At 54.9% G+C, this 57,095-nt stretch carries 52 protein-coding genes and 3 pseudogenes; 26 read left to right on the top strand and 29 right to left on the bottom strand.

The annotated features are described in order from the left end of the window. Positions 1–833: 833 nt before the first annotated feature. Entirely contained in the window at positions 834–1,826 is a 993-nt protein-coding gene (locus ACIX9_RS22555) for a replication protein RepA (protein ID WP_013573202.1), read from the bottom strand. 493 nt (positions 1,827–2,319) lie between these two features. On the opposite strand from ACIX9_RS22555, the gene ACIX9_RS26160 reads away from it, so the two are divergent. Both ACIX9_RS26160 and ACIX9_RS25220 read left to right on the top strand, forming a co-directional pair. Further along, the gene (locus ACIX9_RS26160) at positions 2,320–2,514 is read left to right on the top strand and encodes a hypothetical protein (protein ID WP_157478365.1); all 195 of its coding nucleotides are present in this window, start codon (positions 2,320–2,322) and stop codon (positions 2,512–2,514) included. A 515-nt stretch (positions 2,515–3,029) separates the two neighbouring features. Continuing rightward, positions 3,030–3,215: a hypothetical protein gene (locus tag ACIX9_RS25220; RefSeq protein ID WP_013573200.1), complete on the top strand. Its 186-nt coding sequence runs from the start codon at positions 3,030–3,032 to the stop codon at positions 3,213–3,215. Positions 3,216–4,000: 785 nt separating this feature from the next. On the opposite strand, the gene ACIX9_RS22550 is transcribed toward ACIX9_RS25220, so the two are convergent. Further along, the gene (locus ACIX9_RS22550) at positions 4,001–4,708 is read right to left on the bottom strand and encodes a hypothetical protein (RefSeq protein ID WP_013573198.1); all 708 of its coding nucleotides are present in this window, start codon (positions 4,706–4,708) and stop codon (positions 4,001–4,003) included. Between the two features lie 275 nt (positions 4,709–4,983). Here ACIX9_RS22550 and ACIX9_RS27850 point away from each other — a divergent pair, with 275 nt between their 5' ends. Then, on the top strand, positions 4,984–5,430 hold the full coding sequence (locus ACIX9_RS27850) for an HAD hydrolase-like protein (RefSeq protein WP_049789496.1): 447 nt from the start codon (positions 4,984–4,986) through the stop codon (positions 5,428–5,430). A gap of 854 nt (positions 5,431–6,284) precedes the next feature. Here ACIX9_RS27850 and ACIX9_RS26155 read toward each other — a convergent pair. From ACIX9_RS26155 to ACIX9_RS26150, 4 genes are all read right to left on the bottom strand, one after another. Then, positions 6,285–6,449 (bottom strand): hypothetical protein, encoded by a 165-nt coding sequence (locus ACIX9_RS26155; RefSeq protein ID WP_013573197.1) that lies wholly within the window; start codon positions 6,447–6,449, stop codon positions 6,285–6,287. Positions 6,450–6,655: 206 nt separating this feature from the next. Next, on the bottom strand, positions 6,656–6,901 hold the full coding sequence (locus tag ACIX9_RS22540; RefSeq protein WP_013573196.1) for a hypothetical protein: 246 nt from the start codon (positions 6,899–6,901) through the stop codon (positions 6,656–6,658). A gap of 22 nt (positions 6,902–6,923) precedes the next feature. Further along, positions 6,924–7,253, bottom strand: coding sequence for a hypothetical protein (locus ACIX9_RS22535; protein ID WP_013573195.1), 330 nt, complete (start codon positions 7,251–7,253; stop codon positions 6,924–6,926). 3 nt (positions 7,254–7,256) lie between these two features. Continuing rightward, complete coding sequence (locus ACIX9_RS26150; protein ID WP_013573194.1) at positions 7,257–7,424, bottom strand: hypothetical protein; 168 nt, start codon at positions 7,422–7,424, stop codon at positions 7,257–7,259. 1,659 nt (positions 7,425–9,083) lie between these two features. Between ACIX9_RS26150 and ACIX9_RS22515 the strand changes: the two genes are divergently transcribed. The 3 genes from ACIX9_RS22515 (at position 9,084) to ACIX9_RS27845 (ending at position 10,554) form a co-directional block, all read left to right on the top strand. Continuing rightward, positions 9,084–9,347 (top strand): hypothetical protein, encoded by a 264-nt coding sequence (locus ACIX9_RS22515; protein ID WP_013573191.1) that lies wholly within the window; start codon positions 9,084–9,086, stop codon positions 9,345–9,347. 263 nt (positions 9,348–9,610) lie between these two features. Then, the gene (locus tag ACIX9_RS22510; RefSeq protein WP_013573190.1) at positions 9,611–9,871 is read left to right on the top strand and encodes a hypothetical protein; all 261 of its coding nucleotides are present in this window, start codon (positions 9,611–9,613) and stop codon (positions 9,869–9,871) included. A gap of 470 nt (positions 9,872–10,341) precedes the next feature. Continuing rightward, positions 10,342–10,554, top strand: a complete 213-nt coding sequence (locus ACIX9_RS27845) for a replication protein RepA (protein WP_041598234.1) — start codon at positions 10,342–10,344, stop codon at positions 10,552–10,554. Here ACIX9_RS27845 and ACIX9_RS22500 read toward each other — a convergent pair. Together ACIX9_RS22500 and ACIX9_RS22495 are read right to left on the bottom strand one after the other, a co-directional pair. Next, complete coding sequence (locus ACIX9_RS22500) at positions 10,538–10,948, bottom strand: type II toxin-antitoxin system VapC family toxin (RefSeq protein WP_013573189.1); 411 nt, start codon at positions 10,946–10,948, stop codon at positions 10,538–10,540. The two genes, ACIX9_RS27845 and ACIX9_RS22500, sit on opposite strands and share 17 nt — an antisense overlap. Continuing rightward, complete coding sequence (locus ACIX9_RS22495) at positions 10,948–11,211, bottom strand: type II toxin-antitoxin system Phd/YefM family antitoxin (RefSeq protein ID WP_232298989.1); 264 nt, start codon at positions 11,209–11,211, stop codon at positions 10,948–10,950. Before ACIX9_RS22495 ends, ACIX9_RS22500 begins: the two co-directional genes overlap by 1 nt. Positions 11,212–11,472: 261 nt before the next feature. Here ACIX9_RS22495 and ACIX9_RS27580 point away from each other — a divergent pair, with 261 nt between their 5' ends. Together ACIX9_RS27580 and ACIX9_RS22485 are read left to right on the top strand one after the other, a co-directional pair. Continuing rightward, positions 11,473–11,655: a type II toxin-antitoxin system RelE/ParE family toxin gene (locus ACIX9_RS27580; RefSeq protein ID WP_332308652.1), complete on the top strand. Its 183-nt coding sequence runs from the start codon at positions 11,473–11,475 to the stop codon at positions 11,653–11,655. A gap of 15 nt (positions 11,656–11,670) precedes the next feature. Then, positions 11,671–11,991, top strand: coding sequence for an addiction module antidote protein (locus tag ACIX9_RS22485; RefSeq protein ID WP_013573187.1), 321 nt, complete (start codon positions 11,671–11,673; stop codon positions 11,989–11,991). A 430-nt stretch (positions 11,992–12,421) separates the two neighbouring features. On the opposite strand, the gene ACIX9_RS22480 is transcribed toward ACIX9_RS22485, so the two are convergent. Next, on the bottom strand, positions 12,422–12,826 hold the full coding sequence (locus ACIX9_RS22480; RefSeq protein WP_013573186.1) for a response regulator: 405 nt from the start codon (positions 12,824–12,826) through the stop codon (positions 12,422–12,424). 1,577 nt (positions 12,827–14,403) lie between these two features. Between ACIX9_RS22480 and ACIX9_RS22475 the strand changes: the two genes are divergently transcribed. Beyond that, a protein-coding gene (locus ACIX9_RS22475; RefSeq protein WP_232298991.1) for an IS5 family transposase occupies positions 14,404–15,364 on the top strand; the annotation gives its coding sequence in 2 pieces (ribosomal slippage) (positions 14,404–14,640 and positions 14,642–15,364; 960 coding nt in all). Positions 15,365–15,463: 99 nt separating this feature from the next. Here ACIX9_RS22475 and ACIX9_RS22470 read toward each other — a convergent pair. Together ACIX9_RS22470 and ACIX9_RS27840 are read right to left on the bottom strand one after the other, a co-directional pair. After that, on the bottom strand, positions 15,464–16,279 hold the full coding sequence (locus ACIX9_RS22470; RefSeq protein WP_232298988.1) for a hypothetical protein: 816 nt from the start codon (positions 16,277–16,279) through the stop codon (positions 15,464–15,466). A gap of 111 nt (positions 16,280–16,390) precedes the next feature. Next, positions 16,391–16,498: pseudogene (locus ACIX9_RS27840) on the bottom strand (helix-turn-helix domain-containing protein); the annotation flags it as partial. A gap of 547 nt (positions 16,499–17,045) precedes the next feature. Between ACIX9_RS27840 and ACIX9_RS22460 the strand changes: the two are divergent. From ACIX9_RS22460 to ACIX9_RS22435, 6 genes are all read left to right on the top strand, one after another. Then, complete coding sequence (locus tag ACIX9_RS22460) at positions 17,046–18,005, top strand: IS5 family transposase (protein ID WP_041597230.1); 960 nt, start codon at positions 17,046–17,048, stop codon at positions 18,003–18,005. A gap of 439 nt (positions 18,006–18,444) precedes the next feature. Further along, on the top strand, positions 18,445–18,927 hold the full coding sequence (locus tag ACIX9_RS22455) for a hypothetical protein (RefSeq protein WP_013573181.1): 483 nt from the start codon (positions 18,445–18,447) through the stop codon (positions 18,925–18,927). Positions 18,928–19,115: 188 nt separating this feature from the next. Further along, positions 19,116–19,859 (top strand): recombinase family protein, encoded by a 744-nt coding sequence (locus ACIX9_RS22450; protein ID WP_013573180.1) that lies wholly within the window; start codon positions 19,116–19,118, stop codon positions 19,857–19,859. Positions 19,860–19,876: 17 nt separating this feature from the next. Next, on the top strand, positions 19,877–20,338 hold the full coding sequence (locus tag ACIX9_RS22445) for a hypothetical protein (protein WP_013573179.1): 462 nt from the start codon (positions 19,877–19,879) through the stop codon (positions 20,336–20,338). Continuing rightward, positions 20,335–20,634 (top strand): hypothetical protein, encoded by a 300-nt coding sequence (locus ACIX9_RS22440; protein ID WP_041598231.1) that lies wholly within the window; start codon positions 20,335–20,337, stop codon positions 20,632–20,634. Before ACIX9_RS22445 ends, ACIX9_RS22440 begins: the two co-directional genes overlap by 4 nt. Beyond that, positions 20,624–21,526, top strand: a complete 903-nt coding sequence (locus tag ACIX9_RS22435) for a replication protein RepA (RefSeq protein ID WP_013573177.1) — start codon at positions 20,624–20,626, stop codon at positions 21,524–21,526. The genes ACIX9_RS22440 and ACIX9_RS22435 overlap by 11 nt, the downstream gene beginning before the upstream one ends. Before the next feature lie 514 nt (positions 21,527–22,040). Here the strand turns inward: ACIX9_RS22435 and ACIX9_RS22430 are convergent. Together ACIX9_RS22430 and ACIX9_RS26595 are read right to left on the bottom strand one after the other, a co-directional pair. Further along, a complete protein-coding gene (locus ACIX9_RS22430; protein ID WP_013573176.1) occupies positions 22,041–22,706 on the bottom strand; it encodes a hypothetical protein in 666 nt (221 codons plus the stop codon). 154 nt (positions 22,707–22,860) lie between these two features. Next, entirely contained in the window at positions 22,861–23,211 is a 351-nt protein-coding gene (locus tag ACIX9_RS26595) for a hypothetical protein (protein ID WP_013573175.1), read from the bottom strand. Positions 23,212–24,100: 889 nt separating this feature from the next. Between ACIX9_RS26595 and ACIX9_RS22415 the strand changes: the two genes are divergently transcribed. Genes ACIX9_RS22415 through mobF form a run of 3 tightly spaced genes read left to right on the top strand, consistent with a single transcriptional unit; the run spans position 24,101 to position 28,465 of the window. Further along, positions 24,101–24,481 (top strand): hypothetical protein, encoded by a 381-nt coding sequence (locus tag ACIX9_RS22415; RefSeq protein ID WP_198152263.1) that lies wholly within the window; start codon positions 24,101–24,103, stop codon positions 24,479–24,481. Then, on the top strand, positions 24,478–25,413 hold the full coding sequence (locus tag ACIX9_RS22410; protein ID WP_013573172.1) for a hypothetical protein: 936 nt from the start codon (positions 24,478–24,480) through the stop codon (positions 25,411–25,413). Before ACIX9_RS22415 ends, ACIX9_RS22410 begins: the two co-directional genes overlap by 4 nt. A gap of 16 nt (positions 25,414–25,429) precedes the next feature. Beyond that, positions 25,430–28,465 (top strand): MobF family relaxase, encoded by a 3,036-nt coding sequence (mobF, locus tag ACIX9_RS22405; protein WP_013573171.1) that lies wholly within the window; start codon positions 25,430–25,432, stop codon positions 28,463–28,465. Between the two features lie 943 nt (positions 28,466–29,408). On the opposite strand, the gene ACIX9_RS22400 is transcribed toward mobF, so the two are convergent. The 3 genes from ACIX9_RS22400 to ACIX9_RS22390 form a co-directional block, all read right to left on the bottom strand. Then, a complete protein-coding gene (locus ACIX9_RS22400) occupies positions 29,409–30,683 on the bottom strand; it encodes a type II toxin-antitoxin system HipA family toxin (RefSeq protein WP_083808543.1) in 1,275 nt (424 codons plus the stop codon). Continuing rightward, positions 30,646–30,969 carry a helix-turn-helix domain-containing protein gene (locus tag ACIX9_RS25205; RefSeq protein WP_083808542.1) on the bottom strand — a complete coding sequence of 108 codons (324 nt, stop codon included), beginning with the start codon at positions 30,967–30,969 and terminating at the stop codon, positions 30,646–30,648. The genes ACIX9_RS22400 and ACIX9_RS25205 overlap by 38 nt, the downstream gene beginning before the upstream one ends. 956 nt (positions 30,970–31,925) lie before the next feature. After that, positions 31,926–33,134, bottom strand: coding sequence for an NAD(P)-binding domain-containing protein (locus tag ACIX9_RS22390; protein ID WP_013573169.1), 1,209 nt, complete (start codon positions 33,132–33,134; stop codon positions 31,926–31,928). 257 nt (positions 33,135–33,391) lie between these two features. Between ACIX9_RS22390 and ACIX9_RS22385 the strand changes: the two genes are divergently transcribed. Next, positions 33,392–34,543, top strand: coding sequence for an ATP-grasp domain-containing protein (locus tag ACIX9_RS22385; protein ID WP_041598228.1), 1,152 nt, complete (start codon positions 33,392–33,394; stop codon positions 34,541–34,543). Positions 34,544–35,513: 970 nt separating this feature from the next. Here ACIX9_RS22385 and ACIX9_RS22380 read toward each other — a convergent pair. From ACIX9_RS22380 to ACIX9_RS22360, 5 genes are all read right to left on the bottom strand, one after another. After that, positions 35,514–35,768, bottom strand: coding sequence for a helix-turn-helix domain-containing protein (locus tag ACIX9_RS22380; RefSeq protein ID WP_013573167.1), 255 nt, complete (start codon positions 35,766–35,768; stop codon positions 35,514–35,516). A gap of 1,055 nt (positions 35,769–36,823) precedes the next feature. Next, complete coding sequence (locus tag ACIX9_RS22375; protein WP_013573166.1) at positions 36,824–38,314, bottom strand: UbiA family prenyltransferase; 1,491 nt, start codon at positions 38,312–38,314, stop codon at positions 36,824–36,826. A gap of 296 nt (positions 38,315–38,610) precedes the next feature. After that, on the bottom strand, positions 38,611–39,543 hold the full coding sequence (locus ACIX9_RS22370; protein WP_013573165.1) for a glycosyltransferase family 8 protein: 933 nt from the start codon (positions 39,541–39,543) through the stop codon (positions 38,611–38,613). Between the two features lie 233 nt (positions 39,544–39,776). Continuing rightward, positions 39,777–40,814, bottom strand: a complete 1,038-nt coding sequence (locus ACIX9_RS22365) for a hypothetical protein (protein WP_198152262.1) — start codon at positions 40,812–40,814, stop codon at positions 39,777–39,779. A 286-nt stretch (positions 40,815–41,100) separates the two neighbouring features. Beyond that, positions 41,101–41,700, bottom strand: coding sequence for a YdcF family protein (locus tag ACIX9_RS22360; RefSeq protein WP_013573163.1), 600 nt, complete (start codon positions 41,698–41,700; stop codon positions 41,101–41,103). Between the two features lie 373 nt (positions 41,701–42,073). Here ACIX9_RS22360 and ACIX9_RS22355 point away from each other — a divergent pair. Both ACIX9_RS22355 and ACIX9_RS27575 read left to right on the top strand, forming a co-directional pair. Further along, a pseudogene (locus tag ACIX9_RS22355) lies at positions 42,074–43,003 on the top strand (phosphoglucomutase/phosphomannomutase family protein); the annotation flags it as partial. 39 nt (positions 43,004–43,042) lie between these two features. Beyond that, positions 43,043–43,336: a hypothetical protein gene (locus ACIX9_RS27575; RefSeq protein WP_332308653.1), complete on the top strand. Its 294-nt coding sequence runs from the start codon at positions 43,043–43,045 to the stop codon at positions 43,334–43,336. A 212-nt stretch (positions 43,337–43,548) separates the two neighbouring features. Here the strand turns inward: ACIX9_RS27575 and ACIX9_RS24330 are convergent, their stop codons facing one another. Beyond that, complete coding sequence (locus ACIX9_RS24330; RefSeq protein ID WP_232298990.1) at positions 43,549–43,923, bottom strand: helix-turn-helix transcriptional regulator; 375 nt, start codon at positions 43,921–43,923, stop codon at positions 43,549–43,551. Between the two features lie 250 nt (positions 43,924–44,173). On the opposite strand from ACIX9_RS24330, the gene ACIX9_RS26590 reads away from it, so the two are divergent. From ACIX9_RS26590 to ACIX9_RS22335, 4 genes and pseudogenes are all read left to right on the top strand, one after another. Beyond that, entirely contained in the window at positions 44,174–44,422 is a 249-nt protein-coding gene (locus ACIX9_RS26590; RefSeq protein ID WP_013573161.1) for a hypothetical protein, read from the top strand. A 422-nt stretch (positions 44,423–44,844) separates the two neighbouring features. Further along, positions 44,845–45,808 (top strand): annotated as a pseudogene (locus ACIX9_RS22345) (IS5 family transposase). A 539-nt stretch (positions 45,809–46,347) separates the two neighbouring features. Beyond that, positions 46,348–47,709 (top strand): FAD-binding oxidoreductase, encoded by a 1,362-nt coding sequence (locus ACIX9_RS22340; RefSeq protein ID WP_013573160.1) that lies wholly within the window; start codon positions 46,348–46,350, stop codon positions 47,707–47,709. Beyond that, the gene (locus tag ACIX9_RS22335) at positions 47,706–48,533 is read left to right on the top strand and encodes an SDR family oxidoreductase (protein WP_013573159.1); all 828 of its coding nucleotides are present in this window, start codon (positions 47,706–47,708) and stop codon (positions 48,531–48,533) included. The genes ACIX9_RS22340 and ACIX9_RS22335 overlap by 4 nt, the downstream gene beginning before the upstream one ends. A gap of 73 nt (positions 48,534–48,606) precedes the next feature. On the opposite strand, the gene ACIX9_RS22330 is transcribed toward ACIX9_RS22335, so the two are convergent. The 6 genes from ACIX9_RS22330 to ACIX9_RS27240 all read right to left on the bottom strand — a co-directional run bounded on the left by ACIX9_RS22330 (position 48,607) and on the right by ACIX9_RS27240 (position 54,807). After that, positions 48,607–48,993, bottom strand: coding sequence for a type II toxin-antitoxin system VapC family toxin (locus ACIX9_RS22330; protein WP_013573158.1), 387 nt, complete (start codon positions 48,991–48,993; stop codon positions 48,607–48,609). After that, positions 48,990–49,238, bottom strand: a complete 249-nt coding sequence (locus ACIX9_RS22325) for a type II toxin-antitoxin system Phd/YefM family antitoxin (protein WP_013573157.1) — start codon at positions 49,236–49,238, stop codon at positions 48,990–48,992. Before ACIX9_RS22325 ends, ACIX9_RS22330 begins: the two co-directional genes overlap by 4 nt. A gap of 193 nt (positions 49,239–49,431) precedes the next feature. Continuing rightward, a complete protein-coding gene (locus ACIX9_RS22320; protein WP_013573156.1) occupies positions 49,432–49,779 on the bottom strand; it encodes a hypothetical protein in 348 nt (115 codons plus the stop codon). 1,054 nt (positions 49,780–50,833) lie between these two features. Beyond that, complete coding sequence (locus tag ACIX9_RS27835) at positions 50,834–51,082, bottom strand: KH domain-containing protein (RefSeq protein ID WP_013573155.1); 249 nt, start codon at positions 51,080–51,082, stop codon at positions 50,834–50,836. 2,140 nt (positions 51,083–53,222) lie between these two features. Continuing rightward, entirely contained in the window at positions 53,223–54,524 is a 1,302-nt protein-coding gene (locus ACIX9_RS25185) for an ISL3 family transposase (protein ID WP_408609742.1), read from the bottom strand. Further along, a complete protein-coding gene (locus ACIX9_RS27240; RefSeq protein ID WP_232298984.1) occupies positions 54,511–54,807 on the bottom strand; it encodes a transposase family protein in 297 nt (98 codons plus the stop codon). Before ACIX9_RS27240 ends, ACIX9_RS25185 begins: the two co-directional genes overlap by 14 nt. 168 nt (positions 54,808–54,975) lie before the next feature. Between ACIX9_RS27240 and ACIX9_RS22305 the strand changes: the two genes are divergently transcribed. Further along, positions 54,976–56,406: an ISNCY family transposase gene (locus tag ACIX9_RS22305; RefSeq protein WP_013573152.1), complete on the top strand. Its 1,431-nt coding sequence runs from the start codon at positions 54,976–54,978 to the stop codon at positions 56,404–56,406. Between the two features lie 110 nt (positions 56,407–56,516). Here the strand turns inward: ACIX9_RS22305 and ACIX9_RS26585 are convergent, their stop codons facing one another. After that, positions 56,517–56,858: a hypothetical protein gene (locus tag ACIX9_RS26585; protein WP_198152261.1), complete on the bottom strand. Its 342-nt coding sequence runs from the start codon at positions 56,856–56,858 to the stop codon at positions 56,517–56,519. Positions 56,859–57,095: the final 237 nt, after the last annotated feature.

The following is a 57,095-nucleotide window of genomic DNA, read 5'->3' as shown; positions in this document are numbered from 1 at the left end:
TGACACCTTGAACCGCTTTATTCGCTCATGGTACCCCTTACGCATCTATTTGGGAGTGGGATTGGGCTTCCGCGTATACAACCTGAGCTCACCAGAATGATGCTATTGGCCACGCTCGTAACGCAAGCTGCGAGCTGGGCATAACTCGATAACTGACCAGACGTGGGCTTCCGTGTATATCAACAGACTCTCAAGATTTCCTCAGTCACCAGTGGGTTTCCGAGTAGCCGGAAGTTAGCTTCCGTGTCTAAAAGGTGGGCTTCCGCCTTACCTTAATGAGGAAGCAGTAGATATATGAGTACAGAAGACCATAAGTAAACACGAGTAGTGCCTGTGGCCCAGGCGGAAAGTGTTTAAAAGCAGGAGCGAGGGAAAACGCGCTTCAGATAAAAGCGCTGCCAAAATGGTTAACCTTTTTGCTCAGGAATTCGGAGAAGAACAAAGAACGTTGGGATTCGAAGATCGCACAATCCCTTATTGGCATTCCACGTACGCTTCAAAGTCTCGATGACAACGTGTGAGAATCCTTGTTTGGCATTCCACGTACAGGATTTAAGTTCCTTTTGTTTTTCCCAGTAACGTTGCTCTCTACTCATGAACCTCTTGTTTGATCTTCTGATCTCTTGTATCTCTTGCTTCCTTATTAAGCAGTACGCGGAATGCCAATGAATTGTCCACGGAATGCCAAATTAGCGTACATGGAATGCCAATTTGTCCGTACGTGGAATGCCTGCGGTCCTGTACTCGCAATGCCAATGAAAAAAACAAAACTACGCTTCTCCCTGTGGATAAGCGTACGCGGAACGCCAATTGGCACTCCGCGTACGTCCTGGTCACTTTCCCAATTTTCGAACTCGTCCTTTCGTGACGTCATCCTCGAGCATGGCCTCGGGAGTGTGATTAACCCAAATCCCTTGTGGAACCTCTCTAATTTGGACACTAGGCCACAACGTGGTCAGTATCCTTATGGCTTGACGGGCGTTGGCCCTGGTGCGGCGCGGGTTTTTGTCCTGAGGGAACTGTTCACTAAGTGCGGCCCAAGGAATGACACTTTCACTTGCGGCGGAGTAGCAACGAAAAATCAACCAGTAGACCAAATCCTGAACTTGTGTTGCGCCGCTGAGCTCAAGCCAGATCTTTCGTGGAAGAACGATGTGGTGTCTTCTGATGTCTTCAAAGAGACCAGCGTTAAGTTGAAAGCCAAAGCGATCCCCCATCTCCGGGAGACTTGACTGACCCTCATCACTTGCCCGTTGTCCCGTGATGGACGCCGGCAAAAAGGATCGCTCGATGATTGGGTACGTAATGTCGTGTTTGGTTCTGTCTGCTTTCCTCTGAATGTTGATCACTAGTCCCGCAACGCGCATAAACCGTTTATTAAGATCGCGATTGCCACTTCCTCCGATAGATAGACCCGTCTCTCTCTGGTATTCGGTGGCAGATGTCCATGGAATGAAAGACGAGTCTGAACGAATTGCCCTATCGAAAAGCCATGCAAGAAGCTTTCTATCTGCCCCAAAAGGAAGAGGAACATCCGGTGCTGACGCGGAGAACGTGACAGACAAGATAGAACCATCGCCTAAACGTGCTTGACGCGTTATCCGCGTCTCCTTCGTCTCGCTGTAAGGGAGTGTGCACAGAATCATCGCCTGTGCTAGCTTGATGTATTCGTCGCCCAACGACCCCTCATGTCTGGCGACCGCAATATCTCCGAGTCTCGTGGCGAGGCGTTCTTTTGCCACTTTGCGCTCCAATGTTGGGTTTCGCTTCGTCTTAGGTCTGTCGGCAACGACCTCAATGATTGGTGGCTCAATCGTTCTCTTCATAGGCGTCGGACTCCAATGGCAAGCTAGTTCGGTGCAGCCAACTCGTTTAGCATCAGGTCCTTACTAATGCATGAACCCACTCCTAACGAACTGATAAGCCGATGTACGGACATATCCCGCATCATTCATCTTACGTAGAAGACTGTTCGTTGTGGCTTGGCCGATGTCCTGAAGGATAAAGTCGGTACCCATCCCGCGAGCAGTTGCGCCGTCGTGGAACACACACACCCTGGTTTCGCCGAACTTTTACAGTCATCAAATACGGTAAAGGCAGTCGATCGTCCTCGGAGGCATAAGCAGTTTGGGTCTGGAGTGATCGCCAACCGAGTCCTCTTGTTGAATGCGCTCCGGGGCATACTCTTGCACGAGACCTGGACCGCAGAGAGCTTCCAAAAGCTGACCGACTCCATCCGCAAAGACAAAAAGAAGATGGCCAGTGACGTCATGAAGCAGTACGAGCCGTAGGGGTGGACCGTAGACTTCAGGGAGACCCTTGAAGCCCACTCAGACCTCACCTGACCGCCGCAGAGAACACGTAGAGCGGATGCTCGCACGCGCCCAACGCCCAACGCCCAACGCCCGCAGCCGGCAAGCGTCGAAGTTGGTCGAGAAGTGGGAGGCGCGGCTCGCGAATCTGGACCGGGGAGGCGTTGCCGCGAAGCAAGCGAGCCTCTTCGGCGACGATTAGCACGAGCAGGAAAGCACGGCAGGGATGCCGATGGCTCAGGGTAGTCAATCAAATCTGAGACGGGTTGAGATGCGTTTCTACCCAGAGGTTCTGATCTGATTTCTGCGAATCCTCACCTAGGGTCCTATGGGCCGCGCTGCTGGACGCTTGTTCCGCCAAGGAGGTGGACCTCCTCCAGTCCGAGACGTTGATAAAGCGCGCATAGCTTGGCCCTGACGAGATAGATATCGTTGACGAGTACGACGCTCCTCGGCGAGCTACGGAATGTGCGACGCCCCTCACGAAACACTGAGAAGATCGCTGCCCCGCAATCTCGGGCGTAGGACATTCCGAACGTGCAGAATAATGATCCTGAGACGCTCAACAGGGTGCAGGGAAGACGGGCACTTTGAAATGTTGAGGGGATCAAAACGCCAAATAGATCTTTGTCGCAGACAGTACAGACCGAGGCCACGGCTGCCCGTACGCTCATCTTCAAGTCACTTCCCGAACACAATTTAGGTCGGAGATTCATAATGCCCGTTCTGCGCGACTTCATCAAACGTCTTGGCTCTCTGGAAGAGTCCATCTGCTCTAAATGCTGCCAAGTAGTACGCACCTCCGATGAAGCGCCGACGCTTCTGAAAGCGCAGGCTCAGCACGTCTGTAGTGAGTTTTCGCTCAATACGGTTCAGCGGGGTGAATTCGCCGCAATGAAATAGCTTTGGATCAGGACGAGCTACTCGTCTCGAGCAGACTAGGCCCGTTGTGGCGGAGTCTAGGATGGCCGGCGGCCTGCCTCCTACAACAAAAGGCCCTCTCTGAATGAGAGGGCTACCAATCGATCGAAACTCAACGCAGGTGTACTTGGTGCCTCAGGGTGCGGGTGGGATGGGTAGCCGGCCGTGTTTAGGTCTCTGACTCAAGAGTTCGGGCGAGCAAACAGGGAAGAAGCACCATCCCGAGATAAGCGGTAATGACCAACAAGGACATGGGTGGTGCTCCTCCGTGGAAGCACTATCGGCAGGCGGAATCAGCGTGTGCATCACACCTTCGGGCCACTGATGGCTGAAGACTGCATCCAACGATCACCTCAACGTAGGGGTTACATGATGCGAAAGATCATTCTTTGGACCACAGTGCTCTCAGGAGCCGCTGCCGCTTACCTGCTCTTCAAACGGGGTGTTCCGGTCGGCACGATCGCCTCAGACGTCCTTACTCACCCGATTGGCACCCTGATACATGAACTGGGGAACAGCGGATCGACATCATAGCTTGGCTTTCCTGACGGTTACGCTGAACGCCACCACTTTCGACTGCCTCATGCTCTTCGAGCGAGTGACTGAAGAGTAGGCCTAAGGCCTTTCCCTCTCTTCAGTCACGCTGAAGAAGCTTGGATAGCGTTGCAGTCGCTGTTGACTCCGTCAGCATCGCCGAATCGAACGCCCCGGAGTCCGGTTCCCCATTGCAGACTTTGATGAAGTAGTGGGATCTCGTCGGGGTGTAGCTAGCCTTTGAGCACCCAGGCTACGGCGCGTTGGGCGAGCGGGGTCTGGGCGAGGGGGATGAGGGTGAGGCTGAAGACGACCATGAGTGCGTAGGGGACCCAGGTGGAGCGGTGAATACGTTTGAGGGTGAAGGCGTCGTAGAGAAGGAGGAGGAGGGGGAGGGAGAGGAATACGGCAAAGGTAGCGGGAATGTAGTGATGGAGGATGGGCCAGCGATCGATGGCGGGGGCAATGATGGCGAGTGTGCTCATCAGCATGAGGCGTTTGTGGGAGGCTGGTTTGCGGCGGTCGAGCAGACCCCAAGTGATGAGAACGGCAAACAGGATTAGGGGTTGGGTGTCGCCGACGAGGAGGATGGTGGGGGGGATGGGGGTGCCGACGCGACGGATGGAGTCGAGCATGGTGAGGAAGCCTGCGACGATCATGAGGGGCGGCAGGATGACTCCGAGGATGCCGACGGTGATGTGCCATCGGACTTTGCGGAGGGCGACGAGGGCATTCTGGAGGATGAGGAGGAAGATCCAGGAGACGAAGAGGGCTCCGTGAATGTGGACGAGGGTGTTGGGGAGTTTGGCGCGAACCATGCCGGCGAGGAAGTAGCTTTGGGCAAAGCCATAGACGACGACGGCGAGGATGAGGAGCGCCATGGCGGGAAAGAAGAAGTCGTCGCTGCGGAGGCGGAATGCGGGCTTTGCAAGGGTCGCCAAGTGGTGCTTCTCCTTGAGGGGTGGGTTGAAGTTGGGAACAGCGTAACACCTAGATGATGGATGCGGCACGAGGATCTTCGTGGTTCGGGATTGGGACTAGGCTGGATGCGCAGGGAGGTGTCGAAGCGAAGCAGGCGAGACTCTGGACCAACGAGCAGCACGAGCAGGAAAACATATAGGGCTGATAGTCTCTCTTTACGCCCGTTCGTAGGATTTCGATCGAGAGTGCTCTCACTATCCCGATTGAGATTGCTGTCTCAGGCCTACTCTTTGACATGGACGGTGTACTCGTAAGGTCCACTCATGGCGATAAGAGATGTTGGGTACGGTGGGCAGAACAGCTCGGGTTGAGCGAGACCTTTGACCTGCGCCGAACTCATGGGCGCCGCGCTGCTGACACCATCCGGGAATACCTACCGAACCTAACCGAGCATGAGATCGCCACTCACCTTGCGCAGCTCGATATGTTTGCGGCCGAGGAACAATCCAACGTTATTGCATATGCCGGCGTGGTTGAACTACTAGCTTCCATTCCACCTCATCAATGGACCATTGTCACGTCCGCGTCTGAGACGATGATGCACAGCCGACTGACCGCGGTTGGAATAAAGGAACCCAGGCGCACAGTCGGAGGCGATACGATCGCCAAGGGGAAGCCACACCCAGAAGGGTACCTCGCTGTGCAGCGATCCTCACGCGTCATCCCGAAGATTGCTTGGTGATCGAGGATGCGCCAGCAGGAGTTCGGGCAGGTATGGCGGCCGGATGCCAAGTTCTGGCCGTAGTTTCTTCGCATCTACCGGACGGGCTCCGCCAGGCAGATTGGATTGTCTCATCCATCAATCAGATTACGGTGTTGGTTGATCCTGGAACTGCAATACTGAAACTCAAATTCCAGCGATCCAACAGGTTGCAAGTAGTCTGCGGCCAGGGCCGACGGCTTGAAGCATGTTTGGGAAGGAAGCACGTAAGTGCAACTGAAGCTTGCAGGTCGTTCTTTGAACGATACCGTGTTTAGCGGGCGTTTGGATCTTGAAGTGGTCCTTTGCAGTGGTGCGCGGCTTCTAACTCGTCCTCGGTCTGAGCGTTGTGCACAGTTCGGTAACAGACCATACAGATGAAATGCCATGATCCGTCTGCATAGTCGCGGCGGACAAACGAGGGGGATTCTTGTCTCATGTCGCACATCCTTCTGCGTTGCCCCATATAGTACAGGAACATCTCTTTTTGTCATGCAAAAAGACTTTTGTGAAACTTTGAAGCGCATCTCAAACTCACTAAATTAGTTGCGACATGGCGTAGCCGGCCTGCGTTTTCTCTGACTAAGAATTGGTTAGCATGCATTTTGTGAGACATCCTTGAGCGCAACCTAATGGGCGGGGCGTGTCTTCTGTCGCGTTGAACCTAATCGAGGTCCAGCTTGCGGCCTTAATCGAGCGTGGGCGTGGGTGGCCTGAAACGGTTACGAGCTGCGGAAGATGGAAGCGGCCGGCGTCTACCCTCTAAAGCGGTTGCCGGCGTAGGCAGTTATGACGTGCAAGCGAAAGGGCGACGGGTGATGCAAGCCCGTGGCCTCTCAGTTATGCCAGCCGGGCCAGAGGATGGCTTCGTCGATCAGGAGGTTCTCCAACTTCCTGGTAAGGCGTTCGCGGGTCTGCGGGTTGTGTTGGCGGTCGAGGCGAGCCGCAAGTTCAATGTCGCGGCATACGGTGTAGTGGCGATACAGCAAAGTTTTGCTCATCGTTCGTAGGAGCGGCTGAATTCCGCTCAGAAGAGGTTTGCGTAGTCGCAAAGCTTCAGTTCACTCAAGTTCTAGTTGTCAATCTGGCCCTTAATCGCGCGAGAGGATGCGCTGCCTATCCCGTTTCTCACCCTGCTAGCAGCACGGTTGGTGCACTCATGGCACCCTTGAAGCGCAACTTGAAGGCTTTAGCTGCCGGAGATTGGCTACTGGATGGTTCCGTGCGGGGACTGAACAAAAGGCTCAGCATAGAGCTGGAGCATTCGACCGAGTTCGGCAGCATCCTTCGGTTCCAGTATGAGCTGCGTAGCAGACATCGTTCGCAGGTCGGGGTTTAGATACTGGACGCGGAAGAACACTTGGCCGGCGAGAGTCTTGGCCACGGAGTAGCCAGTTATCGAAGAGACGAGAATCTCACCGTTTGCGTCAACCTCAATTTCGTCAGTAGGCATGTGAGGGAAGTCTACCGGCTTGTCACCAACCACGGGGTTGCGCGGCGGCCATATAGTCAGGATCCAAGGCGCGGAAGTTGAATTGAAGCCTGACGAGCTGAGCGAAGGTGACGGCTTGGAGATGAACGGCACGGCCCTGCTTGAGCTGATCGAGAAGGCCGATGACTTCTGGGCGGGGCATAATTCGGCTGAACACCTCGGTGAAGTTGCCGGTGTTTTCAAGGAAGGACTTGCCGGTGTTGGCGGGGTCGCTGCCCTGGATGCTGTAGCTGATGTATCCCAAGTAAGGTATCCGCACGGGGAGAATGGTTGGCGTGATCTCCAGCTCGTAAGTGTCTTGTGTGTAGTTCATCGGCTACTCATTCGCATCGGCCCAGCCCTTTTGCCATGCCTCAGTCTGGGTTTCGGGATCGTATGGCTCACCGTCCAGAGCAGCTTGAAATCCATGGTCATAATTTTCATTCCTTAGCTCATTCCCTTCAATGCCGGTTTCTTCTGGTGTCGACTCCAACTGTTCCTGCATGATCGATCCCTCCTGCAACTCACTGGTATTCCCCGCGTGAGATGCGCTTAGACGACGTAGTGGAACATAAAGAACTTGGCACACTTGATCGCAAATCAATACCTAATCGCATTGTTTTGTGAAGCTTGGACCGTGTCATAAACACGCTGAGTGTGCCAAGCTGGCACGCTAAAAAAGCCGCCGATTGCACGGCTTTTTACACCCAGATCCATTGCACAGAGATTTCACAGCGCTTGCACAATTCGCACTGAGAAAACGTGACCTTTCACAGCGATTCAGCGTAGTGGAACATGAAGGGAGAGTGCCTCCCAGCCTGATTGTTGAGTCTAAGTGTTTGTTTATGAGCAACTTGTAGAGTGTCTTTTTAGCCTTGAGTGTCTAATAGGCACCCCTAAAATCCTAGGGGCCGAAACGCCTAAAAACCGCCCCATGAACACTTTTGCTACAAAAGATGAACACTTCGGCAGCGTCAGGATGCCATGAACACCTTCTAAACAGACCGCCGATTCGGAGGCGGGAAAACGGACGCTAAACGGCCTAGAATTTAAAGATGGATGGGCATATAGAAAGAGTGGCAGGTGGTGCCAATCGAAGTCGAGGAGCGGAATCGGGCGCAGGCTAGTGACCGTGACAAAGATCGAGCGTTCCTTTCGCAGTGGAGCTCCGAAGACTACCCCGCTTGCCACGTCGGTATGGGCCTCCTAAGCCGCCTCGCCGAGTCTAGCCCGGGTGCATACGAGCTAGCCCTCTCAATGGGGTTCGAGCGGCCCGACCACCCACTCCTCAAGAGAAACCCGATGTGGCGGGCGTTCGTGGAACACATGAACACCTGCGGAGACTGCAATGAGGCATGACATAGCCGGGGCCGAGTCGATGAAGTGCAAGATTATTCCGCTTACGGACACGCACTGGTGGGCTACTGCCGCTAATTAGGAGCCTCCCTTCAGCTTCTGGGCAACACACAGCGACGTGAAAGCATCCTTTGCTGCTCGTTCAGGAGAACTCCGTGACTACAATCGAAGGCCGGACAATAGTTGGTGAGCACCTCATGATTGATGGGACTAGGTTCATAGGATGCACCCTCATTGGGTGCGTTCTTGGCTATGAAGGCGGAGAAATATCCTTCGACAGCACGAGGCTTCGCGATTGCAGATATGTCTTTTTTTGGCCGTCCGAGCGTACCGTTCATCTACTTCAAGAGGTCGGACTCATGCCCTATGTCAAGGAAGAGTGGGGAGAGTGTTTCTTTCCTCCAGAGTTTGCCTAGATGGGTGACTAGCTCGCTTTTCTCTGAGGGTAACGGTGCTCTTCGACTTTCTTCCAATCGGAGGGAGGCATGACGGCGACTCTCCCAGGAGCGCTCTTCACCACTGACTTCGCCTTTGATCTGTAAGCATGGAGGCCGTTGCCTAGCCGGATCGGGCCTGTGCCTGGTAGGCCGGAAATATCCTCGGGCTCAATTTTTCTTTGCGCCACGATGATGCGCCAGGCGACATAAAGGCAGGTAGGAACGAGAAGGTATACGAAAGACTCCATAAGACCCTTCAGTGCAAGATTGTGTTTGGCCGGTGTGGGGCCATACTATCTCACATTTCGCAAGTGGTTTAGAACGGGTCGTAAGTGCTGACTCATTGGCTTTGCGCTGGTATAGTCGCTTGCATGACAGAGGATCAATACAGCGTCAGGTTCGGCTACCGGAAAGCGGCGGTGGGCTTCCATGTCGTGGCCGCTGCGGTTCGTCGGGGCGAGACGCCGGTCTTCGTCCGAGGCAAGCGATTTCTGAGGCTCGACCAGCTAATAAAGGACGTGCCGTCCGTCTACCCCCCGTCCAGCTCCGAACGAACCGAGACCACCCCTGTTCGGGTCTCGGACCTCGTTTTGCTGTCCCTAGGCTTTGATCCGTTGGCGTTCGTGGCGGTATAGCACTTGAGCCCGGACCTCCAACCCTGTTTCAGGCAGAAAGACGTAAGCCCCGCTGTCTGTGGAGTTCACAATGCCCTGCTAACGGTGACGACTCTGCCCATCGACAAACTCGCTCCCGTACTCGGGACGGTGACATGCTACGTCTGCCCGCTTACCAAAGATGTAGTTATATAAAATGACGTCGGGTTTGATCCTCGTGCGCTTAAAGGGAGTCAACCTGTGGTTGGTTGCGGCCTGTACCCTGGGGCGTATAGGGTCGCGGCATGGATACGAGCGCCTTCGAGTTTTCTGCGCTAATGGGCTACCCATTGGACGGCTTCAACTTCGCAATCTTCACCGACCGCATGTTCGTAGAGTCTCCAGATGATTTCAGCGTCATCGATGCCCGGAAGCTCTCGGCTTGGCTCCTCAAGCGAAAGTGCCCAGGTTGCGCCCATCAAGTCGATTTGATGCGTGCTTTCAACTGTGATCACGTCTGCTTCATCTCCGGCGATCTCTTTGACCTTGGCCTAAAGATTACGTAGGGCGGGCACGCCGGGAGGATATACATACCGCCCGGTCAATCCCATGCTGGGCAGTGTTCGGAATAGCGGACCTGAGATGCTGACAGTGCCTAATGCTGTCGCGAATTGATAATTTGTTTGTTGTTCTTGCCAATTGGGGAGGGGTGCATGGTGAAGAAAGCGGCAATTAGGATGACTATTACGCCCAGCAGAACGTAGAAAAACATAGGAGAAAACCGGCTTGATGAGGGAGCAACGATTTTCGGCGTCGGCATGCTTTTAGGATGCGCGGGGTGCCGGTCAAGTATTCGCTTATTCAATGGACTCGATGCCACGAAACGAAGCCAAGGACCGGCGAGGGGTTGAAAGTCAGCTATCTACTCAGTCACACCGGACGAACGCTATTTCGGGATGAGAAAGCCTGTGACGTTGCACAAACCTAGGCTTGCCTCGGAGCGCCGGGCGCAGCTCACCTGCGAACTGATGGACGCATGTCGCGAAAGGGAAGCGCCATGGGTGCCGACTGCGTGGCGGATGTCACCCCGAGCCTGAAAGAGCTAGGCGAAGACTTCTTCAAGATGGTGACGGCCTCGCCGGTGCCAGTAGACATGCGGGCGCTGCGAGCACTCAAGCGTTCGCCGCTGGCCCTCGACCTATACGCGTGGCTGACCTACACGGTAAAGCTGGCTACAACCACGGATTGAGCAGCTGAACCCCGCAGTTATCGAAATCAGCAGTATTGCGAGTTGCGATCGTGAAGCCATGTTCCTTGGCTGCAGCTGCGATCATGGCATCCCGGTCTGGTCGGCGGTCAGGGACATGCATTGCGGCGCACAGAACCGCCGTGGTGCTCCCGAAGGGCAGTACCTGTGAGGAAAACTCCTTCAGCACGCCCTGAAGCCAGCAGCGCAGCATCTGGCCTTGTTGAGTGTCCTTCCGCTCCATCAGCAGAACACCCGTCTCCAGTTCGAGAATACTGACGGATGAAAGATAGAGCTGATTGCCAGGGATACTAGCCGCCCAGCGGCGTACGGCGGCAGATGGATTCGCCTTGCCCACCCGCAGCTCCGAAATTACATTGGTATCAAGTAAAAACACTATTCCAGTTCCGCCGGTTTGAAGCCCATGTTGTCCAACTTTGGCGGGTCGAACTCGAACTGGCCGCCGGGTAGCGAATCCATGATGTCGAGCAGGCTTCGCGGCTTTTCGCCGGCAAGTTTGTAGTAATCCTCGATCTTCAGCAAGGCGAACGTCGGCTTGCCTCGATCCGTGACGAACACCGGCCCGGCGGTCGTTGCGCGCTTAGCCTGCGCCAGATCACGTGCGAAATCCCGCGATGAAACGGTGGTGATGGACATCATTGCTCTCCCTTCTTGCAATGTATGTATGTTATGACAAGATAAATCGCAATGGAAGAGAAAGCTTTTGAAGAAGCGTCTTATGAAGAGCTGGACGAAGGTTCATCGTCTCAGAACATTGAAATTATGTAATCGTTCGAATACACTCGGCGTATGTTCTCGATCCGGCCACTGCCCGAATTTACCGCCTGGATCGACGAGCTGAAGGATCAGACGGTACGCGGTGTCCTCGTCGCCAGGATCAAACGCCTTTAACTCGGTTTGATGGGAGATGTTCAGCCGGTGGGCGATGGTGTCTCCGAGTTGCGCATTCACCTGGGCGCGGGATGGCGGTTGTATTTCACTCAGCGCGGTACGCAGATCATTGTGCTGCTGGTCGGTGGATCGAAACGCACCCAGAAGAAAGACATCAGGCGCGCCAAAGCTCTGGCCGCCTTGCTCGATTGAACGGAGGAAACGATCATGAGTAAACGCATCAAGGTGGCCGATCTACCCGAGTTCGACGCAGCCCATTATCTCGACAGTGAAACCTCCATCGCCGCCTACCTGACCGACATCTTGGAGGCGAACGATGCATCCTTGCTGGCATCGGCGCTGGGGGACATTGCCCGTGCTCGGGGCATGACCGAGATTGCCAAGAGAGCCGGGATCACGCGGGAGGCTTTGTACAAAGCCCTGCGTCCAGACAGCGCTCCCCGATTCGATACCGTGAGCCGTGTGTGCGCCGCTCTTGGGGTGCGTCTCGTGGTTCAGCCTGTACATCCCACGCCAGAGACAGTTTGAAGACCTGCTCATCGCCCGTGGAGTGCAAAGCAGCCATTCAGGAAGCCTTCGCAGAGATGAGAGCGGCTTAGTAGAACGCCATCCAGCTTAGCTGTTTCCGAACTGCATGCAGTAAGCCAACCAGCGCATGATCTACCCCGTCACGCCAGACGGACGATATTTCGTGGTGCGGGGCAGGCTGTGGCGCTGCACGAACCCAGGCCTGCCAGAGGAACGGCGGGCGGAGCTCACCCGCGACCTAGTGGAGGCACGACGCGAGAAGGGACGCGCCATGCGGACTCGCGATGTAGAGGGGCGGGAGCAAGCGCGGCGGCGCTTAGTAGGTTCCACAGCCCTACAACCGTTGCATTGATCTTCGCTATGCATGTGAACTTACAGAACTAAGATTCGGCGGTCGTCGATAGGTCCGACTGCCGAATCGGAGATACTCTCAACCCATCCTTGCGGAACCTGCTTCCCACGCTGGATTCTGCTTCCAGACTTCCTTCAAGAGACGTTCGGGGTGAAGCGGCTTAGCCAATATCGACATACCACCCGCACTTCGCGCCAAAAGGCGGAAGTCTGTGGTATCCGCTTGCCCGGAGAACAGCAGAACTCGGCAATTGGGGCATAGCGCCCTGATCCTGATCACCAGGTCGACCCCTGAAAGCTCAGGCATCATCACATCGGAAATCAAAAGGTCAGGCGGGCCTAGCGCAGCCGCACTTAGGGCAAGCAGAGGGTTGTAAAAGGGCGTTGCAACAAAGCCGTTCTTGCCCAAGATAATTGCGAGCGTGTCTGCAATGTTTCGTTCATCGTCCACGACGAATGCGATAGGCTGGCTGGTGATCGCCATTGTTCATCCCTCTTTCCGAGGCGGCAACCGTATCACCGATATGTCACCGTAGCATTCAAAGTCAGACGCGTCTGTACGGGAGATCACCCGCCATCAGCCGCGTCAAGGACAGCGAGATTGAAGCGCGTGGCGGCGGGTGATAGAGAGTGGGACACCGGCAGCGATCAGCGGCTTACGGTATTTAAGGAAGATTAACCACACTGATGTTGAGCTTGAGCTTCCTCAAGTGTGACCTCTGGGGATGGTCGGACGATCTGACAGCATTTTGAGCAGATGGCCTCAGGCATGGGCCCTTTGCGGATGACGAAATCTTTTAGGCTTGCCATCGAGAAATCCCTCCAGTGACCATACGTAACGGGCCGCGAAAAATCGGCCCCGCTTCCACGGGGCCATGTCATGATGCTCTCTCTTGGCAGACAAGCTGGTGACCGCTCGTCAGATGTACAGATAGTCTTTACGGGAATGAGGTTGCCCCAGGGAGGGTTCACGATGGACCTTCTTGTATAACCCTCCCCAGCCTTCCCAGCGCATAGGGCGCCGTCCGACATTGGCAACGGTCATCACAATGAAGAGTTGCTCGCTTGCACCTTCGACCGGAAAGTCGTGTTTCACCGAAAACGTTGTCCCAACCGTCCCGATAACAATTATTCGCACCGCTGCGGAGATCTTCAGATTGCCGCGGTCTCTGAGATCTCGGAACAGGCTTCAACCGAAAGTGATGGTCGACAGGATGGCCGCGTAGATCGCCAGAAGGGTCGTGGGATTCCAATGAATGTGCATGCCAGCCATTTTAGGCTGGAGGTGTGATCCGAGAGAGGATGACGACCTTAGCTTTCATCCCTCGGGAGTTTCACTCGTAACCCATCGTGTTAAGCAAGCATACAGCGCATGCGGATTTGTGTACGGTATCGGGGTACCAGAGCCGCCTGATGCATCCGGGAAACCTGCGAAGACGATATTTTTCTAGAATTCCGACCGGTGGGAAGTTGGGGCGATGGGCAGGGGATAAGGTTGTCACTGAATTTTACGGGAGCTGGGTTTCCAGGGATCCAGGAGAAAACAACATGAGCAATTATGGAGTCCTCTCCGCCCAGATTCAGGCAACGCCTTAAGCAGGTGTACGCGAGCGGCAGATGGAACAAGTGCCAAGCCTAAACCCTTCTTCAAGTTTGTCGCAGAGGATTAAGTGTCGGACGCTTCCTTGTCCGCTCGAATCCGGGAGAGCGGACGGCGCGTGGTAGAAGCTTACGAAAATCTTGGTAGCCACGCTGAAAGGGTGGTCTAAATCTACAAGATGATGTGATTCCCGTGAAGTCGGGTTTCGGCAATTACGGCCCACTTACGCTCAGTCCAAGGGATGATCCCGCTGCCTTGTCGGCTTTTTAGCTTGTCGAGAGGGCACCCGCGGAGAGGGACGTGCGCCCCCAACCCGTCTGAACCATTCGCAGTCGATCTTCGCTTTCTTCAGTGTTTCTGGGGTGATTGCATACTCTTCGGACCAGGAGTCTAAGGAAACTCTGCACAAGTTCTGCGTCCGCGGCCTGATGGATTAATCTGATGGTTAGGGGTGGATGGCGATGAAGCAGCAGACGTTTGCGTCCCAGTCGATCTTTGAGAAGTATGGGCGGAAGTCTCGGCGGGAGCTGTTTTTGGATGAGATGGAAGTGGTTGTTCCGTGGCCCGAGTTACAGGCTCTGGTCGAACCGCACTACCCGAAGGCCGGCAACGGCCGTCGTCCTGTCGGGCTTGCGATCATGCTTCGGACGTACTTTATGCAACAGTGGTTCAACTTGTCCGACCCCGGCGTCGAAGTAGGCGTTTTATGAGTCCTTCACGCTGCGGCGGTTCGCTGGTGTTGACCTGGGCGTGGCTCCGGCACCGGATGAAACGACAGTGCTGCGCTTCCGCCACCTGCTCGAAAAGCATGACCTTGGCGGTGCCATGCTCGACGCGGTGAACCTGCATCTGGCGGCCAGGGGCATCCGCATCGAGACCGGCACGATCGTGGATGCGACCATTATTCATGCGCCTTCTTCGACCAAGAACGAGAAGAAAGAGCGTGATCCGGCGATGCGTCAGACTCGTAAGGGCAAGCAGTGGTACTTCGGACTGAAGGCGCACATCGGCGTTGATGCAAAAGAAGGTCACGTGCACTCAGTGGCAACGTCGGCGGCCAACGTCTCCGACGTACACATGCTGCCGGATCTGCTACATGGGGAGGAGCGCAAGGTGTGGGGCGACGGCGGCTATCAAGGCCAGACCAAGGCCATCCGGCAGGCCGCGCCCAAGGCCCAGGACATGACCTGCAAGCGAACCAGGTTCAAGAACTATGTCGATGAAGCGGCAAAGAAGAAGAATACGACGAAATCAAAAGTAAGAGCGAAAGTAGAACACGTCTTCCGTATCCTGAAGCGCGTCTTCGGCTTCGACAAGGTACGCTACAGAGGCATCGCCAAGAACCATCACCGGCTATGCGCCAACTTCGCCCTCATCAACCTCTACCTCCACCGCAAGCACCTGGCGGGAACCGCCGCCTAGCGCCGGGAGACGGGCTATGAGTCTTCGACTCCGCACAAACCCCAGCCAGAACAAGCAAAGCACGGCCCAACCGCAGAAAAACTTGGCCGCCGACTCAAGTCACACACCGACATCGTCAAATCGGCCGCCTGCGCAGAGGCTCCCTAAGCAATTCACATCGGAAGGCCCTGCGATCAGAACCAGAAAATCGCCAAGACCGCGCTTGTAAGCGTTTCCTTGGACATATTGTTCCCATAGCTTTGACCAATTCGCTGCAAGGTGTGCAGCACCAATGGACGTGCCGCGCTCTGTGAAGCCCGCCACCACAAATAGAATTTGTCGGTTGTATGTGTGTCGTAGCAGTACGGCATAGTCGCTTACTCGGGGTCCATTCTTCGGCGGCAGCATGCGTTCCCAGGCTTTGATGTATTTGGCGTCCCAGTCCGACGGAAGGACGCGAACGAACCCTGGCTTCTCCGGATCAGGATCGGTTTCGGTACGAAACCGTGATTTGTTGAGAGACGGCTTTAACTTCTCATGAAGGGAGAGCGCGTCACCACCTTCCCGGCTGATCGACATCCAAGAGCCATAGTCCCTGCTTTCCATCACACGGGACGTTTCATCGGTAAACCCAAGCCCCATCGCGATCTTAAACGGGACCGTTTCGTCCAGGCCATTTTGAGTGTTATGGTCGCTCACAACCAGGCGCGGAACAGGTCTCCATTTAAAAGCTTTTTGTAAGAAAAAAGCTCCCTGCAGATCGCAGCTATCGATGACGTTCCGGGCCTTAAAAAAGCGGCTGTCCGATTGCGTATGCTTCGCGTCGAGAAGGTCCGACTGAAGGATGATGACTCCGGGTGGGTCGTCGTCGGACCGTATACCAAAAAATTCGTCGAATGCATCCTGTAGCTCAACCTCGCTGGCACGTTCTCCCACAGTTCCTTTGCTCGTTAGTTCATCCCGCGTGTGTGACGTGACATCGACCATAAAGCAAAAGCCCCGATTGCGATCTGTCTGGATAAATTCGGAATGCTTTGGGTCCTGAGCGCTAAAAGCGCTGCGCAATGCACTGATTTGGGTGTCGATACTTATGTTGCTGCTTGCGCCTGGGGCCTCGGGACCCCATACGTCATGCCAGATCTGCTCTCGTGACACACGACCTTACTTGAAGCGATGAGCCTTTCGAGAACCACGAGAGCCTTTTGCTGCAGCTCCACCGGGGATGCTCCGCGATAGAGCTTGAGACGACCCCGCACACCCCGAGGCGCGTTCTTCCAGACTTCGAAGCGATAGCCTTTGAACCGGTATTCCGTGATCTGATTCAAGCGCACCGGCATTCTCCTTAAGATTCTTAAGATTTCCACTAAAAAAATTAAGCCACGGCTTAAGCTCCGCACGGATGCGGGACCCTACGCTGTTCTTGGCATACGCAAGTATGCCGCATTCGAAGCACACAGGAGAACACTATGAGCTGGTTTACAGACAATTGCGGTACCACCTTCACTCCTTCTAACGGCAGCGCTCCCACGGCACCGATGACCGTCACCACGAATACCAACGGTGTTCTTGGCACTGGCACGTGGACAGGGAGCGTCGTCGTCAAGCACTAGCCACAGCCACTCCACTCCAACCTAGGGAAACTCTGCACAAGTTCTGCGTCCGCGGCCTGATGGATTAATCTGATGGTTAGGGGTGGATGGCGATGAAGCAGCAGACGTTTGCGTCCCAGTCGATCTTTGAGAAGTATGGGCGGAAGTCTCGGCGGGAGCTGTTTTTGGATGAGATGGAAGTGGTTGTTCCGTGGCCCGAGTTACAGGCTCTGGTCGAACCGCACTACCCGAAGGCCGGCAACGGCCGTCGTCCTGTCGGGCTTGCGATCATGCTTCGGACGTACTTTATGCAACAGTGGTTCAACTTGTCCGACCCCGGCGTCGAAGAGGCGTTTTATGAGTCCTTCACGCTGCGGCGGTTCGCTGGTGTTGACCTGGGCGTGGCTCCGGCACCGGATGAAACGACAGTGCTGCGCTTCCGCCACCTGCTCGAAAAGCATGACCTTGGCGGTGCCATGCTCGACGCGGTGAACCTGCATCTGGCGGCCAGGGGCATCCGCATCGAGACCGGCACGATCGTGGATGCGACCATTATTCATGCGCCTTCTTCGACCAAGAACGAGAAGAAAGAGCGTGATCCGGCGATGCGTCAGACTCGTAAGGGCAAGCAGTGGTACTTCGGACTGAAGGCGCACATCGGCGTTGATGCAAAAGAAGGTCACGTGCACTCAGTGGCAACGTCGGCGGCCAACGTCTCCGACGTACACATGCTGCCGGATCTGCTACATGGGGAGGAGCGCAAGGTGTGGGGCGACGGCGGCTATCAAGGCCAGACCAAGGCCATCCGGCAGGCCGCGCCCAAGGCCCAGGACATGACCTGCAAGCGAACCAGGTTCAAGAACTATGTCGATGAAGCGGCAAAGAAGAAGAATACGACGAAATCAAAAGTAAGAGCGAAAGTAGAACACGTCTTCCGTATCCTGAAGCGCGTCTTCGGCTTCGACAAGGTACGCTACAGAGGCATCGCCAAGAACCATCACCGGCTATGCGCCAACTTCGCCCTCATCAACCTCTACCTCCACCGCAAGCACCTGGCGGGAACCGCCGCCTAGCGCCGGGAGACGGGCTATGAGTCTTCGACTCCGCACAAACCCCAGCCAGAACAAGCAAAGCACGGCCCAACCGCAGAAAAACTTGGCCGCCGACTCAAGTCACACACCGACATCGTCAAATCGGCCGCCTGCGCAGAGGCTCCCTAGGCAATCCCGGCGGCGAAAACCGCTGCCGGGACCCTACTTCCCACCCGATCCTAAGGAGAATCTATGTGTTATTTGGCAATCACTCACTGTTCTCGATGCGGGCTCTGCACTTCCACAAGCTTCAGAGATCCTTTCCCGATCACTCTTAGCCCATGCGCCTGCGGCCGCTCTCAGCTCGAGGGTGAAAATCTCAGATTTTCCGAGGGGCGTGACATTTTCTCCTGGGGCCGGTAGCAGCAACGCTCATTCGCTCTGTAACGAGCACACGAAGCTGTAGAAAGAGGAACGTACCATGCTGATCTCTCTTCGTAAATTAGCTCTGTTGTCGATCGTTATCGGTTCATCTCTCGCGGGCGTGTTGCTCAGCGGATGCGATGGGGAAAAAACCGGCGAAGTCGTCAACAAAACCGTCAACGATTTTCAAAATGGACTAGAGACTGAGAACCGAGCCGCTATACAAAAAGTCGGTAAGACGATCTCGGGCGCTCTCGACAGCATGAACTCTAATCCTTCGTCTTTAGAAGAACTGCAGAAGGACTTTGGGCAATTTTACGAGGTGCTTCTGGATACGGATGTGTCCTCGTGCCCCAAGGATTACCGCGATCAGTATGCAAAAACTCTTGATAGCATTAGGAGCTTCGACGAGATCTTGGACACAATCACAGCCGAGAACTCAGACGAGCAGATGCTTCACAACATTCAAAAGTCCCGACAGAACATGTACCAACAGATCAGCGAACTCAAGTCGATTGCTCATAGCTACCATGCTGATTAGGTTTCTGACCATGCCTTTCGCCGCTTGGGAGAGACGTCGGATCTGAAGAGGCAGGATCCCAATTCAGACATAAACTATTTCAGTGCTGACGATCTCGAAGTCCCTCTCCGGCGGCCAGGCAAGGATGTATCACGCTCGGGAGTTCAAGTCCGAGCAACGTAGACACAGACGTCAACACAGGTGAAAGTATGGCAAATGACAGCTTTGTGAGCTACCTGCGGGTTTCGACCGTCTGCCCGGGCGTAAGCGGTTTGAGCCTGGAAGCGCAGAGGACCGCCGTGGCTGGGTTCCTGAATGGCGGGAGGTGGACGCACGTTCGGGAGATAGTCGAGATCGAGAGCGGCAAGCGCAATGACCGGCCCACCCTCGCTGAGGCCCTCGCCCTATGCAAGCGCCGCCGCGCCACCCTCGTCATCGCCAAGCTCGACCGACTGGCGCGCAACATTCACTTCATCACCGGGCTCATGGAGTCGGGGGTGGACTTCCTCGCCGTGGACATGCCGGAGGCGAACCCAACCATGATTCGCATGATGGCCGTCTTTGCCCAGCACGAGGCGGAGGCCATCTCCAGCCGTACCAAGGCCGCCCTCGCCGCCGCCAAAGCCCGTGGGACTAAGCTGGGAGGGCGCCGCGTGTCATCCGAGGAGTTCGCAGTGATCGCGGCAAGCGGCCGGAGAGTGAGCGCCAAGGTTCGGAGCGCGAAGGCTGCAGCCACCCGTGCCGAGTTGCTGCCAGTGATCGCGGAGATCCGAGGGGAAGGGAAGGGCACCCTTCAGCAAATTGCCGCTGAGCTCAACGCCCGAGGCGAGAAGACTCCCCGTGGCGGCGATTGGTCGCCCGTGCAGGTCATGCGAGTGATCGGCTCACGCAAACCACGCCCACCCATCGAGATGATGCCGGTTTCTGAACGTATGACTACCGTTGCGGCGTAAAGGGGATTGGTAAAACGATGACGCAAATCATATTGGCTCTACGAAGCGGCCCCATAAAAGACAGCATTGTTGCTTCGTGCGCAATCCAAGGTGACCCTACTGGCCTGCGTGGGAGTAGTAAGCAGTTTGCGAACGTGCGCGAGTTAGAAGATGCCTTAGACCTTGCCTTGGTGACAACACGGAAGATCGGTTTTGCGCTGATGGTGGTCAACAGCGGACATCCAAGCTTCATTGAACTGTCAGAACTGGAGGCATATAGCCTGGGCGTCCTTGAGACGGCTGGACTTCTGAAGTTGCTTGTTGACGATGAGGCAGATCTAAAACAAAAGTTGGAGTTGCTCGAAGCTACGTTTACTTCCATTCGGGATCATCGTGGAGCAGATGGATGGACGAGGGGTGAGGCGGATTTTGGACAGGGAAGAATTGTGGATCTGCGGATCTTCCTGAGCAGCTTATCTAAGGGGGGCGCACAAGGATGACGATGCGGCTCATTCTAGCCTTGGAAAAAGGACCTGGTGCCAGCCCTATCAAGGCAATGTGTGCCGTCCACGGCAATGCTGCGGGATTGCGTGGCGAGAGCCGTCAGTACACCGATATGGGCGACCTAGTGCACTCGCTGGCAGTGGCAGGTGTAGCGTCCCATGTGTCCAACTACGCTCTAAAGGCTATCATGGCCGGCTATCCCAGTTTCTTCACGCTCACCAAGCGCGAGGCGGCGAGCCTAGGAGTGCTCTTCAACACGTCCGAGGAAGAGGAGGGCAGTAATGCCACGTAAAGACCCCGATGCTTCAAAAAGCAGTTTCTTCCTCGACAAGTTGCTCGACGCCGCCGTAGATATAAAGCAGAACCCCGAGGCAGCGGAGCGGGTCTACATGGCACGGCACCTGGTCCAATGCACCCTGCCGCATTCGGACCCAGGCAACGTCAACATTTGGCGACGTCGGAACGGTAACGTAACGCTATCGATCCGGCCTCACATTGGCAAGGACGATAAGGCGCTCTACCCCTACGGTTCGATCCCACGGCTCCTCCTGTTCTGGATGGTCACTGAAGCTACCAGGACCAAGAGCAGACGGATTACGCTGGGCGATAGCCTGCCCGACTTTATGAGGGAGATCGGCTTGAATCCCCGAAATGGGAGCGGGGAGCGCAGCGACGTGGCGCGGCTGAAAGAGCAGATGACCAGACTCTTCACGGCCCAGATCAATGTCGAGCAAGCCGAAGAGGCTCATGAGATGAACGTCTACATGCCAGTGACCTCGAAGACGGAGTTTTGGTGGGCCTTCAAGACGTCTGCAGATCGTAGCCTATGGGATAGCTGGATCGAGCTAGGCGAAGACTTCTTCAAGATGGTGACGGCCTCGCCGGTGCCAGTAGACATGCGGGCGCTGCGAGCACTCAAGCGGTCGCCACTGGCCCTCGACCTATACGCGTGGCTGACCTACACGGTATTCGCCGCGAACAAGAACAAGGCAAACCGCATCGTGCCTTGGAAGGGCTTGCATGACCAGATGGGCGGGGAATACGCCCGGACCCGCGACTTTCGGTCTAAGACATTGGAAGCAATCAAGAAGATCAAGCTGGTCTATCCCGCCCTGGTGATCGAAAGTACCGACGAATACCTCATCGTCCACCCAGCAAAAACGGCCATCGAATCCAAAGAATGAGATGAAACGGTCGCGCTTCAGAGTTGCAACGGTTGCTGAATCGACACGGGAACTTCTGAAGGCACCTCATTTACACAAGAAACTGGCATTTTAGTGAGATGAAACGGTCGCGCTAAATTGCTTAGCGTTTCTCGATTTGCGAGATGAAACGGTCGCTAGCATGTGATGAAACGGTCGCGCTTTCTCGCTGCTTTAAGGAAGCCTATAGTTAACCTGTAGCTAGTCCCTGTAGATTTATCTGTCCTGTGGGAGATAGGTCTAGAAAAGTGAACGACTTTAGATCGATCGTTTCAAACTGAAATAGAACGATATGATACGACCTTCGTTGCACTCCTACGACGACTCGACTGTTGCATGGTGGTGGTGGTGGTGGGATAATAAGTACAGCGACATGACAAGCGCACCGGCCTTGCCGTGGTGTCGCCGCCCGCCAGCAATGGCTTCCACGAGTGTGGTCATACCCAAGAGGAGCGCGAAGGTAAGAGAAGCCCCCTTCATCGGGGGCTTTCTCACGTTAGTTCGGGATTTTGATGCCCTTCAGCGTGTTGTTAAGGATGATCCAGAAGCGAACGCGGCGGCCATCGAGCGGCGCGGCCGGGTAGTCCGGTTCGTCAACGTAAGCCGTTTCTACCAGCAACTCCAGACGTCCCTTGCCCGACTTGCGGACACTGAAGATGATGTCGTACTTCACCGGATTTCCCTGATAGGTCAGTGTGTCGACCGTGAAGAAGTTCCGCTTCTCCTTGTTGTGGTGGGGCTTCTTGTCCGGGAAGCTGCGAATCAGGTCTGGGAGCAGCTTCGACAGTTCATTCCGCATGGGACAGAAGAGCCTAACCTTTTTTACACCGTTGCCGAGGGTGCGCATCGACCAAACCTGCGACAGGTCGTACTCCTCGCCGGGGCGGGGGCTCCGGGTAAAACAGTGATCGGTGTAGCGGATGTCCACCGTGAATTTCTCAGAGGGTGCTTCCTTCGAGTCGGGCCGGACGAACACAAAGGTGTCCGGTTCCAGTTGGGGGAAGGTGTGCGTCTTCCCGCCATAGTTGAATGAGCGCCACGACAACGAGCTTGACTCCTGGGGTGTTGCGCTCGCCATCGAAGGCAGAACGGTGGGGGTGGGGGTTGAGATCGCCGAGGTGGTGGCTGTCGGCGTCACCGGAAGAGAGATGTCTTCGATCATAACGGGCCTCTAATACGGCCCGCGATAGTTCACTTGTGCCCCCGGACTGCCAAAATACCCCAATCCAGCATCCGAACCGGCTTGCGCGCACCTGGGCCCTCAGCGCACGCGTAGCCGCATCACCTCAGCTTTGCGTACTGCTCCCCTGTCAGATTCAGCCATATCCCGCCGCGCCTTGAGATATGCCCCGCTCAAACATCATTCGCCCCTCAGAGTCGAATCTGGCATCACCCTTGACCTCCATCTCCAGCACCTTCGAGTCGTCGGCGAAGGTGTGTTTCTTCCGCAAGCTCGTCTGACAATCCTCCTCCAGAAAGCTGATGTGCCAGCCTTGGCGGAGCATGAAGTTCATGAGGACACGTCGTTTGGGCTGCTTCGCCGCGCACTTTCCGCACCTCCGCTCCCCATAGGTTCCCCACGGAGGTGCGTCGAGGGTTAGGCTGCAGATGCAGCAAATCTTCCCGGCTTCACGCTGCCTGGTCTTACTTGCTCTCTCGCCGCCCATGCTTTACTGTAGGCGAATACAAGGCGAAGATGCAATATGAATAACTTCGGGGGTGGGGTGGCGGACAACAGGTAACTCTCACCCTGGATACCGCGTGGTGCTGCCGCATGCTCCATTGGCAATAGAATGGCACCCATGTACCCAGACAAGTTCGCAGAGATCTTCCGCTTGAGCACTGAAGAGCGCAGCCACACCTCTGACCCGGATCTAGCCAGCCAATCGGAAACGATAGGAGTGCACTTGAGGAAGTGATGAACTCGCTCAGAGACATCCTTGCGGCACCCGAACTGAAGGATGTTCGTGCGGCGGTTGGCGAACAAGAGCCATTGCATGAAACCTATGCGCTCGCATCTTCACCCCAGCGTCAGACCCCGGCCTGGTCGGTCGCCGAATGCACAATCTGCCAGCGATTCTTTCGCCGCGGTGAGTACCTGCGTTGTAGCCAATGCAAGGCAGCGGTTTGTAAGACGGGCACCTGCAAGAGCGTTCACCGCGTCACAGAGCATCGCGTTTGAGCAGGCAAAGCGGTAAGGATCGCTGTACTGAAGCCGTGCTATTCGGGATGGATCTTCGTTGCGAAGAGGCACGGCGCTTCGCACCGGAATAACGGAGACACGTCATCCCCAAAGGGTTACCCGTTGCAAACCTTGTCGTTTACGTTCGTATACGTATATGAAACAGCAACTTAGCGCATATCTGGTTCCGAGTGGAACCAGGCGTAAACATTTGTAAACGGGTGTGTCTTTGAGCTGCACCTGTTCTGAGAAGCTAAAAGGGGCTATGTTTACAGAAGCTAAACGCAGATTTCTTGACGCCCACATCAGTTTCGCCGTATGTTCTATGCGAGGTTGAGTTCCTTCCGATGAGCCGTCCCCGCATTCCTCAGTCCTTGGCCGAACGCGAGTTCGAGGCCAGACTCACGCCTTCCAATCAGGCTAAGACTTTGGCCACACGGTTGCCGCGCGCCGAGATGCTTGCCGTCGAAGAGGCGGCACAGGCAGCCGGCCAGACCTGTTCGCAGTGGCTTCGCGAGGCGGCGGTCGCTCACTTGAAGCGGCCCGTGCGAAGCCGGAAGGCAATGCCCGACCCAACATTGCTGACGGAGCTAATGGGATTGCGCCAGCTCACCGTGAACCTCTTCGCTGCGGTTGCAGGAAGCTCGATTTCACCCGACCAGGTGCGAGATATCGTGCGGCAGGCCGACCACGTGAAGGAGGGCAAAGCCGACGAGATACTGCGGCGCTTGCACGACGCAACGGAGGGGAAATGATCGCTCTCTCTCGGCCGTTCACGTTGCGCCACCCGTGGTGGTCTGTTGTGTTCCTAACGCTCTCGGGCGTGCTGTTTGTCCTGCTGGCTTTGCTGCCGGTTTGGGGCTGGGTCGAGGTGAGGTTCTCTCCCGTCCAGAGGTTCTACCTGCCCGTCTATCTGCAGTCCACCGTCGGTGTGTTGCAGGGCTCAGGACCGGAGTATGTGGAGTGGATTGAGAAGCGAGCGCCGGGCAAAGTGTGGGAGATCGCGGATCCCGGAGACCTGGTGCCCGTCAAGGAAGGAACCGCTCCGTTTGAACTTTCCAAGCCGGCTCTGTCGCAGGGGTGGACCGAGCTTGGATACACCGCTGGTGGGACGTTCCAACAGCAGGAGACCCGGGACTTCTTGGAGACAAACTTCTTTGGAGGGCACAGCTTTTTGTTCCTCTTCCTGCAGCCGTTCGAGCTGGTTCTGGTCGGGTGGATGTGCTGGAAGTTCTTCGACAGTTGGCGGAATAATCTTGCGCGGGAACGGGGTCTGCATTGGGACCCGCATTACGTTCCGCACACCCTCGGCCAGGACCTAGAGCTGTTTACCACGCAGATGATTCAAGAGGGGAAGGCGACTGCGAGTCAGGCCCGGAGTTGGTTTGCTCCGAAGCAGCCGATGGTGGCGATGCCGGCAGTTTTTGCGAGCCGAAGGGTCACCGTTTCACCGTCAGAAACCGTGACGGCAGAAGCGCCAACCCCGAAAGAACCGGAGCCGAAAGCTGCTTCACTCAGCGTGACGAAGGCGGCAGAGGTAACACCCGATCGACGTCCGAAACCGACCGCTCCCCTGGCAAAGCCTAGTCAACCACCGGCTTCGAAACCACCCAGCTCTCCCTTCGGCAGACCTCCTGCCCAGGGCGAACCGGAACGCAAATGGGATGTGTCGCAATGGATCGAGTGAGCCGAGGTGATGCCCGATGATGACGATGTCCAAGGCGCTTTCGGCACCGCAGGCGAGGACGTATCACGCACGGGAGTTCGTGTCGGAGCAGGCGAACTACTGGAGCCGGGATCAGCAGGGACACAGTGAATGGCAGGGCAAACTTGCAGCCGAGTGGGGCCTTAAAGGTGAGGTCGGAGCGGAGCATTTCGCCCGACTCACGGAAGGCGAACACCCTATGACCCAGGAGCAGTTGGTGTGGCACCAGCCGTCGCGGACGTACGAGAACCGCTACGGGAAGGACGTTACCTCCGTTGGTCACCGGGCCGGTTGGGATGCGACCATCTCGGCTCCGAAGTCCGTCTCGCTAACTGCACTGGTAGGCGGTGATGAGCGTGTGCGTGAAGCGCACCGGGAGAGTGTTCAAGTCGCCTTGAGCGAGTTTGAGCGGTACACCCAGGCGCGCATGGGCAACGTCCGCGAACCGGAAAAGACGGGCAAGTTTATAGCGGCAACCTTCGAGCACGACACTGCCCGGCCGGTCGACGGGTACGCCGCGCCGCAGCTCCACACCCACATCGTTGTCTTCAACATCGCGGAGAGCAAAGACGGCGACACGCACGCGCTCCAGGAGCGTGGTCTCTTCCAGTCCCAGGCGTTTGCGACGGCGGTCTACCGCACCGAACTTGCCGCCCGTCTGCAGGAATTGGGCTACGAGATCGAGCGTGGAGAGCATGGTCAGCCGGAGATCAAGGGCTACAGCCGGGAGTACCTGGAGGCATCCAGTCCCCGCCGCGCCCAGATCACGACGGAGCTGAAGGAGATCGGCCGCGAGGGCGCCGGTGCCGCCCAGGTGGTGGCACATCGGAGCCGAGATTCCAAAGAGATTCAGTCAGCTGCTGACGTTCTCCATCGGCATCGGGACCTCGCAGCCCAGTACGGCCACCAAGCCGATTGGGTAGTGTCCCGTTCGTTCAGCAATCAGCGTAGCCAGGAGATCGACGCGCCTAAGGTCGCTCAGCAGGCGGTGACCTTCGCCCGTGAGCATGCCTTCGAGCGAGCGGCCATTCAGGATGAGCGGGTGATCCTCCAGGCTGCGTTGAACCGAAGCATGGGACAGGCGAGTGCCAGCCAGGTGCGGCAGGAGTTCGAGCGACGGGCTCAGGATAAACAGGAGTTCCGCACAGCCGAGCACGCGCCTAAGTCTGCTGGTCGGCAGTACACGACCGCCGCCATGGTTCGCATGGAACGCGAAATCGTCAGCCGTATGCAGAACGGCAACTTCGCCCTGGAGAACAGCCCTGAGTTGAGTGAGGCAAAATCCCGCGCCGAGCTTCTCAGCCGCCACTCACAGTTGAACGGTGCCCAGCAGAAAGCCGCGGAACAGATCCTTGCCAGCCAGGAGAAGATTGTGGGCTTGGACGGGGTAGCCGGGGCAGGGAAGACCACCACCCTTGCCGTCATCCGCGAAGGAGCCGAGGCAAACGGCTACCGGGTGGAAGGCTTTGCGCCGACGAGCCGCGCGGCTCAGAAGCTGGGCGAGGCTGGGATCGAGACATCGACCCTGCAGCTTCATCTAGCGAAGGGCCAACAGGCCGATACCGGCCAGAAGCGGTTCTACATCCTGGACGAGAGCTCCCTTGCTTCGACCAAGCAGATGCACGATTTCGTGACGCGTCTGCACCCGAACGACCGTGTTCTCCTGGTGGGCGATACCCGACAACACGAGGCGGTCGAGGCGGGGCGGCCCTTTGCGCAATTACAGGATGCTGGTATGCGAACGGCTAAGCTGGACGAGATCGTGCGGCAGCGAGATGCCGCATTGAAACAGGTCGTCCAGCAGCTTGCCCAGGGGCAGGTGGGCGAAGCCGTACAAGGGTTGGAGCGGCAGGGCAGGGTGCATGAGGTGCCAAACCAAGCTGAGCGCATCGCAGCTATTGCAAAGGAATACGCACGCCAGCCGGAGAACACGCTGGTCGTCTCGCCTGATAACCGCTCCCGCGCCGAGATCAACCAAGCAATTCGGAATGAGTTGCAGAAGTCGGACATTGTCGGCAGGGAAGAGCACCGCACCGTTGTTTTGGTACCGCGCCAGGATCTTACCGGAGCTGAAAGGACCTGGGCCGAGCGGTACCACTTCAATGATGTGCTGCTCTATTCCCGGAATTCCAAAGAGACTGGCTTGCAAAAGGGAGAGTATGCCCGTGTGAAGAGTGTGGATGCCGCCGCCAATCAACTCACCATCGTGCGTGCCGATGGCTCTGAGTTGACCTACGATCCACGCCGGCAGCAAGGTGTTTCTCTCTACCGTGACCAGGAGAAGGCGTTTTCGGTGGGCGACCGCATCCAGTTCACCGCGCCGGCCAATGACCTGAAGATTGCTAATCGTGAGCTTGGGACCATTCAGGGCTTCACGGACGACGGGCACATGACCCTCAAGATGGACAGCGGCCGGAGCGTCTCGCTCGATCCCCGAGAACATTCTCACTTGGACCACGGCTACGCCGTTACCAGTCATTCCAGCCAGGGTCACACTGCCGACCGCGTTCTGATCCACATCGACACGGAGCTTGGAGCCAAGGACCTGCTCAACAACCGCATGGCATACGTGGCAGTTTCACGCGGTGCGCAGGACGCCCAGATCTTCACCAGTGACCGCGAGCAGTTGCCGCAGGTGTTAAGCCGCGAAGTCTCGCACCAGAGCGCCCATGTGCCGGAAGTTCAGCAGGAACCGGAGCGGCAGCAGGTACGGCTGACCGGCCGTGAGCTTGTGGAGCAGCACGCGCGCCGTTGGAACCCTCTGAACGAGGCGTTGCCTGCCGATGAGGCCAAGCAGTTCGCATGGCAGCGGGAGAGCGGCACCATGCAGACTTACCAGCATATCCAGACAGGCCGACACCTTCATATCGACGGGCAGAATGGGACGTTCCATAACCAGCATCGTGAGGCGATCACTACAACGCAGGCACTCGACTTCGCCATGCCCGGGGGTCAGAAGCACTCCCATTCGCTTGAGATCAAGCCGGAACGGGAGATCAGCATTGGTGGGCATGGGTTTGGTATTGGGATGTAAAGATTCGAATATGACTCGATCCTTGGGTCCCAACGGAACCGTATACGAGGCGCGGAACATGGCCTATTCAGGTTGATTACACCGGCACCGGCTCCCGCTGCGCCCGATCTGCCTGAGAAACACGAGATGGAGACGCGGAGCAATGCCGAGTTTAGAGGAAGTACGCCATTTTCTTGACGACGCTGAGAAGTACCTACTCGACAAAGGACCGACGCGTCGTGACCACGGCCTAGCCTGCAGAGCAGAAACACGGATGCGCAAGTTTCGGCGATATGGGACAGATGTGCGCCAAGCACCACGTCTCGATGATCGGAGGAACGAACCCATACCTTACTTCTTCCACGCGCAACACCTTAAACTGAAGGCTTTCTCGCTTTCAGCTTTTGGTTGGACTGCCAAATTTGGGCTCTACCATGGCAGTCAGAGATTTACGACGAGGCTTCTAAAGTCGATCCAAGCACACCCAAGATTGGTCCACACCTTCCTGTAGGAAGTGTTACCCCGGAGTTTCCGAACGATCCCTAAAACCTCATAAGAAGAAATCCGCCGCCAAGAAAGTGTGCCATCTCGTTGACGAGATTAGGAAAAATTGCCCATGACAACTGGGGTTGTCGTGGGTAGATAAATTTTGCACAACGCAAATGACAATGTGCGGAGTGCAATCTTTTCCGCATGTAAACGATTGACACTTTTATACTGTGCGTCATACAGTATGCATATTCTTTTGGAACCTGCGTCCTTTGACGCTCTTAAGCTGGAGCTTCGCCGAGGCTGGCAGCCCACGAATCCTCCCGAACCACTGGTCTTTACGACCGTCGTAGTGACGAGGTATCCCTGGACGAGGTCGAACGGATCGGTATTTGAGCCAGAGAAGATTTGAATTGCCAGAGTAACCGCGCTTGACAGACTGGTTTGTCTCGTTCTGAGAACAGTAACGATCCTGTCAGGCAAATCCCTTGGTGAGTGGGAAGATGTGCATGCGTTCCGTCACCTTGTTTTTTGCATCATCAGTCATGGGTAGTCCGTCACGAATGGAAGGCCATACCAGCATGATTCTCTCTGCTGTCTCCAGGGCGGCTGCGATCAATGGCGTCGCTGGTGCGGGGATCTTTGCAACAAAGCGGTCCAAAAGCTCTTTGTTGAGCTTACGCACATCCTTCTCTTTCGCCATGGAGAGAGACATCGTGAAATCTGGTATATAAGCGATGGTCGAAAGAAGATCGTAAGCTGGCGACAGCTCAGGCGTGGTCCCGTCCGCATAGAGCAGCGTCCAGTTCTTTAGATGCATATCGGCATTCCCGATAGCCGCACTGAAGATCAGCCTTCGCATGAACTCCTCTGCTGCCGGCAGCCCCACAGCACGCACCAAGTCGGTGGCCATGTTGCCGTAGCTGTAGTTTTTGTACTTCTCTTCAGGGAATTGGCCGTAAAGCTGGTTGAAGTCCTCCATGTGCACGCGTTTGTTCTGTGACATTCGATCAAAGCGCTTTACCCAAAGCGCATTCGCTATTTGCTTCCTGAAAACCTCTGGCAGCCCCTCTATTTCCTCGACTGGAACGAGTCCCGTCTCCGCCGTACCAATCCCAACTGCCTGCGCGAACTGCATCATCGAATACTCGTTTTCTGGAACAAGCGGGTAGCGAATAGACGGCAATTTAAGAATCCAATGTCCACCTTTGCCCTCGACCGGAATCGTGAGGCCACGTTCTGGAGAGCCAGTGGCAGAAAACTTCATTTGAACGCCGGCCAAGGAAAATCGGAGCGGACTATCGTCTTGTGCAGTAATCGGGTTAGCAGGGCCTTGAGGCTCGATCTCTTCTGATGGCGGCCCTTCACTCTCTGGTCGAACAGTCACTGCACCTGGCAGGTCTTCTCCCAAGAGCTGTAGGAGGGGAAAATCGCGGACACCCTTCATGCCAACTCGCTCGGCCACGTAGCGCCGCAACTCATCCTCCGGTAGCAGATTGCTGAAGAAGGGCGGCACTCTCATTTGGGTAGTGACCGGTTCGGTGATGAGCTGACCCTCAGCGGCTGTAAAGGAAAGACTTAATACCGGCCTTTGCGGATTCTCGGCATACCCTTGATCGAAGACGAACAGATTCCTGTCATTCGGGAGCTCTGTGAGGGAGCCGACCAGCGTTTGATTCAGCCATACGGAAAGTTGTGCGAGGTTTCGCCGTTTACTCATGGCTACCCTCATCAAAATCTTCCGGATCATTTCCTACAAAGCGCGAGAGAGGGGTGGGCTTCTTCACTTCTGTATGCTGATCCAGCAGATGACGCACTGCAGGCAGTAGTCGTACGGGAACGGCGATCAATTCTGTCCCCAAGCTTCGGGCCATCTGAACGACGCTGGATAAGCGCGGGTCTTCTTTCCCAGCTTCAAGCCGGGCAATCTGAGATTGCGCCTTTCCCGTTAGCGCAGCCACTTGCTCCTGCGATAATCCAAGGAATTTCCGCCGCGCGCGTAGGGTACTGGCCCAAGATTTGGATATCGTTTCCATGACTCATGGGTAATAATAGTCGAAGGAATATGATTTAAGCGTCATAATTTGCTCCTGCAGTGAAAGCCCAGACTTAGACCGCATGTCTACTCCCTACCACGCCAAATTGTTCGGTCATGAACTCACGCGGGCGAGCCCCATCAAACAGCGTTGAAGAGCTCGCCACGGCGTTGGTCGATTCTCTCCGTGAGCATCTCTAGGGCAAGTTTTCTCTCCCGTACCCGACCGTCCGCAAAGCGTCTACGAGGCTCAGCAGCTCATAAAGCTGCGGATCAGCCAGAGCAGCGAGAGCCGCGCGCTTGTAAAGCGGAGCAAGCGAGTACCCCGCACCGTCCCTTCTACATACGCCAAACGGGAGGAGAATCGCTTCGTTGCTGTATTGCGCTTCTCAGTGGCTCGGCAGCGAATGCCATGAGAGAGAGCTCCATGTTCGACTGGAAAAGCGTAGCGCAGTCCATGTTCCAGAAACTGCATGAGGGCTGTCCTATTCACTGTTTTGCGTACGCCTTGGTTCAGCAGCCTCGAAAGGGTTGAACGCTTACAGGAGCTGTGAACTTTTTCTAAACCAGCGAAGATGTGAGATCGAGCAGATCGCCCTGAAACGCAAGTTGGAGGCGTTAGATATGGAAATGTCAGCAGGATCGAACCAGCCAAGTTCGGTAGGAGTTGTGCAAGGGTCTAGACCAATAGACCAATCGGCAGTCCTAGTCCAGAAGGCGTGCTTCCGTTGCAGCGTGGATGGTAATTCCTGGTAGCGGCTGAGTTCGATGATCACTCGCCATAGTGCACGAATCCTTAGGTTAATCGAATGCTCGGGAAGAGGCCCAAACCTTGGCCCAGCATTAGGTTGCATATCTACCGCGGTCAGTCGCCTATTTAAGACGCCATCGGAGGCAAAAACATAGTTGCCCTCCACAACCATCGGCTGTGAGATCGAGGTTCTCGACTACAAGCAACTATGCTATTCGAGCTGCTTTCGACGAGAGGTGTTTGCTCAAATGTCGCGAGGTAAACTCTGCTCCGCATGCAAATCGGAGCAGAGGGCCAAAGCTGTTCGCAGCCGATGCTCCGACGAAGTAGAGCCCAGGCACCGAGGACTCAAAATGCTTAGAAAGGATAGGACTTTCCTCGACCGAAGAGATGTCCTGATAAAGGTTTTGGTCGATGAAGGGCAGTCTTCTCAGATCGGTCTTGTAGCCGGTTCCAGCCACCACGTGATCCGCACTTAGCTCTTTGGGGCTACCGTCACCTTCCTGGAAAGTAAGGCGAACGTGATTGTTCTCAACAGCTGCGTTCTTGAGAGAGAGGCCAGTATGAACAGGGATTCGGCCAAGTACCTTCTCTTTTGTGGTCCAGCCGGCGGAGGGACCAAGAAGTTGATGAACCGTTCGGAAACGGAACTCGACTGGCATCTTGTGAAAGAGCAGAGGTACATCTTCAGCGAGACGGGCCGGCCATCCTACTCCCAATCCAGAGCGCGGATAACGAATCCTGCGGTGTAGGGGACGTTTCGTTTTCTCTGGTGGGTTGTGAAATGAGATCTCCGAGCGCCGAGTGACGAGCTCTGGATGGCTGCCCACCGCGTCCAGGTGAATCGCTATATCTACAGCTGACGAGCCCCCGCCAACGACGACGACTTTCTTGTCTCGAAGATGGCTGAGATTATTGTGGCGGGATGAGTGTGACAGCCGATCGGGTGAAAGAGAGGCCAATACCGGCGGAGTGTATTGAAAGTGGCTGATTCCAACTGCCACTACCACCTGACTGGCCATGCTCGTTGAACCATCGTCAAAAGTTAACTGAAATCCTGCACCATCTCGAACGATCTTGGTGACCAACGTCTGTTCCAAGCGATGGGCGAAGCGGCGCTGAAACTCAAGACCATAAGAAACAAAGGTGTCACGAGAGACGGGAATTCCAATATCCGCGTAGGGAATGCCCTGTTCCTGGCAATAGTCTTCTAGCGTGAAGGCTCCGTCTGGATGCGATAAGCTCGATGCGAACCCCTCAGACTTTAGCATCATCCCATCAGGCATTTGGGTTTGCCACATTCCCATTGGCTTTCCGTAAATGCGATGCTTGATCCCACGTCCCAGCAAATGGGCTGCAAGAGACAAGCCGTAGGGTCCTGCCCCGATTATTGCAACACCAATGGTATTCGACATGGCCCGTAGATATCCTCAAGGCGTATTTTAGAGCTAGAAGCCTCATGACGACACAGCTTTTCTGCCGGATGTCCAACAGCCAGTCGAAGTACTAGACATCGCAGTTACTTACTTTGGTAATCTGCAAAATAGAGGAATTGGTGAAACCTAGAATGCTAGTGGCTACGACCACGTGGTGGCCTCTTTCAGCGCGTATCGCTCTGGCTTTTTTACAGAGTGGGTGTGAAGTGGATGGGATTGCTCCTCGTGGCAATCCCATGGAACGCGTAACGGCACTCAATCGCCAGTTTTTGTATAAAGCGATCAACCCACTTGGGGCGCTCAGAAACGCACTCAAGCAATCCATGCCGGACCTCATCATCCCCTGTGATGATCGTGTGGTCACACACCTCCACCAACTGTTCCACGCTGAGGCCTTGCGAGATATCGAGAGTCCAATCGCCAAACTCATCGTGAGGTCTCTCGGTGATCCATCCGGGTATCCGGTCACCAGCAACCGTGCAAGACTACTGCAACTTGCAAAATGGCAAGGGGTTCGAGTTCCCGAAACTCTTATTGTTCATCAGCCAAGTGATATCGGAAGCTGGAGAAGTGGAAGAACCTTTCCCCTCGTCATCAAAGCTGATGGGACTTGGGCAGGAAACGGGGTCAAGGTTGCTCATAATCTGAAAGAGAGCGAACAGGCATTTCGACGACTTCAAAAACGGCTTACTCCTGTGGCTGCCATTTGGCACATGAGCGAGCACAATTTCTATCCCATTTTTGAAAATTGCGCGGGTTCAAAGCCAGAGATCATTGCTCAAACCTATATAAAGGGCACCTCTGCAAACGCCATGTTCGCCTGTTGGCATGGGAAGGTGGTTGGCAGCGTGACGGTGAGGGTTATAGCGGCTAAGCATGAGCTTGGCGCCTCGACCATCGTCCGCACGATGCATCATCCGAAGATCAGCGCAGCAGCAGTGCTGATTGTGAAGGAGCTGAACATCTCAGGATTTTGCGGATTGGACTTCATTATCCAAGAGGGAACGGGGACTCCTTTCCTTATCGAGCTGAATCCGCGGGCTACTCAGCTCGGACACTTGAAGGTAGGTCAGAGCGCAGACCTCGCTGCCTGCCTTTGTAAGGCTCTCTTAGGCGAAACTTTCGCTTCTGCACCTGACCCTAGTGCGGAGGAGACGATCGCCTTCTTTCCTCAGATACCGCTTGAGCAGTTCAAGAAGCTTCAAAGTAGCTATGGAGATCTAATCCACGACATTCCCCGCGAAGATGCAGAGCTCACCGAAGAATTGATGAACGTATCGTGGACGGAGCGCCAGTGGTCCGCCAGGCTCTGTTCTAGTGCTCGTTTACAGGCCCTTAAAATTATAAAAGCTATTTGTCGTCGACATACAGCAGCGTCTTCGGGATAAAACTGCGGAGACTTCGAAGTGTGCCTACGCGGTTGGGCTACCTTCTCATGCTACTAAGAAAGCTTTGCCCTCCTCATCAGCACGCCTATCTCCGATTCAGTAGAGCCATCGCATTCCTGATAACTGTCGAATACGTTGGTAATATGTTTGACCCCAGAATACAGATCAGCCCATTAGAGACTCAAAAACTCCGGGACAACGAGTTCTGTTCTTTCTCGGAAGCCTTGCGTGCGGCATTGCAATCGAATTCTGTGAACGCTTGTGCCTATTAGTACACCTATTGCGTCCATTCCAATGTCGTGCGTTTCAAGTATGGGATATTCTTCCGGTCAGATATCCGATGACAGCGAAGGCGGCTAGATGCCCGTAAAGGTGCAGTCTGCTGTCGTATGTAAGACTTGTTTAGTTTGGCCAGGCAAGAAAGATAGCGCAATCAGTCCGAGCACCGCCGCGAGGCTCAGGCATGTGTAGACGTAGCTTTCCCTGCGTCCCTGACGTGTCACTGAGATGTTGTTTGTTTGCACACCTTGATCCTACATGCGTGAGATGCCAGCCGGAGAGTACGACAGCGACTCTCAAAGAGAATCTTGTTTTCGCTAATGATCCCTAGAGAACCTACCTCCTGCCCAGCTTCTCCCACTCAGCATCAGAGCTACGGCGTCCATGCTTCACCCCAACGGGGAGTGGCCCCGATCTTCGCATCGGAAACGCAAAAGAACAGACATGTTCTTCTTCCTCTCGCTTCAACTCCGCCTCGGCAGGCTGAGACGCAATCGTCGTCAGACAAGCAAGGCAGATGGAATCGAACGATCCGTCTGCTTTCAATCGATGTGTGAAACGCACTACAACCTGATCTGCCATATGAAATGATCCCGCCCTTCGAGCAAAGCATAGCGGGCGTCTAAGCATTAGCAAATGCAACTTTGGTAGGAACACAATCAGATTCCTTGGTACAAGGTTGACAGGCGATTTACTCCATGCCCTCTAACATGTCCGACATCTTACAGCCAAGGGCGGCAGAGATGCGAGCTAACATCCGCAAGCAAATCTCTTTTTTGCCGTATTCGACGTCGTGTACATAATCCGCATGGATTCCGGCAAGCTCTGCCAGCTTCTTTTGAGACCAACCTCGCTCTGTTATTAGGGCGTAAATTCGTTCTCCAAGGGTAACGCAAACATCTTTAGCCATACCCAAGAAATGGCAGATATCTGCTGAGTAGTACATACCATAGTGGTTTTACAGTTTTAGCTACATTGTGCCTGAGACGTGGTGAAGCCGAAACCCCGGAAGAACGTAGACGAGGTAGTGAGAATTGAAGCACCTGCGGAACAGTCAGGCTAAACCTGACCGATGAGCAACTAAGTAGGCTATCGTCTCCTACCATTTGCAGGCACTCTTCCAACTGCGAATAGTTCAGCTTTTGATATGAGTTCGCGAGAGGAAGAAGAGCCAATGCTGCATCAGCTTGCACATCTATCCGCCGACAGGATTGATACTCCTCTTTATGCCACTCGCGGAGATTAGAGCGATTGCCAAAGCTGATCGGCCCACGCGCGCGTCACAACAGCTTCGGCCTTCAACCGCCGTACTTCCTGTTGCGATGCTGACTCGCGTTCAACAACGAGCAGATCGGCTCCACCTTCGATAGTCTTTTGGCTCTCTCATTTGTAAACGTGAGGACTGACCGTCGCATCAATAAGTCTTGCGACAGTTTCGCCCTTGGGGCTTACCATTCCCTATATTTACATTTAGGCAGTTGACGCGCCTGCCCCTTTTGGCACAGTGTAAGCCCAAAAAGCGGCGCCGCTTCCACGGGGCCAAGTCGTCTGCACGTTCGTTTGACTCACTAGCGATAGCTCGTCATACATAGAGATAGCCTCATGGCGAACGGAGTTGCTCGGAGGAGAACAAGATGGAGGAGTCACTTGATTGGCGCCCGTTGATCCCCATATGGCGGATCAGAATCTCCCTGCTCTGGACGACTACGACTCAGGCTTCAGGCTGGGGCGGATGGTAAGCCCCACGATCCTCAGAATCGAACAAAGTCTATCCTGCTCGACTCGCATGCGGAAGTGCATTGGGATGAGCAAAAAGTGAGCCCAACCATGTGACCCGATACTTCCTGACTTGGGTCAAAATCTAATCGCAAACTAGACCTTTTTCAAAAGCCACGAGAGATTTAGGGTCCTCTTCTGGAGGACATCAGAAATAATAGTAATTTGGCGAGCTTGCTGTGTTGGATACCGCCCGTCTTCATGACGAAGTAACAGCGAGCGAGATCAGAGTGCCGAGACAACTATTCCGACGACGGCTAGGCCGAGGAGCAAGCTGCGCTTGTCGGTGATGGCATATACCACGGGGTCTTCATCGAGTTCGCCACGCGATGCCTGAAGCCAGAGCCGGCTGAGCCAGAGGAGCAGGACTGGGACAAGAAGCCAGAGACGGCCAGGATGCTTGTACAAGGCTGTGTCAAGATCCGATATGTAGAGCGTGAGGACGACGACCGAGGCATAAGCGGAGGCTGTGCCGAAGCTTCGAAGTTGCTCAATATCCGAGATGAGATATCCACGGCCATTGGCGGGAGCTGCCCCACGGAGGCGGAGAGATTCCAGTTCTGCAAAGCGCTTGACGAAGGCAAGGGAAAGAAAGAAAAAGATGGAAAAGCCGGCGAGCCACTTGGACACCTCGATCCCGGTTGCTCCGGAGCCGGCAATGATTCGGACGGTGTAAAGGCCGGATAGGATAATGACGTCCAGCAGGACTACTCGTTTCAGCTTGAGCGAGTAGGCAGTGGTCGTGACGGCATAAAGCAAGAGCCAATTGGCGAAGCGGAACGGGTGCTGGAGAGGCGAACCGAAGGGACCGACGACTTGAGGAAGGAGGAGGGCAAGCGCTGCAGCGGCGGCCAGAAAGCTGACGACGATGAGGCAACCAGACATGGCTGAGAGATCACCGGCGGCAAAAGGCCGGCGGCGCTTGCGATGGTGGCGGCGGTCGGCCTCGAGGTCCAGTAGGTCATTGACGATGTAGGTGGCGGAGGCACAGAGGCCAAAGGCGAGGAAGGCGAGGATCGATCCGGCGAAATGGGAGACAGACCAGGCATGGGCCAGGAGAAGCGGAAGGAAGATTAGAACGTTCTTGGCCCACTGATGGAGGCGGATAGCGCGGAGCCAGGCCTTGGCTGGGTTGGCACGGTCCATAAATAAGTGTGCCGGGGTGATGTGTGCTGAGCGTAAGCCGGCCGAGAGGCTAGAGGTTGGGTTGGCGACCATGGGCTCGATACAGCGAGTGAGGATAGGAAGGTCTGGGCTAGCGTTGCCTATATAGGAGAACTGCTCGCCGAACTGCTGGATAAATGCTTGATATTTGTTGTCGCCAGCCAGATTGTGTGAGCCGTCCGAGGCGAGAACGCCGGTGAATATTTGGTGATGAGCTGCGATTCGGTCGGCCAAGGCGCGGTCTGCGGCGGTGGCGAGATAAATGGCCCGACCCTGCGCGTGCTGGTTAAAAAGGAACTCCAGCAGCGGCTTGTTATACGGGAGGGCGGAGACGTCAAGCGAAATGGTGTTGGTGACGTGCTGCTTGAACGAGGCCTTGCCCTTAAGGATCCAGCCGGGGATGGAGAGGAGCAGGCGCGGGTGCTGGCGGGCAAGAACGAGGACGGAGTCGACAAGGGTATCCGATTTGATGAGAGTGCCGTCGAGATCGACGCAGAGCGGCAGACTAAGAGTAGGCGTGAAGGTGGACTCATTCGGAATGAAACTAGGCATAAATCTGCACTCGAGGTTGAAAGGTTGCTGGCCGCGGTTTTGGGTCAGTGAGGCTTCGCGCCAAACTCGTACGATTATAGGGAGCAGGATCACGCCAGGCGTGCAGAAGCCACTAGAGTGAGATTAAAGCATCGGAAGACAACGAATGCTTAATGCGAATAAACGTGATAACGCAAATACGTATTTAGGTATGCATCGAGCATAATCTACATCGGCACACCAAGCCGCGCAATCGGGTAACAGTCCGTAGACCGGTCGCCTGCATCGCAGATGATGTGAACTCCGTAACAGACCTTCTACCGGCTTACATCTAAGCGGCTCCTCTTGCCGGCTAAACTCCGCAAAACCGCAGAAAACCTGGGAAAATACCAATTCATTCGCTCTCGCAGCTGCGTTCTAAACTTGGTTTTAGGCGCTGGAGTCTGCCAGGGTGTGAGCGCTCGGGCCCTCCAATACAGATCCTTATAATGAGGTTCTTCATCAAAACTCCAAGGTTTGGCGCTCCCGACGAAGTGGACGATAGCGGGCAGTTTACGTATTTGCGCAAATTCACGAGCGCCGATTCGAAGCTGACCTGGAGAACAATCTGCGTAGGGTGCGTGGAAATTCCAACGGTAGCTCAAGGCGATAATCCGACCTCGCAGGACACCATTGAGAATATCCTGGTCGTGGGCTAGCAGATGTTCAGCATGAAGATTGGCGTAACGTAAGAATTGCTCAAGAAGGTTTTCGGCACGCCAAAGTTTTAGATTAATCAGCAGGGTGCCTCCATTAAAGTAGGGATCGCCTGCCTTAAATCCTAGGGCAGCTTGACCGGCATATGGTTCAGGAACGGCCGCCAAGGATGAGACTGAAAGGTCTGTCTCCCAGAGACTCTGGATATTTCCGCAGACGACCATATCACAATCGAGATAAAGCAATTTGTCGATGGCAAGATCAACAAATTCCGTCATAAAAAGACGGAGATAACTGGCGATCGTGATGTTCCGATCGGTTCTAAAACCATACTGATTAATGTTGTATCGAACAAACTCGACCGCGGGAAAAATCTCTCGAATCTTGGGCTCAGCAGCTAGGTTCTCGATCATAGAACACACTATGATCCGAAACCTCAGAGAAGGATTCGCTGCCAAAAGCGAGGCGATCGCCACACCCAGGTGCTTCCAGTAATGATGATCCGTGCAGAAAAGGACGGGGATGAGGTCTTGCTGCTCTCGATCAGTCGTCATTGATAGGCTACTGTGACATCCAAGAGCAATGCTCCTCCACTACATGATGACGTGAAATCTAACCTTGAATAGGCAAGCCGTCCTAGGTGAGGATCCGCCAGTTTAACGAGATCAATGTGTTGCAGCGCAGAAACATGCATTGCAGATGTTCTCGCCACTCAAGCATTATCCAGCCATGCTATCTTCCGATTCCGTTTGTTGCAACTCGTTTAGCACGCATCGTTTAATTACAACTATCTTGCAAGCAGATTAGCAAGATTTGCGAAAAGGCGGTTGCCCGCCAGGCCCCAGGGGCCGAGCACACTCAGATAGAGGAAGGTGGCCATGCCGGCGGGAGCCGCATTCCAATTTGCTAAAAGAGCGCGCATCCCCCCAGATCCTTCTCCATGTCTATTGTCCGTCTGATACAGGAAGAGCATGTAAAGCGAGATGTTGATGCAAAGAGCGGCGATCCAACGCATAGCATCATGACCAAGCGGTATGAGGAGAAGAGGCACCAAAAAAAGGCAGCAGACCGTTCGCTGTAGTCCTATCGAATATCCCCTTCCCTCGATAACCGAAATGAGCAACCTCCAGAGGACAACTTCATACGGAATGCACATCAGAAGTGTGAGAGCGACGCGCGCTACAAGGGATATGGTGTAATGCGTCAGAGCAAAATGAACCTGTTCTCCTAACGAATTATGAAGTGCAACAAAAACCGTTCGTTCAATCGGCATATCCGTTCTTGCCTGTGCGCGGCTCACCCATTCAGCCTCTAGTCCCTTCATCTTTCCGAAATGAAGGATGGATAAGAAGCAACTAGCTATAACGGCCAGGTGAATTCCTACAGCTGCGGGTTTCAAGCGTCTTTGATGGATAAGTTCGATTATCAGAACTAGGACAAGCGGATAAAACATGAGCAGAAATCCCTCATGAAGGACTAGCCCTAAAGCCGAAAAGAGAGTGACTGCAAGCAGTCCGGTATTGCTCCGCAGCCGCATGAGGCAGAAGGCACCCGCAAGCAGAGCCATGTAAAGAAAATTGTCCATCTCTCCTCCCATATAGGCTAGATGAGGAAGAAAAGCGGGAGCTGCCAGCAAGAAGGCCGAGAAGCGGCGTTCATTTAGGGTACCAAAAAGCATTGACCGAAAAACCAGGTAGGTGCAGACAACGACAATTCCAAGGATCAACGCTTCAACGACAAAGATCGATCTCCAAGACAAATAGTTGAAGTGCGAGAAGACCTGACCAACCAAGGCACGCCGAACAAATCCGTTATGGTAGTTCAAGAACCAATGAGAAGGTCCGTAGGTCCGCAGGTCAGGCGGGGTGTTTACATATCGCAGTGCAAATAGTGCTGGTAGTAAGGCGTAACACAAGGCAGGGAAGTTGAAACGGCTTGAATCGGACGCAGATAGGGTCGGATCGATGGTCAAGAGCTTCCTTTCGAGGATTGCTGTCTGCCGCTTTGGCAGAGAATGGCCGCTTTGCCGTAGGGCTCCGGTGCGATTCAACTCACGTAGCGCCAGGCGGCAAGAGTCACCGTAGCCAGGTTAGGTTGTAGACGTTAGGGGCTTAAAACGGAACTAGGTCGTTGCTTCGGAATCCAAACCACCTCACGACCGTAGTAGCAGCGACCTCACGCCCATAGTAGAGAAACTTTATAAGAGGATTGATATTGGGAGGCCATGGCGCCGCGTGAGTCTGCCAGCTGAAATTGTATAGTGCAAGGATCACACCTAAACGGGGGAGGTGATTCTGAGAACTGATGACTTCAGCACTATTCCAACCCTTGCCTGTCATAATGAGGTGACTAAAGAAGATGTTTCCCAAGGTGTTGTTCGCCTCCTGATCAAGAAACACCGCCTCATTTGGAACGCCCATCTCTGCTGCGGCTTGGGCCATCACCTGCGACTCGATCGAGTGATTGTTAGAAGCTCCACCAGAGAAAATCAAATGCTTAGCCTTGCCAGCGCTGAATTCTTTGACACCTTCCAGAACTCGAGCTTTTTGCATTGGAGAGAGGGTGCCGTCGTCCGCGGTAGGACAGCCAATCACAATAATTGCATCGAAAGACTCTAGTTGACCGTTCTCTTTCGGGACCGTTAAATAAGAAATAGCCATCCCGGTCATGATGCATACCACCACGGCAAACACTAACCAAAACTTGCGCAAGTCCAACTCCTGTCTAAACGATTGTTGCCACTCGGTGAGGTATAGCCTTGGCTACGATGGCGCATTTGGTACAGCAGAAATCAACTCGTTCCTTATAAGTCTAAATCGGATGACTGCCAGTTCCGTGACTCTAGAGTGGAGCTGCAAGGGTAGAGGTTCTCAGCAATTATAGGGCCCGTCATGAAGTTCCCCGAGCAGCAAATTACCGAGGAGCCGCAGGCACAACAAAAATTCTAAAGGGAATATATGCCAATTTATCGGTTGGCTGATCGTGAGCCTTTTGTGTCAGGGGCATGGGCTTTGCTTTGGGCTACGATAAGTCTATGAGCATTAAGGGGTTGGCAGAGGTCCGGTTTGCGCCGCTTCGCAGGCGTTTGCGCGCGTGGTGGCTGAGGTGCTGACGACGGCGGGGATTCCGGTGGCGCTGGCTTCCATCATCACGCCTACTCCGGCGTTGAGCTATGCGGTGCGGGAGCGTGGGGCTGCGGGTGGCGTAATGATCACGTCCAGCCACAACCCGGCGCAGTGGAATGGGGTGAAATACAAGGCCAGTTATGGTGGGTCGGGTAAGCCTTCGATTATTTCGGCGATTGAGACTTATCTTGGTAAGCCGCTGGCTGCGGCTGCAGAGCCGTCGAAGCTTGAGGAGGTCAACTTCAATCCGCCTTATGTGGAGGCGATTGCGAAGTTTGTGGATCTTCCGGCGATCAAGGCTTCCGGTAAGAGGTTTCTGATCGACTGCATGTATGGTGCGGGGCGGGGGATCATCTCCGGGATCTTTGCCGAGGCAGGGGTGCCGTATGTGGAGATGCGGGCGGAGATCAATCCTGATTTTCCGGGGATCAATCCGGAGCCGATTCTGCCGCATATCGCGGAGACGCAGAAGCGCGTTGTCGCCGATGCGTGCGATGCGGGTCTGGTGACGGATGGCGATGCGGACCGTATCGGCGCTGTGGATGAGCACGGCAACGTGGTGGATGCGCACAAGATCTTTGCGATCCTGTTGCAATGGCTGCTGGAGCGCAAGGGCTGGCCGGGCGATGTGACGCGGGCGTTCAACACGACGAAGATGCTGGACCGCATTGCAGCGAAGCATGGTCGCAAGCTGCATGAGCATGGGATCGGCTTCAAGTATGTGTGCGACCTGATGCTGACGGAGAATATTCTGATCGGCGGGGAGGAGTCCGGCGGCGTGGGGATCAGCAGGCATCTGCCGGAGCGCGATGGGCTGCTGAACAGCCTGCTGCTATGCCAGGTGATGGCGGATGAAGGCAAGACGCTGGGTGAGTTGGTGGCTGCGCTGCAGGCGGAGTATGGCGAACATCAATACAACCGGATCGATATGCATATCAACGATGAGTTGAAGCAGAGTGCGATCAAGCGCGCGAGTGCAATCAAGGCGGGCGATGACTTTGCGGGGATGAAGGTCAATCGGGTGGAGACGCTGGATGGGATCAAGTTCTACCTCGAGAATTCACATTGCACGGATAAGGTGAATGCAGCTGAAACCTGGCTGCTGCTGCGCGCATCGGGTACAGAACCGCTGCTGAGGGTTTACTGCGAGAGTTGCTCGGTTGAGAGCGTGGATGCGGTGCTGAAAGTGGCGGAAAGCTTTGTGCTTGAAGGACGTGCGTGAATTGCAACGGACTGTCACGCGAAGCGATAAGTTCCGGCTAAACATCATGAGTTTAGGGTCGGCCGACGATTGGGCAAAATACTTATTCTTGTGCCGCATCTGGGCCATTCGTTAAATGGCTGAACCTGTATGGGTTTGGATAGAAAGAGAATGCTGGGTTCTCAAGGCTGGCGAGGTTGACTTAACCTTCTCGGGATCCGACTAATTGTACGTTAGACAGGTAACACGCTTTGGGCTTTAGAAGCTGCTTCACTTTCGCGTTGTAACCGATATTCTGCATAAAGCAGCACCTCATCAAGATCACGGATAGTCAGCTGCTTAGCTAGTTGTGTTAGCTGGTTCAGCTTGTCTATCGATCTAGTTTGATGTGTAGGGGCGGGGAAAAACGCAGCGACAGGAACATCAAAAAAATCAGCGATCTTCTTGAATTGGCTCAGCGTGGGCTCATAAATGCCATTTTCCCAACGCGATACAGTGTGACATGCCACTCCAACGTGCTTTGCGAGGCCAGTTTGTGAGACGCCCTTCTCGTTGAATGATCTGCGGATAGTTCTAATCCTGTCACCTATAGCCATCCGAAGCATCATGTCTGCCACCTAACCCTCCCGAAAGACAATTTAGCATTCTGAATCTTTGCAGGTTAAACATGCCTCTCAAAAAGATTTGTGTAGATAGAGCGTTGATTTGAGATCAGAGGAAAGACTTCTTGCAGAAGTGTGAACGCTAGACTTCGTTTATAGTTCTGCAATGGGTAGACGGATTCATCCAATGGCATTATGCTCAACTCATCCATTCGGCCGGTAAGCTGCTTGAACTATCCATTCAAAAGGAGTGTTCGTGATCTCCCCTTCTCAATTCATCAACTACGAGCCTAGTTCATCAGAAATAGCGAAGCAATGTAACTACAAAATGTGTAATCCAGCGCGTTATATGCTTGAGCAGTCAGAAGGCTCAATTGTATATCTCTGTGCAAAGCACGCGTTTGAGTTCTTCAGAGACGAACGAATACGTGAGTATGCTGTATTGCTGAAGGCTGCTACCGAGAAAAAGGCTCAATCGGCCTCCGCCAATATTTTGTCAAACTGAAAGCTAGCATCATCAGTACAGATGCATCGAGCTCAAAGCATCAACTTGTTCGAATGGCTGATTCGACCACTTGACATTGTGCAACTGGTGAATAAGAGGTCAACCTGGCAACACGCCAGAATAGCGAATTCTCAACAACCATAAAAGAAACTGCAAAAACTTATGTTGATCACCATTCGAGCACAGGCGAGAAACAGAATAGAAGTTCGCGCTTCATTTGAGGACGGCCAGGAAGCTGTTCCCAAGAATGGTGATGTGATCATCTGCTTTGGGGGTCGTGCAGTTGTCGAGGAGAGTTATTCATTTACTGCTAACGATGGTAACAAAATAGTTCACCTTGATGTCCGACATCTAGGGAAACTCTGCACAAGTTCTGCGTCCGCGGCCTGATGGATTAATCTGATGGTTAGGGGTGGATGGCGATGAAGCAGCAGACGTTTGCGTCCCAGTCGATCTTTGAGAAGTATGGGCGGAAGTCTCGGCGGGAGCTGTTTTTGGATGAGATGGAAGCGGTTGTTCCGTGGCCCGAGTTACAGGCTCTGGTCGAACCGCACTACCCGAAGGCCGGCAACGGCCGTCGTCCTGTCGGGCTTGCGATCATGCTTCGGACGTACTTTATGCAACAGTGGTTCAACTTGTCCGACCCCGGCGTCGAAGAGGCGTTTTATGAGTCCTTCACGCTGCGGCGGTTCGCTGGTGTTGACCTGGGCGTGGCTCCGGCACCGGATGAACGACAGTGCTGCGCTTCCGCCACCTGCTCGAAAAGCATGACCTTGGCGGTGCCATGCTCGACGCGGTGAACCTGCATCTGGCGGCCAGGGGCAGTCCGCATCGAGACCGGCACGATCGTGGATGCGACCATTATTCATGCGCCTTCTTCGACCAAGAACGAGAAGAAAGAGACGTGATCCGGCGATGCGTCAGACTCGTAAGGGCAAGCAGTGGTACTTCGGACTGAAGGCGCACAGGTCGGCGTTGATGCAAAAGAAGGTCACGTGCACTCAGTGGCAACGTCGGCGGCCAACGTCTCCGACGTACACATGCTGCCGGATCTGCTACATGGGGAGGAGCGCAAGGTGTGGGGCGACGGCGGCTATCAAGGCCAGACCAAGGCCATCCGGCAGGCCGCGCCCAAGGCCCAGGACATGACCTGCAAGCGAACCAGGTTCAAGAACTATGTCGATGAAGCGGCAAAGAAGAAGAATACGACGAAATCAAAAGTAAGAGCGAAAGTAGAACACGTCTTCCGTATCCTGAAGCGCGTCTTCGGCTTCGACAAGGTACGCTACAGGAGGCATCGCCAAGAACCATCACCGGCTATGCGCCAACTTCGCCCTCATCAACCTCTACCTCCACCGCAAGCACCTGGCGGGAACCGCCGCCTAGCGCCGGGAGACGGGCTATGAGTCTTCGACTCCGCACAAACCCCAGCCAGAACAAGCAAAGCACGGCCCAACCGCAGAAAAACTTGGCCGCCGACTCAAGTCACACACCGACATCGTCAAATCGGCCGCCTGCGCAGAGGCTCCCTAGCGGCTTCCTCCCAACCTTTTGCGAAGCTTTTACTAAAGAAGTTGCACAGTGTTGCTCTAATGCGGAAGTCAAAGCAGTTGGTTCAAGTGGGCACAACCATTCCAAAACATTGGTAACGTTCTAGAAGGTTACCAATGGCTAACTAGGTCCGTAAAAAGTCAATTAGCTCCGGACTTATGGGAGCCAACGACTCAGCCTATCTTGGTTTGTTGGCCGCAGCGTGGAGGTTTTCTATGCTGCGACTCTCCGGAGGCGCAACCATAGTTCGGAAGGCAACGAAATTAGTCTATCTGATGTAAATACCCGTCCAGTTGGAGAAGGCCTCTCTTATTCGATACACGGGGTATTCTGGATGTATGCTCCAGACTCCCAGGCAAACGTCGTCCGATTCCATGGAAACGCCAGATGGCGGCCCCTCCGCAAAACAAAGAAGTGGATCGGAGTTTCAATCCTGGGGCCGCTACCCGAAGTACTCCGGCAATATCGTTCCGCTTCAGTGGCAGCAGAACTTCCCGGGTAGGTTGGGCGCGCTGGATAAAGGCTCACTGCCAGTGGGGATGGGCCGGAGCTACGGCGATTCCTGTTTGCTGAACGGCGGCAACCTGCTGCTGACCACGGGCATGAACCGCCTGCTTTCGTTCGAACACGAAACTGGGCTGCTGACAGCCGAGGCGGGGATCACTCTAGCGGAGATCCTGGACTTTGCGGTGCCACGTGGTTTCTTCCTGCCGGTGACGCCGGGGACGAAGTACGTGACGCTGGGCGGCGCGATCGCCAACGATATCCATGGGAAGAATCATCATGTGGCGGGTACGTTTGGCAGCCATGTGACGCAGTTTGAGCTGGTGCGGTCCGATGGTTCGCATCGGCGGTGCTCGAAGACGGAAAACCCGGATTGGTTTGCGGCGACGATCGGCGGGCTGGGGCTAACAGGGCTGATTCCGTGGGCGCAGATTCGGCTGCGGCCAATCGTGAGCCGCATGATCGACTACGAGGGCATCCAGTTTCACGGGATCGACGAGTTTTTGGAGCTGACGCGGCAGGCGGAAAAGGTTGAGTACACGGTGAGTTGGGTCGACTGTGCCTCGACCGGCAAGAACTTTGCGCGCGGCGTGTTCATGCAGGGGGACCACTCCCTCATTCCGGGAGAGTTGAAGCCGAGCCAGGAGCCGAAGCTGGTGTTTCCATTCGACGCGCCGGGTTTTGCGCTGAACCATACGACCGTTTCGCTGTTCAATACGTTGTTCTTTCATAAGCAGATGAAGCCGCGGGTTCAGGCCCTGCAGGACTACGAACCGTTCTTCTATCCGCTGGACAAGGTGCTGCACTGGAATCGAATGTACGGCAAATCCGGGCTGTTGCAGTTTCAGTACGCGATCCCGTGGGAGTCGGCGCGTGAGGGTACGATTGCGATTCTGCACGAGATCGCAAAGTCCGGTCTTGCGAGTTTTCTGGCTGTGCTGAAGGCGTTTGGCGACGTTCCTTCGCCGGGGCTGATGAGCTTTCCGCAGCCGGGGATTACGCTGGCGCTCGATTTTCCGATCAAGGCCGGCGTGACGTTTCCGTTGTTCGAACGGCTGGCAGATATGACGCGCGACTTTGGCGGCAGGCTCTATCCCGCGAAGGATGCGGCGATGACGGCCTCGCAGTTCCAGATCTTTTACCCGCAGTGGGAGCAACTCGCCCGCTTCCGCGACCCGATGTTGACTTCCAGTTTCTGGGAGCGCGTTACCGGAGACCGTCCAGGCCAATGAGCACCTATCCCCCGAATCAAGATCCTTCCTCCACTACGACTGAACGGTTGCAGACCCGCCGTTCCAAACCTGCAGTGAACCAAGTGCCACGTAAAATCCTGGTGCTGGGCGCGACCTCCGGAATCGCTGAGGCGACGTGCCGGATCTGGGCGCAGCAGGGTGCGAGCTTATTTCTTGTGGGGCGCAATCAGCAGAAGCTGGATGCTGTTGCGGCAGATCTGAAGACGCGCGGTGCGAGCTATGTGGACACGGCTGTCGCGGATCTGGATGACACGTCCAGCCATCCGGCACTGCTAGCGCATGCGATCAACTCGCTGACCGGCATGGATATTGCGTACCTGGCGCATGGCGTTCTGGGCGATCAGGCTGCTGCGGAGCAGAACTTTAAGACGGCGGCGCAGATTCTGCATACGAACCTAATATCCGCAGTGTCCTTACTGACGTGGCTGGCGAACTTCTGCGTGCAGCGTCACGCGGGCACGCTAGCGGTGTTGTCGTCCGTTGCGGGTGATCGTGGGCGTAAGTCAAACTATGTATACGGCGCTTCAAAGGCTGGACTGAGCGCATATGTGGCAGGGCTGCGCAACCGTGTTGATCGCGAGGGCGTGCATGTCATTACGATTAAGCCAGGGCCCACGAAGACGGCAATGACCGCCTCCATGCCCGGGTCTGAAAAGTTTGCGGATGTGAACAAGGTGGCGGCTACGATTGTGAAGGCGATCGATAACAGGACTGACAATCTTTATGTGCCGTTCCAGTGGCAGCCGATCATGTTCATCATCCGGCATATTCCGGAGCGGGTGTTCAAAACATTGAACCTTTGAGGCTATACATTAGCTTCGCGACGGCGATCTTGGAAGTTTCGTTCGCATGAAATCCTATTTTGGGACGATATCGCTACCAAATTCGACGTACGCCAAAGGATTCTAATTTCGCATCCAAGCTAATGATCGGGATGTCTTTTGCTAGAGCCTGAGCAGCCAACATGCAATCAAAGGGATCGCGATGCTCGCTGGTGAGACGCCCAGCTCTAAGAGCACTCTCTACGTCTATGGAAAGAAGGTTATATCCAGCGATCTCGATGATATCGAGAAAGTCTCGTTCGAATGCTTCTGCACCAGGTAGTTTTCCAACACGCACCTTCGTCGCAATTTCCCAAGCTGACGCAGTAGACACCAGAATGGTGTTTCTTTCGTCTGCGATCGTACTGGATGCCTTCGAACTAAGGGTTTCAGGAGAGAGAATCGCCCAGAGTAGGGCATGAGTATCCAGAAGAACAGTCAATCATGTTCTCCGTTCCATAATGCAAGCTCTTCTTCTTCAAGTGGCTCATAGAATGCACTCGTGAGAAGAAAGCCTGGTGTACTCAAGGCACCGAGCCTCTTTTTAGAAACGATGTGAATGGCTTGTAGTTGAGCAACAGGGGTTTTCTGTCGACCCGAGGTGATGATCACGGTTTCGCCCTTTTGAGCCTTCTTCACAAGAGCAGAAAGGCTTGTTTTGGCCTCGAAAATAGTTGCGCTGACCATCCCATCCTCCAAACTGCTAAGCTATCTTAGCTAAGAGAGATTAACTTGGCAACTTGATGGCTGCTGTTCCAGTCGACAACCGGTCAATAGAAAGCCGCAACTGTTTTGTTATGTCCGGCCTGCGGTCTAGCCATGCGCACTGCCAAGATGTTGACCATGCACGAAGTCGAGGGAGTCGACATCTTGCATAATCTTAGCTCTTGCTCCGTCCGGCCCTAAGAGCTCTCCTGGACTCACTATCTAAACGGTGCTGCTCAAGTTTTTGGGCGACCCGTCCGGAAGGAGATTCAAGAATTGGGATTACTCGCTGGGTACAAAAATTGATTACATCTGTATAGGTCATGTTCCACTTTTGGGTTGCGCGTTTCATGCGTAAATACTCTGGCAATGGCATCTTTACAGTGACGCATTGCAAGGGGCGCTTCGCATGAGGCTGAGCCATGTCTTCGAGAACAGCTTCCATGAAGAGCTCTCCTAATTGGTCAGGTGGAGCAGTCAGCCGGAACTCCTCCAATTCGTACATGACTTGAACTTTCTCCATATCTTCGCCACCTCTGAGTACACGTTAACAGGCCAATGACTCTGATTCAAGCTGATTGAAGACCGATATCCATCATCCATGACGAAGCTATCACGGAGTTGCGTATGTACATACGCAACTCCGTGCCTGTGCTCACCCGATGCGAGCATTCGAAAAGAGTTCGTTGTTATGGGCTGTATCTGAGTCCTGGGATAGAATTTCCTCACTGAACCCATAAGCGGGCACGGAACATATTTATGAACGCGTTTCTTTACCTCATCGTGCCCCCCTTTTTGTACTTGGCACATCGCATCATCACCGCCAAGAACAAAGCTGAGACTGAAGACACTGCCCGGCCTGGTCGTGGACCTATCCGATTACAAAATGGCCTTCATGTTTTTAGACCCAAAGCGATCCCGATCGCAGCGAAGCCGCCAAGCAAAGTGACAGTAATTAATCCTAGAGATTGGAAGAGGCCAGAGGAGAACCGCCGTCCACGTCCGAGAGCAAGCTAGAGCCGTGCTCGATCGCATTATTCACCCTCTTCGTCGGAATGCCACATCGTCATGGGAAGTTCTCGTGAGCCTCGCGGACCACAACGCTCTCGACATTAAGATTAGCTTGCCACCCCGTTGCCTAAATATCTTGGCCCAATGCCTGTCATGGGCGGTCCGTCTTACCGTCTCCAAGTCGCAGCATGGGTCGAGGGTTCCGGGGCGGGAAACCCACCACGATTAATTTGCCATAATTACGCTTGTCCGCAGGGAACTAAGTCAGCTCGGGTCCTTTGTTCCGTCCTAAGGGATTTTTGTTGGTTGGTCGCCGGTTCTTATGTAGCTCGAGGCGTGTTTATCGGCACATCAAAAGACTGGCATAGCAGCTTCATCGCTTCATCTTTCGCAAAGTGACTTCTACGTCGAAGACCTTGGCCCAGGCAGAGCATAGGATCCGCAAGAAGTCTATACGGATCCCCCAACAGTGGGATTCGGCTCCCAATCCAAGTCCGTTACATTTCTAGGTGTAATCTCCGTTGGTTCGTCCCCTGAGGCGTGGCTCTACGGCCGCTCTCAGGGGTTTAACTCTTAATCGAGAGGGCGAAGGGCGTCTTCATCTGGGCTCCCATCGCATATAAAAACGTCCGAAGAGCCTTCGCGGTCGCACCTTGCTTTCCAACCACCTTAGCAACATCGGACGCCGCTACAGTGACTACAAACGTCGTCGTGTGAGCTAATCGAATTTCTATGTTCACGGCGTCAGGGTTTCTCACAAGAGCGCGCACGATCCGAGTCAGAATTGCGTGTGCCTCGAGCTGACCTGCCGACATACCTCTACCTCAGTCCGCTGGTTGAGCATAGCGAATAGAGCCGTGGCAAATAGTAGCGATGCCCTGATCAATGACAGATTTGCAATTTATCGCCCTAAACCGGATTAATGGCGTCGGGCGGCGGCGGTGGTGTTTTGTGCCGATGGTGAAGCCTGGAGCTCTCCGTATGGGAAGAGTCGTGCGCAAGGTGAGGCCGTGCGACGTGCGGTCGGACGATTCCGGGTGGCGGATGCAATGCCCTCCCTGACGCTGAAAGAGTAGCGGACGCAATAGCTGCATAGGCAATGGAGAATGCTCTATATAGTTGCATTGGTTCCTCGCAACGTAGCGTAGTCGTCTCATGTTGAAAGTTTAGACTGATTGCCCATCGTGAGAATCCATTCTACGACCAACATTACATTAACAAAGTGCCGAGAACCTCTGCAGTGAGGTGACCCATCTGCTTTCATACCGTTCCAAACTGGGAACGAGGCCGAGCGTCGTAATTCGTCAGCGAATCTGACCTCTTTGACGAATGCCAGAGCATCATGAGCGTCACTAAGGGGATCCCTAACAAAGTAAAGACAGCCAAGCTGAGGACGCGTTCAGTTGTCGGCGGTAATTTGCGGCTATGGCTGGCGACCGAACGGTCCAGCGCTAGCGCGCATAGAAAATTAACGGTGCAATAGCAACCAAACAAAAATATGATCGTATTGGCATTCATTGGACTTGAGATGCACATCTTAAGACGGAAGATCCATGTCGATATTCATCAAATCAACAACATTTTACTGCCAGAGTGGCTGGATGTCTGCCATGCATCGGTTACTGCTAGTTACCAAAGAAAGCCAGCGGCAACATCATTCAAGCATTAAGATCGGATCAGGACGCAAATGAGAACGTCTGGAGCTTGTAATGACTGCTTTTTGCCCAGAGTGTAAAGAAACGAAACTTGACACGATCAATCACACAATCATCGATACCGTCCTTCAAACATTGGGTATTCATCACTATCGGTGTACCTTCTGTCATCGTGAAACTTACAGTTCCGCCTCTCTCCTTGTGTCGCCACAGAAAAACCGAATTGAATCCTCGCACCAGCGGGCGGCGTGACAATTTGAGATGAGCGTATCGTAGCAGGCAACCTGATTGGGTACGAGTACATCCATTGATAAGCATTACTCTTGAAAAGACCCACTGTCTGATGGCGGTGGGTTTATTTTTTTAAGATTGCCATTACTCCTTGAGCTCGCATTCCAACAGACTTATCTAACTCAAGAGTGCAGCACTGCAGTAGCGATTTGCTGCTTATCGTTAGAGAGTGAGCTTCAACGGCTCATGGAGTCGCCCAGGCTCTATAGGCGCTGCCTGAGATGTCATGGCCGCCATTCTTAGGGGGCTCTTCGGTTGATGCAGTCGCGTATTTACGCTCATCGCGTTTCCTTTTGCCTTAGTTCAATGGCTGCATGGATTCTGGTGGGCAACAGTCTGGTTAACGGGTAAGCCTGTGATGCGCCAAGCCCTTGGAGGCTTTTAATCTAACAAACGGGCTACGTGCCCATTAGCTTTCATAAGCTCTCACATTTCCGCCTCAAAGATCTCACAGATTCAATCAGGTATGGTTGCAGATTTCCTTTCCTCTCAAACGCTTGTCAATGAGGGTTCGCAAATCCACATGTTCAATTAACATCTTGAGCAACGTAAATCTTCTTTGAATCTTTATTCGTCGTATCTCGGCGCTTGCCGAGTGTGTCTGGAAAGATTCGCCTTTCAATGCTGAACCGTAGGGGACATTTTTTGCATCCATTCAAAAAGGTCTGGATTGCCGCCGAAGGGTGCCTGAGAACATCCGCTTCTGACGCAACTTGGGTCTCCCATTAGCAGGGTCATTGATCATGAACCATCGGCCAGCTACTCGGCCGGTGGTCAACGAGCAGATTTGCAGATTGACCACTTGCACAATTCACTGCGAACCAAAACGGGGCTCTACAACTAAGCGCAAATTGATTGACGGACAAATTTTTATAACATTTGTTGGCTTTTTGAACGTCCGATAAGAATCGTTATGTCTCCTGCTTGTGTAAGCGCAACGCGATAATGGCTCTTCCGTACATTTGGTGAAGGATGGTTTAGTTGGGGCGGCTGCTCTTTGTCGCCCTGCTCAGGCGGTGTGAAGTACTCTGAGTCTGAGCAGGTCGAAGCCGGCTCTGCCATACATCTGGCGCTTGATGAGCTTGAGCCGATGGACGTGGCCTTCCACCTGGCCCTGGCTCCACGGGAGCTTGAGAGCCGCTTCAACCGCATCTCGATCTCTGGTCAGGTGGCTGGCGAAGCCGGCCAGTGCCGTTGTCTTCGCAGCCTCGAACCACGGTGTGAGGGCTGGAAGATCTCGCTGCGTGATGAGTCGGAAGAACTCCTTGGCCAGCTTGGCCGCGACAGACACCTCGGGTGAAGCCTGGTAGACCTGTTCAAGATAAGTCTGAGCGGAGGGCGTTTCCTTCAGGATGTGCCAGACCGTCTGCCGGACTGAGATACGTGGTGCAGCTCTGTGTGGAGCGGCTGCTGCCGAGGTCGGTTGATAGCCACGCCGGCAGCGAAGCCAGCGTCTCACGATGTTAAGTTGACCCGTGAAGCCTCGTTCCCGCAGTTCGCGCCACAGCCGGGACACGTTCCTGCAGCCCTGCTCAAGCCGTCGGTCGAGGTACTCGGCATAAGGATCGACGATGCCTGGACGTGGGCTCCGTTGCGCTTCGGGGAACGTCTCGGTTCTGAGGAACTTGCGTACGGTGCGATGATCGAGTCCCAGCTGTCGGCCGATCGCAGCATGGGACGCTCCTGTCTGGCCCAGCCGATGCACCTCTTCGTAGCGGCTGAAGCGACGCTCCCGGTTGCGGAGGCTGGCCCGTAACTCCCACGGCGGAACCGAAGGTTGCGGAGATGTGACGACGCCTGGAACCTCCCCCATGCTGCTTCTCGCTGCTTGTGTGAGCAGTCGATGATGCGGACTGAGCGCGTTTTTCAGTGCTTCGCTCAGGTTCCGCAACAGGTGCCAGCGATCCGCCACCTGTACGGCTCCAGGCGCGGCCAACCGTGTGGCTTGAGCGTAAATACCGCCTCGGTCCCGGCTCACGATCTCACTGCCAGGATGCTCCCGAAGCCACGCAGCAACAGTTCCAGCCTCCCGGTCCGGCAGCAGATCGATCACCCTGCGGCTCTCCAGATCACACAGGATAGTGCCGTAACGATGGCCTTTTCGCCACGCCCAGTCATCGATATCGAGTACACGCGGAGCCACGACCGGCGCACATCGGGCGCGGCAACGAAGCTGCCGCAGTAAGGTGGAGCCACTGACCAGCAGGCCGAGACGACGGGCCAGCCGAGCTCCGGCCTGACCGCCGATCATAACCGTGATCCAGTCCAGAGCTTCACAAGAACGCAGCGTCCGCCGACTATAGCGGAGCACGGTGCCGGAAAGCGGTTCGGTAAAACATCCGCCGGCGGCAAGTCTCGACAACACAGAAGAACTTGCGGGTCTGAAGCAGGATCGAGACCAGAATACCTTCCCACGGCAGATCGCCCAGCCTGCGTAGATACCGGCTGTGAACCCGCCGCGAAGCCGTACCGCAGACAGGGCAGCAAGAGAAAGGGCGAGAGGTTCGAAGCTCAACCTCAATCAACCCAGTCCTGGGCCGCAAACAAACCAATTCAACTTCAGAAGTGCTCGGTAGCAACGTCCCTCGAACCATCCGGAACCTCCAGCGTGCTACCTCCTTGCTACGCCTGCAAAGAGCCGCTGGAAAGAATCACCAAATGTACGGAAGAGCCGCGATAATGTCGTAGCTCTGCAAAGCCAAAGTGTCGCCGGGTGATTCTTGGGAACAAGGATCGTGAGGCGAAGATTGGGCTGGCTACAGATGAGCAAGCAGGAGCTACGGCGGGTTGAGGTTTTGACCGAGGTGCTGGCGGGCCGTCGGACGACAGAGTCGGCGGCGGGTGTGCTGGGCGTGAGCTTGAGGCAGGCGCAGCGGCTGGCGGTAAGGTATCGTAATGGCGGTGGTGGTGCCCTGATCCACAGGAGCCGCGGTCGACCGGCGAGCAACAAGCTGGGCGCAGGGGTTCGGGAGCTGGTGCTTGAACTGATCCGGCAAAACTATAGGGACTTCGGACCAACGTTCGCAGCGGAGATGTTGCAAGAGCGGCATGGCATCGAGGTCTCACGCGAGACGCTGCGCAAGTGGATGGTTGGGGCCGGTGTGTGGCTGTCGCGCAAGCAGCGCAGGAGCTTCCACCAGCCAAGGCTGAGACGCGAGAGCTTGGGCGAGCTGGTGCAGATCGACGGCTCAGAGCACCGCTGGTTCGAGCAGCGCGGTGAGCCCTGTACGCTACTGGTCTTCATCGACGACGCCACCAGCCGGCTGATGCAGATGCGGTTCGTTCCGAGCGAGAGCACCGCCAGCTACTTCGAGGCGCTTGACGGCTATCTGAAGTCTTACGGCTACCCTGTTGCCTTTTACTCGTACAAGCATTCGGTCTTTCGAGTCAATAAGCCGGAAGCCAAGGGCGGTGCGGGTATGACGCAGTTCGGCCGAGCCCTCGCAGAGCTCAACATCGAGATTATCTGCGCGAAATCCAGCCACGCAAAGGGTCGCGTCGAGCGTGCCAACCGAACGCTGCAGGATCGTCTTGTCAAGGAACTCCGGCTGGACAACGTCTGCGACCTGGAAGCCGGCAACGCCTCCTCCCGGCGTTCATCACTCGCTTCAGCGACCGATTCGCTCTCTCTCCCGCAGCCCCTGCCGATCTGCACCCGGCGTCTGAACCTGCCAGCAAATCGAATGACTGACATCCTGTGTCATCGCGAGCAACGCCACGTTGGCGATCAGCTCACCTTGGCCTATGACCGCAAGCAGTTCATCCTGGAGCGCAACGAGGTGAGCGAAGAGCTTGGCGGCAGGTATGTTGACCTTTACCACTTCTCGGATGGACACCTTGAGGTGCGCTCAAACGGTCACGTGCTTCCCTACCGTGTCTTCGACAAAGACCAGCGCGTCAGTCCCGCAGCGGTGGTGGAGAACAAGAGACTTGGTCATGCACTTTCGCTGATCAAGGCCAGGCAAGATGCAAAGCAACTGACCAAATTCCAGACCAACAGCGAGAAGAATGGCTACCGCAAGAAAGGACGAACGATCGCAGGCGCGCCGTCGGCCACAAGGGCAGCTATGGAGATGTGGAAATCGCCAAAGAACGGCGATTCCACACATCCCCACAGCACGACGGCGATCTCTTATAATGACAAAACCGCTTTGCAGATCCAGCGACGGTATCGCTTTGCACCAACAGCGTAAAATGCATGTTATGTCTCCTGCGTGAGTAAGCGCAGAGCGATAAAAAGTCTTTTCCGCACATTTGGTGATACTACCCAACGATCCCTCGAAGCGTCTATGCTGCTATTAATTCAGATGCTTATGGGGGCGCGCGCTCCTAGCTTGAGGGGCGCCTCAACAGCCTTGCTTCTTTTCTCGTCTTTTGGACTCATCTTCACCAAAGGCAAGGAAGAACCATAGGAATGTCCTACGTAAGACAAGGCGTCAACTAAACCTTCGTAACCTCTACGTATATCGGTGAAATTGATGAAGGGTTCAGATGATCCCCTTGAAAATTCAACGACCATATGCCGTGCCCCCGCCACGTCGGGGGCAAAGATTGAGACATTCTGTTCGTAGTTTGAACGTGGTACATATTGGTTTTCACTTGTAGATCTTGGGATAGCTGCAGCGTTGGTAGTGAGTTCTGGCATGAATTGGCGGAAACAGATCATTACTTGTCTAAGATGGATGGTGATTGTGTGAGCCGTGTGAATACGAGGATGCCTATGGAGCTGTCCAACCGTACAGAATAGCGATACGGTGTTGAGTGCCGTGAGGTGTGTTGCTGCTCCTGCGCAAGTGATGCAGTTGTGAGGGCCGTTAAGAAGTAAGAACAGCCATGGTTAGTGCTTCCGAAGGAAGCATCATCAACTGTAGAGCACTTTGTT

The organism is Granulicella tundricola MP5ACTX9 (genome assembly GCF_000178975.2).
GTDB lineage: Bacteria > Acidobacteriota > Terriglobia > Terriglobales > Acidobacteriaceae > Edaphobacter > Edaphobacter tundricola.
The sequence above is the reverse complement of the archived record's forward strand: the minus strand, read 5'-3'. Positions and strand labels throughout refer to the sequence as shown.

Coding starts and splice junctions, on each gene's coding strand:
- ACIX9_RS22455 (WP_013573181.1), top strand. CDS start 18,445: ATGCTGATCTCTCTTCGTAAATTAGCTCTGTTGTCGATCGTTATCGGT.
- ACIX9_RS22325 (WP_013573157.1), bottom strand. CDS start 49,238: ATGGTCAGCGCAACTATTTTCGAGGCCAAAACAAGCCTTTCTGCTCTT.
- ACIX9_RS22485 (WP_013573187.1), top strand. CDS start 11,671: ATGAGTAAACGCATCAAGGTGGCCGATCTACCCGAGTTCGACGCAGCC.
- ACIX9_RS22410 (WP_013573172.1), top strand. CDS start 24,478: ATGATCGCTCTCTCTCGGCCGTTCACGTTGCGCCACCCGTGGTGGTCT.
- ACIX9_RS27845 (WP_041598234.1), top strand. CDS start 10,342: ATGTCGCGAAAGGGAAGCGCCATGGGTGCCGACTGCGTGGCGGATGTC.
- ACIX9_RS22540 (WP_013573196.1), bottom strand. CDS start 6,901: ATGCCTACTGACGAAATTGAGGTTGACGCAAACGGTGAGATTCTCGTC.
- ACIX9_RS26585 (WP_198152261.1), bottom strand. CDS start 56,858: ATGCCAGAACTCACTACCAACGCTGCAGCTATCCCAAGATCTACAAGT.
- ACIX9_RS22535 (WP_013573195.1), bottom strand. CDS start 7,253: ATGAACTACACACAAGACACTTACGAGCTGGAGATCACGCCAACCATT.
- ACIX9_RS27240 (WP_232298984.1), bottom strand. CDS start 54,807: ATGGTTCGAGGGACGTTGCTACCGAGCACTTCTGAAGTTGAATTGGTT.
- ACIX9_RS22390 (WP_013573169.1), bottom strand. CDS start 33,134: ATGTCGAATACCATTGGTGTTGCAATAATCGGGGCAGGACCCTACGGC.
- ACIX9_RS22335 (WP_013573159.1), top strand. CDS start 47,706: ATGAGCACCTATCCCCCGAATCAAGATCCTTCCTCCACTACGACTGAA.
- ACIX9_RS27580 (WP_332308652.1), top strand. CDS start 11,473: ATGGGAGATGTTCAGCCGGTGGGCGATGGTGTCTCCGAGTTGCGCATT.
- ACIX9_RS27835 (WP_013573155.1), bottom strand. CDS start 51,082: ATGTCGGCAGGTCAGCTCGAGGCACACGCAATTCTGACTCGGATCGTG.
- ACIX9_RS22385 (WP_041598228.1), top strand. CDS start 33,392: ATGGAACGCGTAACGGCACTCAATCGCCAGTTTTTGTATAAAGCGATC.
- ACIX9_RS24330 (WP_232298990.1), bottom strand. CDS start 43,923: ATGATGCTTCGGATGGCTATAGGTGACAGGATTAGAACTATCCGCAGA.
- ACIX9_RS22375 (WP_013573166.1), bottom strand. CDS start 38,314: ATGCCTAGTTTCATTCCGAATGAGTCCACCTTCACGCCTACTCTTAGT.
- ACIX9_RS27850 (WP_049789496.1), top strand. CDS start 4,984: ATGGACGGTGTACTCGTAAGGTCCACTCATGGCGATAAGAGATGTTGG.
- ACIX9_RS22430 (WP_013573176.1), bottom strand. CDS start 22,706: ATGATCGAAGACATCTCTCTTCCGGTGACGCCGACAGCCACCACCTCG.
- ACIX9_RS27575 (WP_332308653.1), top strand. CDS start 43,043: ATGCATATCAACGATGAGTTGAAGCAGAGTGCGATCAAGCGCGCGAGT.
- ACIX9_RS22510 (WP_013573190.1), top strand. CDS start 9,611: ATGGATACGAGCGCCTTCGAGTTTTCTGCGCTAATGGGCTACCCATTG.
- ACIX9_RS22440 (WP_041598231.1), top strand. CDS start 20,335: ATGACGATGCGGCTCATTCTAGCCTTGGAAAAAGGACCTGGTGCCAGC.
- ACIX9_RS25220 (WP_013573200.1), top strand. CDS start 3,030: ATGCCCGTTCTGCGCGACTTCATCAAACGTCTTGGCTCTCTGGAAGAG.
- ACIX9_RS26595 (WP_013573175.1), bottom strand. CDS start 23,211: ATGGGCGGCGAGAGAGCAAGTAAGACCAGGCAGCGTGAAGCCGGGAAG.
- ACIX9_RS22435 (WP_013573177.1), top strand. CDS start 20,624: ATGCCACGTAAAGACCCCGATGCTTCAAAAAGCAGTTTCTTCCTCGAC.
- ACIX9_RS22480 (WP_013573186.1), bottom strand. CDS start 12,826: ATGGCGATCACCAGCCAGCCTATCGCATTCGTCGTGGACGATGAACGA.
- ACIX9_RS22515 (WP_013573191.1), top strand. CDS start 9,084: ATGACAGAGGATCAATACAGCGTCAGGTTCGGCTACCGGAAAGCGGCG.
- ACIX9_RS22305 (WP_013573152.1), top strand. CDS start 54,976: ATGAGCAAGCAGGAGCTACGGCGGGTTGAGGTTTTGACCGAGGTGCTG.
- ACIX9_RS26150 (WP_013573194.1), bottom strand. CDS start 7,424: ATGCAGGAACAGTTGGAGTCGACACCAGAAGAAACCGGCATTGAAGGG.
- ACIX9_RS22380 (WP_013573167.1), bottom strand. CDS start 35,768: ATGTACTACTCAGCAGATATCTGCCATTTCTTGGGTATGGCTAAAGAT.
- ACIX9_RS26155 (WP_013573197.1), bottom strand. CDS start 6,449: ATGAGCAAAACTTTGCTGTATCGCCACTACACCGTATGCCGCGACATT.
- ACIX9_RS22460 (WP_041597230.1), top strand. CDS start 17,046: ATGAAGCAGCAGACGTTTGCGTCCCAGTCGATCTTTGAGAAGTATGGG.
- ACIX9_RS22370 (WP_013573165.1), bottom strand. CDS start 39,543: ATGACGACTGATCGAGAGCAGCAAGACCTCATCCCCGTCCTTTTCTGC.
- ACIX9_RS22320 (WP_013573156.1), bottom strand. CDS start 49,779: ATGGAGAAAGTTCAAGTCATGTACGAATTGGAGGAGTTCCGGCTGACT.
- ACIX9_RS22340 (WP_013573160.1), top strand. CDS start 46,348: ATGGAAACGCCAGATGGCGGCCCCTCCGCAAAACAAAGAAGTGGATCG.
- ACIX9_RS25205 (WP_083808542.1), bottom strand. CDS start 30,969: ATGGAAACGATATCCAAATCTTGGGCCAGTACCCTACGCGCGCGGCGG.
- ACIX9_RS22400 (WP_083808543.1), bottom strand. CDS start 30,683: ATGATCCGGAAGATTTTGATGAGGGTAGCCATGAGTAAACGGCGAAAC.
- ACIX9_RS22445 (WP_013573179.1), top strand. CDS start 19,877: ATGACGCAAATCATATTGGCTCTACGAAGCGGCCCCATAAAAGACAGC.
- ACIX9_RS22450 (WP_013573180.1), top strand. CDS start 19,116: ATGGCAAATGACAGCTTTGTGAGCTACCTGCGGGTTTCGACCGTCTGC.
- ACIX9_RS22495 (WP_232298989.1), bottom strand. CDS start 11,211: ATGATGTCCATCACCACCGTTTCATCGCGGGATTTCGCACGTGATCTG.
- mobF (WP_013573171.1), top strand. CDS start 25,430: ATGATGACGATGTCCAAGGCGCTTTCGGCACCGCAGGCGAGGACGTAT.
- ACIX9_RS22555 (WP_013573202.1), bottom strand. CDS start 1,826: ATGAAGAGAACGATTGAGCCACCAATCATTGAGGTCGTTGCCGACAGA.